The 57,671-nt window shown below is 71.0% G+C and carries 45 protein-coding genes and 1 pseudogene (1 of these 46 running past the window's edge); 28 read left to right on the top strand and 18 right to left on the bottom strand.

Features of this window, described 5'->3' with window-relative positions; genetic code table 11:
- Both HNV26_RS13135 and HNV26_RS13140 read right to left on the bottom strand, forming a co-directional pair.
- Window positions 1-300 (bottom strand): annotated as a pseudogene (locus HNV26_RS13135) (TonB family protein); the annotation flags it as partial.
- 131 nt (window positions 301-431) lie between these two features.
- Complete coding sequence (locus HNV26_RS13140) at window positions 432-1,046, bottom strand: DUF938 domain-containing protein (RefSeq protein WP_171444557.1); 615 nt, start codon at window positions 1,044-1,046, stop codon at window positions 432-434.
- Window positions 1,047-1,545: 499 nt separating this feature from the next.
- Here HNV26_RS13140 and infC point away from each other — a divergent pair, with 499 nt between their 5' ends.
- The 11 genes from infC to HNV26_RS13195 all read left to right on the top strand — a co-directional run bounded on the left by infC (window position 1,546) and on the right by HNV26_RS13195 (window position 21,107).
- A complete protein-coding gene (infC, locus tag HNV26_RS13145) occupies window positions 1,546-2,292 on the top strand; it encodes a translation initiation factor IF-3 (protein ID WP_171444568.1) in 747 nt (248 codons plus the stop codon).
- Between the two features lie 242 nt (window positions 2,293-2,534).
- Window positions 2,535-3,431 (top strand): DUF2135 domain-containing protein, encoded by an 897-nt coding sequence (locus tag HNV26_RS13150; protein WP_171444558.1) that lies wholly within the window; start codon window positions 2,535-2,537, stop codon window positions 3,429-3,431.
- Between the two features lie 29 nt (window positions 3,432-3,460).
- Window positions 3,461-4,129: a DUF1175 family protein gene (locus HNV26_RS13155; RefSeq protein ID WP_171444559.1), complete on the top strand. Its 669-nt coding sequence runs from the start codon at window positions 3,461-3,463 to the stop codon at window positions 4,127-4,129.
- Window positions 4,126-5,694 (top strand): hypothetical protein, encoded by a 1,569-nt coding sequence (locus HNV26_RS13160; protein ID WP_171444560.1) that lies wholly within the window; start codon window positions 4,126-4,128, stop codon window positions 5,692-5,694. Before HNV26_RS13155 ends, HNV26_RS13160 begins: the two co-directional genes overlap by 4 nt.
- Complete coding sequence (locus HNV26_RS13165; protein ID WP_171444561.1) at window positions 5,691-10,409, top strand: alpha-2-macroglobulin family protein; 4,719 nt, start codon at window positions 5,691-5,693, stop codon at window positions 10,407-10,409. Before HNV26_RS13160 ends, HNV26_RS13165 begins: the two co-directional genes overlap by 4 nt.
- 3 nt (window positions 10,410-10,412) lie before the next feature.
- A complete protein-coding gene (locus HNV26_RS13170) occupies window positions 10,413-12,623 on the top strand; it encodes a hypothetical protein (protein ID WP_171444562.1) in 2,211 nt (736 codons plus the stop codon).
- 138 nt (window positions 12,624-12,761) lie between these two features.
- Complete coding sequence (locus tag HNV26_RS13175; RefSeq protein WP_171444563.1) at window positions 12,762-14,081, top strand: trypsin-like serine protease; 1,320 nt, start codon at window positions 12,762-12,764, stop codon at window positions 14,079-14,081.
- 213 nt (window positions 14,082-14,294) lie between these two features.
- Window positions 14,295-16,475, top strand: a complete 2,181-nt coding sequence (locus HNV26_RS13180) for a hypothetical protein (RefSeq protein ID WP_253816528.1) — start codon at window positions 14,295-14,297, stop codon at window positions 16,473-16,475.
- A gap of 111 nt (window positions 16,476-16,586) precedes the next feature.
- Window positions 16,587-18,509 carry a HEAT repeat domain-containing protein gene (locus HNV26_RS13185; RefSeq protein ID WP_171444565.1) on the top strand — a complete coding sequence of 641 codons (1,923 nt, stop codon included), beginning with the start codon at window positions 16,587-16,589 and terminating at the stop codon, window positions 18,507-18,509.
- Between the two features lie 40 nt (window positions 18,510-18,549).
- Window positions 18,550-20,322 carry a hypothetical protein gene (locus HNV26_RS13190; protein WP_171444566.1) on the top strand — a complete coding sequence of 591 codons (1,773 nt, stop codon included), beginning with the start codon at window positions 18,550-18,552 and terminating at the stop codon, window positions 20,320-20,322.
- A 53-nt stretch (window positions 20,323-20,375) separates the two neighbouring features.
- Window positions 20,376-21,107, top strand: a complete 732-nt coding sequence (locus tag HNV26_RS13195) for a hypothetical protein (RefSeq protein ID WP_366816860.1) — start codon at window positions 20,376-20,378, stop codon at window positions 21,105-21,107.
- Window positions 21,108-21,163: 56 nt separating this feature from the next.
- On the opposite strand, the gene HNV26_RS13200 is transcribed toward HNV26_RS13195, so the two are convergent.
- Complete coding sequence (locus HNV26_RS13200; protein ID WP_253816529.1) at window positions 21,164-22,456, bottom strand: glycosyltransferase; 1,293 nt, start codon at window positions 22,454-22,456, stop codon at window positions 21,164-21,166.
- A gap of 144 nt (window positions 22,457-22,600) precedes the next feature.
- On the opposite strand from HNV26_RS13200, the gene HNV26_RS13205 reads away from it, so the two are divergent.
- The 5 genes from HNV26_RS13205 to HNV26_RS13225 all read left to right on the top strand — a co-directional run bounded on the left by HNV26_RS13205 (window position 22,601) and on the right by HNV26_RS13225 (window position 28,341).
- Window positions 22,601-24,250, top strand: a complete 1,650-nt coding sequence (locus HNV26_RS13205) for a mechanosensitive ion channel family protein (protein WP_171452802.1) — start codon at window positions 22,601-22,603, stop codon at window positions 24,248-24,250.
- 107 nt (window positions 24,251-24,357) lie between these two features.
- Window positions 24,358-25,029 carry a DUF4142 domain-containing protein gene (locus HNV26_RS13210; protein WP_253816530.1) on the top strand — a complete coding sequence of 224 codons (672 nt, stop codon included), beginning with the start codon at window positions 24,358-24,360 and terminating at the stop codon, window positions 25,027-25,029.
- 67 nt (window positions 25,030-25,096) lie between these two features.
- Window positions 25,097-26,050 carry a hypothetical protein gene (locus HNV26_RS13215; protein WP_171440423.1) on the top strand — a complete coding sequence of 318 codons (954 nt, stop codon included), beginning with the start codon at window positions 25,097-25,099 and terminating at the stop codon, window positions 26,048-26,050.
- 21 nt (window positions 26,051-26,071) lie between these two features.
- The gene (locus tag HNV26_RS13220; protein ID WP_171440422.1) at window positions 26,072-26,830 is read left to right on the top strand and encodes an ATP-binding cassette domain-containing protein; all 759 of its coding nucleotides are present in this window, start codon (window positions 26,072-26,074) and stop codon (window positions 26,828-26,830) included.
- A complete protein-coding gene (locus HNV26_RS13225) occupies window positions 26,827-28,341 on the top strand; it encodes an ABC transporter permease/substrate-binding protein (protein WP_171440421.1) in 1,515 nt (504 codons plus the stop codon). Before HNV26_RS13220 ends, HNV26_RS13225 begins: the two co-directional genes overlap by 4 nt.
- Here HNV26_RS13225 and HNV26_RS38960 read toward each other — a convergent pair.
- Window positions 28,338-28,460: a hypothetical protein gene (locus tag HNV26_RS38960; protein ID WP_301338441.1), complete on the bottom strand. Its 123-nt coding sequence runs from the start codon at window positions 28,458-28,460 to the stop codon at window positions 28,338-28,340. The genes HNV26_RS13225 and HNV26_RS38960 overlap by 4 nt on opposite strands.
- On the opposite strand from HNV26_RS38960, the gene HNV26_RS13235 reads away from it, so the two are divergent.
- Window positions 28,439-28,552, top strand: a complete 114-nt coding sequence (locus HNV26_RS13235; RefSeq protein WP_253816531.1) for a DUF2379 family protein — start codon at window positions 28,439-28,441, stop codon at window positions 28,550-28,552. The two genes, HNV26_RS38960 and HNV26_RS13235, sit on opposite strands and share 22 nt — an antisense overlap.
- 40 nt (window positions 28,553-28,592) lie before the next feature.
- Here the strand turns inward: HNV26_RS13235 and HNV26_RS13240 are convergent, their stop codons facing one another.
- From HNV26_RS13240 to HNV26_RS13255, 4 genes are all read right to left on the bottom strand, one after another.
- Window positions 28,593-28,970, bottom strand: a complete 378-nt coding sequence (locus HNV26_RS13240) for a DUSAM domain-containing protein (protein WP_171440420.1) — start codon at window positions 28,968-28,970, stop codon at window positions 28,593-28,595.
- On the bottom strand, window positions 28,960-29,307 hold the full coding sequence (locus tag HNV26_RS13245) for a hypothetical protein (protein WP_253816532.1): 348 nt from the start codon (window positions 29,305-29,307) through the stop codon (window positions 28,960-28,962). Before HNV26_RS13245 ends, HNV26_RS13240 begins: the two co-directional genes overlap by 11 nt.
- Before the next feature lie 202 nt (window positions 29,308-29,509).
- A complete protein-coding gene (locus HNV26_RS13250; RefSeq protein ID WP_171440418.1) occupies window positions 29,510-30,481 on the bottom strand; it encodes a COX15/CtaA family protein in 972 nt (323 codons plus the stop codon).
- A 463-nt stretch (window positions 30,482-30,944) separates the two neighbouring features.
- Window positions 30,945-33,878 carry a sigma 54-interacting transcriptional regulator gene (locus HNV26_RS13255; protein ID WP_171440417.1) on the bottom strand — a complete coding sequence of 978 codons (2,934 nt, stop codon included), beginning with the start codon at window positions 33,876-33,878 and terminating at the stop codon, window positions 30,945-30,947.
- 238 nt (window positions 33,879-34,116) lie between these two features.
- On the opposite strand from HNV26_RS13255, the gene HNV26_RS13260 reads away from it, so the two are divergent.
- A complete protein-coding gene (locus tag HNV26_RS13260; RefSeq protein ID WP_171440416.1) occupies window positions 34,117-35,055 on the top strand; it encodes a hypothetical protein in 939 nt (312 codons plus the stop codon).
- Window positions 35,056-35,262: 207 nt separating this feature from the next.
- Here the strand turns inward: HNV26_RS13260 and HNV26_RS13265 are convergent, their stop codons facing one another.
- The 3 genes from HNV26_RS13265 to HNV26_RS13275 all read right to left on the bottom strand — a co-directional run bounded on the left by HNV26_RS13265 (window position 35,263) and on the right by HNV26_RS13275 (window position 38,847).
- Window positions 35,263-35,553 (bottom strand): hypothetical protein, encoded by a 291-nt coding sequence (locus HNV26_RS13265; protein WP_253816533.1) that lies wholly within the window; start codon window positions 35,551-35,553, stop codon window positions 35,263-35,265.
- Window positions 35,554-35,629: 76 nt separating this feature from the next.
- Entirely contained in the window at window positions 35,630-37,312 is a 1,683-nt protein-coding gene (locus HNV26_RS13270) for a mechanosensitive ion channel family protein (protein WP_253816534.1), read from the bottom strand.
- A gap of 119 nt (window positions 37,313-37,431) precedes the next feature.
- Window positions 37,432-38,847, bottom strand: coding sequence for an NAD-dependent succinate-semialdehyde dehydrogenase (locus tag HNV26_RS13275; RefSeq protein WP_171440414.1), 1,416 nt, complete (start codon window positions 38,845-38,847; stop codon window positions 37,432-37,434).
- A 142-nt stretch (window positions 38,848-38,989) separates the two neighbouring features.
- Between HNV26_RS13275 and HNV26_RS13280 the strand changes: the two genes are divergently transcribed.
- The 6 genes from HNV26_RS13280 (at window position 38,990) to HNV26_RS13305 (ending at window position 47,115) form a co-directional block, all read left to right on the top strand.
- On the top strand, window positions 38,990-39,229 hold the full coding sequence (locus HNV26_RS13280) for a hypothetical protein (protein ID WP_020478281.1): 240 nt from the start codon (window positions 38,990-38,992) through the stop codon (window positions 39,227-39,229).
- Window positions 39,230-39,286: 57 nt separating this feature from the next.
- Window positions 39,287-40,015: a phosphatase PAP2 family protein gene (locus tag HNV26_RS13285; RefSeq protein ID WP_171440413.1), complete on the top strand. Its 729-nt coding sequence runs from the start codon at window positions 39,287-39,289 to the stop codon at window positions 40,013-40,015.
- A 129-nt stretch (window positions 40,016-40,144) separates the two neighbouring features.
- Window positions 40,145-41,905 (top strand): histone deacetylase family protein, encoded by a 1,761-nt coding sequence (locus HNV26_RS13290; protein ID WP_171440412.1) that lies wholly within the window; start codon window positions 40,145-40,147, stop codon window positions 41,903-41,905.
- Between the two features lie 12 nt (window positions 41,906-41,917).
- Window positions 41,918-42,577 (top strand): DapH/DapD/GlmU-related protein, encoded by a 660-nt coding sequence (locus HNV26_RS13295; RefSeq protein ID WP_171440411.1) that lies wholly within the window; start codon window positions 41,918-41,920, stop codon window positions 42,575-42,577.
- A gap of 161 nt (window positions 42,578-42,738) precedes the next feature.
- Window positions 42,739-44,910: a GAF domain-containing sensor histidine kinase gene (locus HNV26_RS13300; RefSeq protein ID WP_171440410.1), complete on the top strand. Its 2,172-nt coding sequence runs from the start codon at window positions 42,739-42,741 to the stop codon at window positions 44,908-44,910.
- A gap of 144 nt (window positions 44,911-45,054) precedes the next feature.
- Window positions 45,055-47,115 carry a neutral/alkaline ceramidase gene (locus tag HNV26_RS13305; protein WP_171440409.1) on the top strand — a complete coding sequence of 687 codons (2,061 nt, stop codon included), beginning with the start codon at window positions 45,055-45,057 and terminating at the stop codon, window positions 47,113-47,115.
- 13 nt (window positions 47,116-47,128) lie between these two features.
- Here the strand turns inward: HNV26_RS13305 and HNV26_RS13310 are convergent, their stop codons facing one another.
- Together HNV26_RS13310 and HNV26_RS13315 are read right to left on the bottom strand one after the other, a co-directional pair.
- Entirely contained in the window at window positions 47,129-48,538 is a 1,410-nt protein-coding gene (locus tag HNV26_RS13310) for a serine/threonine-protein kinase (protein WP_171440408.1), read from the bottom strand.
- A 132-nt stretch (window positions 48,539-48,670) separates the two neighbouring features.
- Window positions 48,671-49,723 (bottom strand): DNA ligase, encoded by a 1,053-nt coding sequence (locus HNV26_RS13315; protein ID WP_171440407.1) that lies wholly within the window; start codon window positions 49,721-49,723, stop codon window positions 48,671-48,673.
- A gap of 172 nt (window positions 49,724-49,895) precedes the next feature.
- Between HNV26_RS13315 and HNV26_RS13320 the strand changes: the two genes are divergently transcribed.
- The 3 genes from HNV26_RS13320 (at window position 49,896) to HNV26_RS13330 (ending at window position 52,858) form a co-directional block, all read left to right on the top strand.
- On the top strand, window positions 49,896-50,384 hold the full coding sequence (locus tag HNV26_RS13320) for a gluconokinase (RefSeq protein ID WP_171440406.1): 489 nt from the start codon (window positions 49,896-49,898) through the stop codon (window positions 50,382-50,384).
- 117 nt (window positions 50,385-50,501) lie between these two features.
- On the top strand, window positions 50,502-51,143 hold the full coding sequence (locus HNV26_RS13325) for a carbonic anhydrase (RefSeq protein ID WP_140860372.1): 642 nt from the start codon (window positions 50,502-50,504) through the stop codon (window positions 51,141-51,143).
- 14 nt (window positions 51,144-51,157) lie between these two features.
- Complete coding sequence (locus HNV26_RS13330; RefSeq protein WP_171440405.1) at window positions 51,158-52,858, top strand: dihydroxyacetone kinase family protein; 1,701 nt, start codon at window positions 51,158-51,160, stop codon at window positions 52,856-52,858.
- 27 nt (window positions 52,859-52,885) lie between these two features.
- Here the strand turns inward: HNV26_RS13330 and HNV26_RS13335 are convergent, their stop codons facing one another.
- From HNV26_RS13335 to HNV26_RS13345, 3 genes are all read right to left on the bottom strand, one after another.
- Window positions 52,886-53,224 (bottom strand): CBS domain-containing protein, encoded by a 339-nt coding sequence (locus tag HNV26_RS13335; RefSeq protein WP_171440404.1) that lies wholly within the window; start codon window positions 53,222-53,224, stop codon window positions 52,886-52,888.
- A gap of 146 nt (window positions 53,225-53,370) precedes the next feature.
- On the bottom strand, window positions 53,371-54,147 hold the full coding sequence (locus tag HNV26_RS13340) for a DUF481 domain-containing protein (RefSeq protein ID WP_171440403.1): 777 nt from the start codon (window positions 54,145-54,147) through the stop codon (window positions 53,371-53,373).
- A 50-nt stretch (window positions 54,148-54,197) separates the two neighbouring features.
- Complete coding sequence (locus tag HNV26_RS13345; RefSeq protein WP_171440402.1) at window positions 54,198-54,824, bottom strand: phenylalanine--tRNA ligase beta subunit-related protein; 627 nt, start codon at window positions 54,822-54,824, stop codon at window positions 54,198-54,200.
- Window positions 54,825-55,009: 185 nt separating this feature from the next.
- Here HNV26_RS13345 and HNV26_RS13350 point away from each other — a divergent pair, with 185 nt between their 5' ends.
- Complete coding sequence (locus HNV26_RS13350; RefSeq protein WP_171440401.1) at window positions 55,010-56,632, top strand: ABC-F family ATP-binding cassette domain-containing protein; 1,623 nt, start codon at window positions 55,010-55,012, stop codon at window positions 56,630-56,632.
- 51 nt (window positions 56,633-56,683) lie between these two features.
- On the opposite strand, the gene HNV26_RS13355 is transcribed toward HNV26_RS13350, so the two are convergent.
- Together HNV26_RS13355 and HNV26_RS13360 are read right to left on the bottom strand one after the other, a co-directional pair.
- Window positions 56,684-57,451 carry a PH domain-containing protein gene (locus HNV26_RS13355; protein ID WP_171440400.1) on the bottom strand — a complete coding sequence of 256 codons (768 nt, stop codon included), beginning with the start codon at window positions 57,449-57,451 and terminating at the stop codon, window positions 56,684-56,686.
- On the bottom strand, window positions 57,444-57,671 hold the end of the coding sequence (locus tag HNV26_RS13360; protein ID WP_171440399.1) for a PH domain-containing protein. It continues 363 nt past the right edge of the window; the window shows 228 of its 591 coding nt (coding positions 364-591); its start codon lies beyond the right edge, outside the window; the stop codon is at window positions 57,444-57,446. The genes HNV26_RS13355 and HNV26_RS13360 overlap by 8 nt, the downstream gene beginning before the upstream one ends.

The following is a 57,671-nucleotide window of genomic DNA, read 5'->3' on the forward strand; positions in this document are numbered from 1 at the left end:
GGTCCGGGGCCGAAGGGGCGCGGGGGCTGGCCCGGTGACGTCCCCCTCCGGTGCTGGAGGTGGCAGGGCGGTCAGGCGGAGCACCAGGACTTCTCCCTGGGTGGTTTCGCCTTCGAGCCGTCGCGGCGTGCCGTGCCAGAAAGAGGCCGCGCCGATGAGCGCCGCGGCGTGCAGACCGATGACGGCCAGGACCAGCATCAGCGTGCGTTGACGGCTCCGGGGCCCTGTCTCGTGGCCACGGAAGGCCGAGGCGAACAGAACGCCCTCTGGCGGGCGGGCCTTCGCTGGTGCGTCCGGCATGGTGTGCCCCCTCTCCCGCCCGCGTCTCGCCACGGGATGGGGGTAGTGGCGTGCATGTCGGGCGTGAAGGGTTCCTGGGCCGCGGGCGTGTGCGGCGGTCCGCACTCAGCCGGCGCGGTGTCGGGCGGCCTTCAGGGCGGAGACACCGGAGGGCGGGGTTTGCGGAAGACCACGGTGAGGTTGTTGCTAGGCATGTCCACCACGCGCTCGCGCTCCAGGCCATGCAGGGCGGCCTCGGCGGTGACGGCCTCCAGCGACCTCACGCCCCACGCCGGGTTCCTGGCGCGGAGGGAGGCGTCGAACTCCAGGTTGCTGGGGGCCGTCTCGCGGCCCTCGATGAAGTAGGGGCCATACAGGACGAGCAGCCCGCCGGGAGGCAGCACCCGGCCCGCGCCCCGCATCAAGCCCTGGCAGGCCGTCCAGGGGGCGATGTGAATCATGTTCACGTTGAGGATGACGTCCGCGGCCATCTCCGGCCAGGACTCCGCGCTCGCGTCGAGCCGGCGCGGAGGCAGCAGGTTGGGCGGGCCTTCCTCGGTGCGCCACGCTTCGATGCTCTCCAGCGACTCCGCGTCCACGTCGGTGGGCTGCCAGACGAGGTGGGGGAGGGCTCGGGCGAACCAGGCCGCGTGTTGGCCGGTGCCGCTGGCCACCTCCAGCACCCTGCCGGAGGCGGGGAGGACTTCGCGGAGGACAGCGAGCAGGGGCTCGCGATTGCGTTCCGTGGCCGGGGCATGACGCTTCATCCCCCGGGTTTCGCACATCCGCCGCGTTCCGGGCGAGCGCCGCCCCCCGCCAGTGGACGACCCGCGCGCCGCCCCGGGAGGTGAGTGGGCGGGGCGTGGGACGCCTGCCGTGACTCCGGGTCCGGGCTGGAAGAAACGTTCCGTCCACGCCCGTTTGTTTCCCACCCGGCAAATCCCAGCCCCCCGGGCCGAGCAGGGGGGGCACCCTCAGGTGGCCCCTGAGGGGTACATTGGGGGCATGGTTCCACGGCAGGTGGACGGGTCGGGCGTTATCTCTGGCGTTAGCGTCTCCCAAAGAGGAAAGTTCACCCAGGGCTCCCCTTCCTGCCGGGCGAGCGGGCACTGGGATGTACTCCTGCGCCCGCGGGTTACACTGCCAGGCGTGGGTCCCAAGCAGGGCGGGGCGCTTCACATGTGTGTACGGTCCCTTGTTGTCGCGGACCTGCCTGCCACACCTTTGGGTGGGCAGGCCTGAAACCCAATTCGGAGGAGAGTCACCATCATTCGCGAACAGAGAAGCAGCCGCGGCGGGAGCCGCGACCAGAGAACCAATCGTCGCATCCGTGCCCGTGAGGTCCGCGTCGTCGGGTCTGACGGTAGCCAGCTCGGGGTCATGCCTCTCGAGGCGGCCCTGGACCGCGCCCGGACCGAGGGGCTGGACCTCGTTGAAATCAGCCCCATGGCCAGTCCTCCGGTCTGCAAGATCATGGACTACGGCAAGTTCAAGTACGAGGAGAAGAAGAAGGCCTCGGAAGCGAAGCGTGCCCAGGTCACGGTCCTGCTCAAGGAAGTGAAGCTCCGTCCGAAGACGGAAGAGCACGACTACGACTTCAAGGTCCGCAATACCCGCCGGTTCATCGAGGACGGGAACAAGGCGAAGGTCGTCATCCAGTTCCGTGGGCGTGAAATCACGCACAAGGAGCAGGGCACGGCCATCCTCGACGACGTGGCCAAGGACCTGAAGGACGTGGCCGTCGTGGAGCAGATGCCCCGGATGGAAGGGCGTCTGATGTTCATGATCCTCGCGCCCACGCCGAAGGTGGCGCAGAAGGCCCGCGAGCTGGTTCGTCAGGCCGCCACCGCCGCCAAGCGGACGCCTCCTCCGGGAGCCCCGGGTGCGGGCAAGCCGGCCGGCGCCAGCAGTGGCGCTGGGGAGAAGGCTGAGGTTGAGGGAGCGGACGAGGAGAAGAAGGAAGCGCAGGCCGCGCCGGCAGCAGCCGAGGCGCAGAGCCCGACGGCGTCCTGAGGGATTGCCGCCACGCGGTGGGTCTGGGTTCCCACCGCGTGCGGCGCCTCTCGAAAGCGGGAAAGTGTGGCCGCCGCCACACGGGCAGGCAGCCAGGCGTGGCTCGCCGCCCACAGGTCCGGCGTGGCTTGCCAGGGAACGGCCGTCCGAGCGGCTGGCAGGCGACTTGAAAAGGAGGGTACTGCTGCCGCAGTCTGTCCGCCCGCGAACGCTCGCGGACCTCCTTTCATCAAGGACGCGTGATGCTGCCTGTCCTCCTCGCCGTGCTGCTGGCGCAGACGCCCGCATCCAATCCCCGTCAACAGGGCGTACCCATTGGCAAGGGCAAGACGCTCCCTGTCGTCACCCTGTCCGCGCCGTCGGGTGGATGGACGGTGGACCGGATGATGCTCATCGAGGGCACCGTCAGCGACACCACCATTGACCCGGTGGTGGTGTCCATCAACGGCGACCGCTACCTGATGCGCACGTACCGCGGGCGCTTCAGCCGCAAGTTCCCCGCCGCCAGCGGAAAGAATGTCGTCACGGTGATGGCCACCAACCAGGCCGGCACCGTGCGCGCGCAGGCCACCAGCTACGCGCAGATTCCGCCGGTGCCCTTCAAGGTGGTGCTCACCAGCGACACCGACGGCGTCTACACCGACCTGCACCTGTACGAGCCCACCGACGCCAGCGCCAAGGACGGCACGCTGGACGTGCGGAAGATGGCGCACGTGTACTGGGCCGACACCGCGAGCCCCTCCGGTGGCACCTTCTTCCTCAACTCGCAGGGCGGTGACTTCGACCAGCCCGCGTATGGCCCGTACCTCTACATCCACCGCGCGCCGCCCAAGGGCGTGTACCTGGTGGCCACCAACTACTGGCCCAGCGGTGACAAGGCCCACACCGTGGCCACGCTGAACCTGTCGCTCTTCGAAGGCACGCCGAACGAGATTCGCCGCATGGTGCGCATCCCCCTGGCCACGCCGGGCACCACCCGCGTGCTGGCCTGGGTGAACGTGCTCGGGGATGGGCAGGCCGAGGTGTTCGTGCCCTCGCAGGACCCGCGTCCGACGCACGCCGCGTGGCCGAAGAACCTGGATGAGGCCCTCAAGGCGCTCCAGTCCAATGGGGATGGCGGCGGCGAGGGTGAGTACTGACGCCTCTGTCGTCCGGGGTCTCCACGTCCATGCGCCGCGTCCTTCCCGTGCTCCTGCTGCTCCATGCGCCCGCGCTTCTGGCGAACGGGACGGTCGGGGTGCGGCCGCCCGTGCCGGCGCCGTCGGCACCGGACGCGAAGCCGCACGGTGCCGAGGACTCCACGGTGCCCGAGGCGCGCGACGTGCTGCTCCGCCGGTGGGTGGCGCGCGTGGCGCTGGCCCAGGTCCGCAAGCAGGACGTCGCGTGGCATCCGGACCAGCGTGACTGCGCGGGCCTCATCCGCTTCGCCTTCCGTTCCGCGTACAAGCAGATCGCCGCGGAGCGCCTGTCCACGCCGCTGTGGCGTGACGGCCGGGGCCGCCCGTCCGACTTCGCGGATGCGGAGGTGCTGCTCCAGCACAGCTTCCAGTTCCTGGGCCGTGACGACGCCACCCGCGAGTCGCTGCGCACCGGCGACCTGCTCGCCTTTCGCCAGGAGCAGGACGCGGGCCCCATCTTCCATCTGATGCTGGTGGTGCGCCCGGAGGACCGGGCCCATGCGCCCGCGCGCGTCGTCTACCACCCGGGGGAGAAGGGCGCCGCGGTGCGTACTGGCGTCCTCCACCACCTGGCCACCGAGGCGCCGCTGGAGTGGCGCCCGGTGCCGCAGAACGCTTCCTTCCTCGGCTTCTTCCGTTTCAAGGAGTGGATGTCATGACGTCTCCCAAGAGTGGCCCGCCCAAGGCGCTGCTCATCGGCGTGGTTACCGTCCTCGTGGGCGGCGCCGTGGCCGGAGCCTTCTTCCTGGGCCGGCGCAGCGGGCAGTCCGGCGACGGCGGTGGCACGGTCACGAACCTGCTCGGTGGCGAGCGCAAGGGCCCGCCGAGCGCGGGCGCCGGCGTGGAAGGCCTGCCCGAGCCCGCGATGACGGCGCTGGAGGTGCCCGGCACGGCCGCGCCTTCCGCCCTCTGGGTGGACGTGCACCACCCGGGCAAGGTGCGGGATGCGCTGGCGGCCAACGTGTGGCTGCGCGACCAGCTCCAGAAGCCGCTGGGCCAGGGCTTCATCGGTGCGTGGGCCGCCTTCTTCGGCTCCACCGGTGAGGACCTCCGGGCGGGCTTCAAGGGCGCGGTGCTGGACCTCTTCGCGGGGCAGTTGTTGGACGCGCCCTTCCGCGTGACGTGGTTCGCCGGTGACGCGCGCTCCAGCACGCCGGCCTTCATCCTCCCCAAGCCGGGCCGCGCCGCGACGTCCGCGTACGAGGCGCTGGACGGCGTGGCCAGCCGCGGCGGCATGACGGCGCCGCACTGCCCGGGCGGCGGCTCGGAAGGTACCTTCGAGATGAAGCGCTGGCTGGTGGCGGAGCAGACGCTGTGGGCGGGCCGGCTCAAGGACAGGCTGGTGCTCGCGCGCCACCCGGTGGCGGTGCTCCACGGCCTGTGCGCGGAGCTGCCGGAGTTGAAGGCGAAGGACGGCGTGGACGTGGAGCTGGGCTACGACGCGGAGGCCTACGGCCGCGAGGTGCAGCTCTTGTCGAGCGTGGTGGGGCTGGCCCCGGGCACGCGGCTCCAGTTCGGCGTGGAGGCGGGACGGCTGGTGGGCCGGGGCATCGCGGGCGAGCTGCTGGACGGCCCCGCGCGCCTGGACGCCGCGCCCCTGTCCGACGACCTGCTGAAGCTGGTGCCGGAGGACACGCCGGTGTTGCTGGCCTTCCAGCTCAAGCTGCCGGAGTCGTTGGACCCCGAGACGCTCAAGGCCTACTGGGCGAAGGGCGGCGGCAAGGGCCCCACGCGCACGCGTCAGGTGGCGCTGGTGTGGACGCCGCGCGGTGATGCGAGGCTGCCCGTGGAGTTGGCCGTGCTGTGGGGCCGCACCGACGACGCGGCCGCGCTGGAGGGCCTGTTCTCCGGTGGCTACAACCGGCTGGTGCGCGGCACCCACTGCAACCACGTGGTGCTGGCGTCCAACGACGCGGAGCTGGAGCGCCTGCGCAAGGCGTGCGCGGGTCAGCAGCCCAACATGCTCAACGCCGCGGGCCCGGTGGTGGCGGGGCTGCGCGCGCCCACCTCGGTGGCGTTCGGGGTGAACACGGGCCGGCTGCTCAGCGGGCTCACCATGGATGGTTACCTGTCCGAGTTCCGGGTCAGCCGCAACGCGCCCATGCCGAGCGCGACGCCCCCGGAAATCGAAGCGGCGCGGAGCGACCTGGAGTCGCTGCCGTACCTGGGCCTGCGCGGCACCGTGCAGGGCGATTCGCTGGTTCCTGGAGGTTTCGGGTCATGAAGTGCCTCATCCGACTGGCGGCCCTGTCCGCGCTCATGCTGTCCGGCGTGGCCCTGGCCAAGCCGCTCTACATCACCGTCCCGCGCTCCTATGGCACCCAGGAGCCGGTGGCGGTGGACGTCGCCTTCGAGGACAAGGGCCCCGTCGAGCTGCGCGTCCTCAAGCCGGAGAACCTGGACGCCTTCATCCGCGCCCAGGGAGATTTGCGTCGCGCGTACCAGACGCCGCCCACGCTGAAGAACCCGGGCCGCGCGCTCAGCCGTGGCTTCAACGCGGTGCGCACGCCGGGCATGTTCCTGCTCGACACGCTCAACCCCGCCTTCCGCGACGAGGTGGGAGAGGTGCTGCCCCGTGCGCCGCAAGCGTCGGGCTCCGGCGAGCCGCTGGCCAAGGTGGCCGAGGGACCGGAGCGCCTGGTGGGCGTGCCGCCCGGCTTCACGGTGACGCGCAGCCAGTGGCTGAACCTGGACCTGGGCGGCGCCGAGCGGGACTTCAACGTCCCCGGCTTCAACGCCAGTGGCCCCAGCGGCTTCCAGGAGCGCCGCGTCACGCTGGCGCCGCTGCCCGCGGGCACCTACGTGCTCCAGTTGGTGCAGGGCCGCGTGGAGGGACAGGTGGTGCTGGTCGTCAGTGACTTGACGGTGCAGCTTAAGCAGACGGATGGCCAGGTGCTGGTGCGCGTGGCGGGCCGGGACCAGAAGCCGCGCGAGGGCGCCGAGGTGCAGGTGTACCTGCCCAAGGGCAAGGGCCCCGTGGGGAAGACGAACGCGAAGGGCGAGGTGACGCTGGAGGTGTCGGAGCCGCGCGTCATCGCTACGGCGACGGCGGGCGGGGACACGGCCATTGTCGACACGGACTTCTACTCCGCGCTGGCGGTGGCGCCGGACGTGTTCATCTACAGCGACCGGCCCATCTACAAGCCGGGCCACGAGGTGAAGTTCCGCGGCGTGGTGCGCCAGCCGGACACCTTCCTGGCGCGCCTCTTCACGCCAAAGAAGCGCCAGGTGCAGGTGAAGCTCGTCTCGCAGGAGGGCCGCGCGCTCACCACGCGCGCCTCGGTGGACGAGTTCGGCGCCTTCCACGGCACGCTGAAGGTGCCGGACGACCTGGGCACCGGCGTGCTGCGCGTGGAGGCGGAGGTGGACGGGCACCCGCACCAGGGCGAGGCCCGCGTGCAGGACTACGTGAAGCCGACGTTCTACCTGGAGATGGAGCCCGCGTCGGAGACGGTGGTGCCCGGTCAGACGCTGCGCGCGAAGGTGCGCGCCCGCCGCTATGCCGGTGGCACGCCCGACGCCACGAAGTACGAGGTGTTCCTCTACCGCAGCCTGCTGGACGCGCCCGCCTGGGTGGATGACGCGGGCAAGGGCGGCCAGGGCAGCGACGTGACGTACGGCAGCGCCTCCAGCACGGAGGGCAAGCTGAGCGTGCCGGAGCGGCTGTACTCCTCCGTGGAGGCGCGCGGCGCGTATGAGGACCCGTGGTCCAGCGCCAGCGCCTTCGACGCCAACGGCGAGGCTGAAATCGAGGTGGCCGTGCCGGCGCTGGCCGCGGGCGAGGAGCGGCTGCCGTACCGGTACTCGCTCACCGTGCGCGCGCGCGATGACCAGGAGACCTTCGCCAACGCCACGTCCGCCTTCTTCCTGTCGAAGGTGGACGTGCTGGGCCTGGCGCGCTACTCCGACGCGGTGGTGGCCAAGAGCGGCGACGCGACGCTGGCGATTCGCGCCACCACGCTGTCGGGCAAGCCCTATGGCGTGACGCAGGGCGAGGTGGAGTTCGTGCTGCGCAAGGCGGATGGCTCGGAGAAGAGCCTGGGCAAGCGCTCCTTCTCCACGACGGCGGATGGCACGCACCGCGAGAAGGTCCCCACCTCGGACGTGGGCACCGTGCTGGCGCGCGTGGTGGTGAAGGACAAGAACGGGGAGGCGTGGCAGGGCGAGGAGTCGCTGCTCGTCATCGGCGGCGCGGACGAGCCGGTGGCGCGCGTGCCCAACCTGACGCTGGCCTCGCTGTCCGGGACGCTGGCGCCGGGCGACACCGCGAAGCTGGTGGCGCTGATGCCTGACAGTTGGGGTTCGGGTGGCCGTGACGCGGGCCCGGTGTGGGTGACGCTGTCGGGCGCCTCGCTCTACGACACGCAGGTGGTGGAGCTGACGGGCCGCACGCTGGTGCACAGCTTCAACGTGGAGAAGCGCTTCGGCAGCGCGGTGTACGCGTCCGTCGCGTACCCCACGGCCACCGGCCGCTGGGAGGAGCGCACGGTGGCCTTCCGGGTGATTCCGCGCGAGCGCACCCTCACGGTGGAGCTGCAGCCCCGCCGCGCGGAGGCCACGCCGCTCACCGAGCAGAGCATCGACGTGCGCGTGGTGGACCACGAGGGCCGCGGCGTGGTGGCGCAGCTGTCCGTGGGCGTGGTGGACAAGGCCGTCTACGCCATCCAGAGCGAGTTCCGGCCCAAGGTGCTGGACTTCTTCTACCCGCCGGCGCGCAACAACGTGTCCAACTTCTTCTCGTCGGAGTTCCAGGGCTACGGCTACGGCGAGGCGCTGGCGCGGAAGATGGCGGGGCTGCCGGACCACGCCTTCGCCTCCATCAAGCCGCCCAGCCGCCAGACGAAGGACCTGGAGCGCGACACCGCGCACTGGGACCCGGCGGTGGTGACGGACCGGGATGGCCGCGCCACGGTGCGCTTCACGCTGCCCTCCAACCAGACGCTGTGGGTGGTGACGGCGGTGGCGGCGGACACTTCCGGCCGCTTCGGCGAGGGCACCTCCGAGTTCGCCACGCGCGGCGGCCTCAACCTCTACGCCGCGCTGCCGCAGTTCCTCCGTGAAGGCGACGAGGCGGTCGCCTCGGTGCGCCTGTCGGCGGGGGAGAAGTCGCCGGCCAGCCAGCTGCTGGACGTGAGGCTGGCGTCGCTGGGCGCGCTGAAGGCGGACCAGTTCGAGTACAAGGTGGAGCTGGCGAAGGGCGGTGAGCAGGTGGTGCCGCTGACGCTGAAGGCCGCGTCCACGGGCGCCGCGCAGCTCACCGTGAATGTGGCGGGCGGCAAGGACTCGCTGAGGGACCTCAAGCGCTTCGACGTGGGCCCGGCGGCGGTGGAGGACGAGGTGAAGGTGAGCGCCTGGGGCGGCGGCGCGCTGGAGGTGCCCGCGCCGCAGGAGGCGACGCTGGCGCGCGTGGAGCTGGTGCTCCAGCCGTCCATCGTCGACGCGGCGCTGTCCAACGTGCGCGAGCTGCTCACGTACCCCTACGGCTGCCTGGAGCAGTTGGTGTCCACCACAGTGCCCAACGTGGCGGTGTACCAGGTGCTCCAGAAGGCGGGCGCGCTGGCGAAGCTGGACACGGACACGCAGGCGCTGCTGGCGGAGGCGCGCAGCCGCTCCGTGCAGGGCACCGCGCGCATCCTCGATATGTCGGTGAAGGGTGGCGGTTTCACCTGGTTCGGTGGCTATGAGACGCCGAGCCTGCCGCAGACGCTCATCGCGCTGGATGGTCTGGCCTACGCGGCCGAGGCGGGGCTGGTGGACCGCGCCGACCCGCGCCTGGTGGAGAGCGCCCGCTGGCTGGAGGCGCAGGAGGGCCTGCCGCCCGAGTACGACGCCACGCGCGCCTACGTGCTGGCGCGGCTGGAGGGCTCCAAGCAGGCCGCGCGCGTGCGGGCGCTGGTGCAGGGCGCGGAGGGCGGGGACTTGTACCCGCTGGCCCTGGCGGTGCTGGCCGCGGAGAAGGCTGGCATCATCAAGGAGCCCGCGCTCCAGACTCAAATCAACGCGCTGGTCGCGCGCAGCGCGCAGGGCTACGCCACGCTGGCCGCCCTGACGCCGGGCCAGTCGCTGGAGCAGTCGGAGGCCTTCTTCCGCTTCCCGCTGCGGCGCGTGGGCATGACGGCCATCGCCGCGCATGCGGCCTCGTTCGGCACGCTGGACATCACCCGCGCGCGCCGCCGCATCCTGGAGCTGCTGTCCGAGCCTGACCTGTCCACCTTCGACCGGAGCACCACGCTGCTGCACTCGCTGTGGCTGCTGGAGCGCGACGCGAAGGCGATGCAGGGCATGAAGGCGCCCGAGGTGAAGGGCGTGAAGACGCCGGTGAAGTTCGCCCCGCGCGGCCTGGGCCTGGTGGCGGTGCTGGCGCCGGGCACGCGCACCGTGGACGTGGGCGGCTTCGACGGCGTGGCCACGCTGCGCGCCACCACGCGCACGCCGCTGTCCGCCGTGCAGCCGAAGGCGGAGGGCATGTCCATCCAGCGCGCCTACTACGTGCTGCGCGAGGGCGGGAAGGTGCGGCTGGGCGCGGGTGACACCGTGTCCCAGGGTGAAGAGGTCTACGTGGAGCTGACGCTGGACGCGCGCGGCGACAACCGCGTGCGCTCGGCGTACTACGTGGTGGAGGACGCGGTGCCCGCGGGCTTCGTGCCGCTCCAGGAGGACAAGGCCTTCCGGGGGCCGCCGCACTCGCTGCCGCTGGTGCCCGAGGCGCTCAAGCGCCGCGTGCTCAACCCGGAGCGGGCGACGTTCTTCTTCGAGGAGCCGGCCTGGTGGAGCGACAGCCCACGCACCGTGGGTTACGTGCTGCGCGCGCAGTTCGCCGGCACCTTCTCCGCGCCGCCCGCGCACATCGAGGACATGTACGCCGCCAGCATCCACGGGCGGACGGCCGCGGACTCGCTGAAGGTGGTGCCCTCCAAGAAGCACCTGAGCGACCTGTAGTCCATGGGGTTGGCCGTCACGGTGGCCGTGCTGCTGGCGGCCACCCCCACCTTCATCACTCGCGGCGACGTGACGCCCGAGGCCGGGCTGCGCCGCGAGGCCGAGGCCGCCTGGACGGCGCTGGAGGCGCGTTACGTCCAGGAGGCCGGAGGCGCGCCGGCGAAGCCCCCGGCCTCCATCGTCCTCCAGAAGGGCGCGGCGCTGACGCCCCAGCGCAACGGCCAGGGGCGCCCGGGGCTGGTGGAGCTTCGGCAGAACACGCCGGGTGTGCTGGATGAGCGGCTACGGCTGGCGCTCCGGCACGAGCTGGCACACCAGCTCCTGTGGTGGGCGTGTCCCCAGTCCAGCGAGGACCGCCTCTTCCACGAAGCCTTCTCCGTGGCGGTGAGTGGCGAGCTGCCCTCGTGGAAGGAGGGGCCCTATCTGTCGTTGTCCCGCGCGGCGTCGGTGCTGGCCGGGGCGCCGGAGGTGGACACGCCCAGGGCCCGCCGCGCGCTGGCGCGGCTGCTGAACGAGTCCCCGGGCTTTCCGCCGGCGCTGTCGCGCAGGCTCCGGCAGTGCCAGGACGGCGCGCGGTGGGCGTCGCCGCTGTCCATCGACGAGCTGGCGGGCGTGGGCGTGCGCGAGGCCCGGCCCGCGACGGTGGTGGTGAGCCGCCATTCGGGAGAGGTGTTGCTGTCGGAGGGCGACGTGCGGCGCGCGCTGCCGTACGGCTCGGTGCTCAAGCCCTTCCTGTACGCGGCGGGCGCGGAGCACCCGACGCTGCCACCGCGCCCGGGCGTACCGGAGTGGGTCTGCGGCGCGGGGTTGCCGGCGAAGGTGGACGCGCGCACCGCGCTGCTGCGTTCGTGCAACGGCTACTTCCTGGACTGGGAGGCGCGGGGTTCGGCGCCCCGGGCCTTCGGCGCGTGGGGGCCGGTGCTGGCCTCGGTGGGACTGACGGGCCTGCCGGAGGACATGGCGGAGGCGACGGGGCTTCGCTCCACGTTGGCCGTGTCGCCCTGGGGCGTGGCGCAGGCGTACCGGCTGCTGGCGGAGGCCCGGCCGGAGGTGGTGGCGCTGCTGGCGGACAACGCCGCGCGCGGCACGCTGGCGGAGTTGCCCGCGTCGAAGTCACTGGTGGGCGTGGCGACCAAGACGGGCACCGTGCGAGACGCGGCGAGCCGTCCCCAGTTCGGTTGGATTGCCGCCGTGGACCCGGACCTGGTGGCGGTGGTGGTGCGGCCCGGCGCCATGCCCCGCCAGTTCGCGGACGAAGTGCCCAAGGCGCTGGCGCGCGCGCGCAAGCAGGCGGGCCTGGAGGCCGCGCGCGTGCAGGTGCTGGGGCTGCTTCCACCGGGGGACGTCGAGGCGCGGTGCTCCGGCGCGGGGTTCGCGCTGGTGGAGGGTGTGCCGCGCGCGGGCGCGGAGACCTGGGCACCCCTGGCCTCCCTCACCCAGCGTGGCGCGGCCGTGTGTCTGGGCGCGCCCTGGCGCGTGCGCTTTCCCGGTGGCCCCGGCGAGGGCCGCGACTATGCGGGGGTCTTCATCACCTCCGAGCCGCCGCCGTACCGGCCGCCGCCGGGCGTTCCCACCACCCCCAGCGCCATGAAGGCGCGACGCGGCTCCGACTTCGTCTTCCGCACCACGCGCCTGCAATACGCGGCGGGCGTGGTGTCCGCCGAGGACGTGACGCTGACGGGCGAGGCTCGCGTGGCGCTGGCGCGGGTGGTGGCCCACAACGAGCAACATGGCCACAGCCGTCACCCGGGGCGCCCCGTCTGTGACACCACGCACTGTCAGGCCTTCCGCGGCACCGTGCGCGTGCGGTCCGAGGACACGAAGGCCCTGGGACTGGCGCCGCTGAAGTGGCGCAAGTGGCTGACCTTCTCCCAGGGCGGGGAGGAGCCCTGGCGGCAGGCGCGGCCCCGCGCGGAGGTGGAGCGGCTGTTGGGGCGCGGGCTGGTGTCGCTGCACTTCAAGGCGGGGCGGGTGCACTACCTGCGCGCGGAGACAGATGGCGACGCGACGTTCGACACCGCGCGCTCGGTGCCGTGTGACGTGCTGCGCTCGGGTTTGAAGCTGCCGTCGTGCCCTCGCACCGCGTCATTCCATGGTGAATCACTGATGTTCGAGGGCCGCGGCCGAGGCCATGGCGAGGGCCTGGATGTCGAAGCCGCCAAGGTCGCGGGTTCGAGTAGCGACGTGATACTCCATGACGCATACGGACAGTGAAGATAGACAGGAAAATTTCGATACGTCTGCCTGATTAATCCGCTTAAAACTGAATTGCATGAAATTGTGTCAGGACCGGGCGTAGAGTGGCTTTGCCCGTCTTTCCCGGCGGGCACTCATCGTTAGGAGTGGTCGCCCATGCGCATCACCCGTACCGCCTCTCGCAGAAAGCTGTTCGGCGCGCTGTTGTGTACCCTCTCTGTCGCGGCCTGCGGCCCGGCGCCCGAAGGAGCGCCCTCCGGTGAGCAGTCCCCAGAGACGGGTTCGCAGGAGAACCCCGTTGTCTATGGCACGGACCACCGCACGGACGTCTATGCCTATCCGGCGTCCGTGCTGCGGACCCGGGCGGAGAAGTCCACCGTGGCGTTGATGAGCCCGTCGGACTTCAATGCCTCCAATCCCAACAACGTCACCTTCAACGCCAGCACGCTGCAGAGCGCCTACAACCTCTGCTCCACGCAGCGCTTCCTGAATGACCCGACGCCGGCCTTCTGCTCGGGGACGCTCATCGATGATGACCTGGTGCTCACCGCGGGGCACTGCATCACCAGCGCGTCCGCCTGCACCAACACGCGCTTCGTCTTCAACTTCTACCGCACGTCGGCGACGACGCTGCAGACGGTGACCACGGCTGACATCTTCTCCTGCCAGTCCATCGTCGCGCGTCAGCAGGGTACGGTGAACGGCCGCAACCTGGACTTCGCCGTCGTCCGGCTGGACCGCCCCGCCACGCCGCGCTTCGAGCCGGCGCCCATCCGCCCGGGCAACACCGCCCTGCCGCTGAACACGGGCGTGTCCGTGATTGGTTCCGGCAGCGGCATCCCGTTCAAGATTGACGACGGCGGCTGGGTGCGAGACGCCCGCGCCGGCACGCTGGACTACTTCGTCGCCAACACCGACACCTTCGGTGGCAACTCGGGCTCGGGCGTGTACGAGAACAACAACGTCACCGTGGCCGGCATCCTGGTCCGGGGCGTGACGGACTACGTCAGCCAGGGCAGCTGCAACGTCGTGAACCAGTGCACCGACACGGGCTGCGGTGGCGAGTCCATCACCTACGTGCGTCCCGCCATCGACGCGTACTGCGCCGTCGCGGGCAGCATGCGCCTGTGCGGCACCACCGAGCCGCCTCCTCCGCCGCCGGTCAAGACGTTCACCTTCTCCGCGACCAACACCAACAGCGCGCAGCAGAACACCACCAACGTCAGCGTGACGCTGGCGGCTGGCCAGACGCTGTCCTTCGGCACCTGCACGCTGCCGCAGGCCACGGGCACGGGCGACACCTACCTGCGCCTGTACAACACGGCGACGAACACCCAGGTGGCGGCCAACGACGACGCCTGCAGCCGGCTGTCCTACGTGTCCTTCACCGCGCCCGCGGCGGGCACGTACCAGATGCGCGCCGGCTGCTACTCCAGCGGCAGCTGCAGCGGCACGGTGGCCTACTCCATCCAGTAGCACTGCTTTGATGTGAGGGCGCGGGTGGCCCTGCCGCCACCCGCGCTCGTAGCTTCGCAGACAACACCTCGCCTCACCTTGTTGCCCGCGTGTCCTCGCGTTCCCCGTGGCCTCCCTCTGGAGCGCGGGTGGAGCGCCTCCGGCACGTGCCGTGCTCTGGGCCTCCGCCGGGCCGAGCCCGGAGCCGGTCCCTCAACAAGGACGACGCGTTACATGAATCAGCGGAAACACACGAAACAGCTACGCCGCCAGCTGCGTTGGGCGGGCTTGTCCGCGACGGTGCTGGCCGCGCCCGCGAGCTTCGCGCAGGACTGTCCCAAACCCACGTTGCAGCAGTGCGTGGATGTCGACTACCGCGCCAGCAGCTGCGGCAGCGTCCACGACGCGTACTGCCAGGGGGTCGTGGAGTCGGAGTGGAAGGCCGGTTGGGAGGCTGCTCCCAAGCGCGTGGCGCTGCTGCCCGAGGAGTTGGGGGGCGGGGTGGACACGGTGGCCTACGCGCCCCACGTCCCGAAGCACACGCGCTTCCAGGGCATGGACCAGAGCATCATGGGGCAGGTGCTCAAGGGGCAGATTCTCTACCGCAAGGGCCTGGAGAACCTGACGAAGGAGGAGCAGGCCTACCTGTCTCGGATTCGGAGCTGGGAGAAGGACGGCGCCCAGGTGACGTCCTGCCAGGAGTTCGTTGACGAGAAGTACCTCGACTTCAGCCGCTTCGAGCGGCAGGCGGGCCGGTACGGCGACGACTCCCGCGCCTTCTTCAACGGCGCCTTCGGCAAGGAGGGCATCGCGCACCGCGTGCTCTACAGCCGGGACCAGGAGAAGCTGGCGCCCATCTGGGACGAGCAGCGCACGGCGAAGAACGCGTACTTCCGCTTCACGCCCGGCCGTTACCCGAAGGGCACCGACGGCTATGTCTTCAAGTCCGAGGCGGCGCAGCTGGCCAACAACCTGGAGGCGCGCAACTGGGTCGCTCCGTCGGACGATTGGCACCAGAAGCAGGCCGAGCAGTTCAGCCACATCGCGGATGACGTGCTCAACCACTACCAGGTGGAGCAGGAGTCCTTCACCGCGCTGCTGCGTCAGCGCGACGCCGTCTACGCGGAGTGGGCGCAGGCCTCGAAGGTCCTCCGCTCGCGAGACCACCAGACGGTGGAGCTGGACAAGCTGACCGCGGAGCGGCTGTACGGGTTGGACCAGGCCATCGAGGAGTCGCTGATCAAGGCGCAGAAGGATGGCTGCCTCGACACCCAGGGCCCCACGGTGTGTGACTGGAGCCCCCGCCGGTACAAGACGATGCTGGAGGCCGCCATGGCCCCGCGCCGCGAGGCCGACCTGCAGGCGTGCCTCTTCCTGACGGGCAACGACTTCGGTCCGGAGAGCTTCGTGCGCAACGCGGACAAGCTCAAGGTGAAGGGCCTGGACCTGAAGGACTACACGCTCTCCTCGTCGTTGCTGGCGCAGTACCTCGCCATCTACGGCGCCCACATCCACGCGCTGAACGAGCCGACGAACCCCTCCACGGGCGCGGTGCGGCACGGGGGAGAGGCCAGCGACAGCGGCTACGCGGGCGGCGACACCTTCGGTGGTGGCTACGACTACGTGGCCGGCTGGGAGTACGTCCAGCCGGGCTCGGGCCTGCACAACAAGTCCCTGGGCGCATGGTGTGACAGCGACGTGCGGCTCTACGGCGAGTTCAACGCCTATGCGAACGTGTTCGGTCCCACCCGGCATGAGGTGGCGCACGTGAGCGGCGAGGCAGGCACGGAAGGCAATGGCGTCCGCCTCAAGCTGGATGCGCGCGTGCTGGGCACCTCCCTCTACAGCCACGACAAGCACTACCCGCTGCGCTTCACCTTCTATGAGGGCAAGCCCGTCTTCGACAGTGACGCCGCGAAGGCCTCCACGACCTTCGTCGTCGTGTTCGTCCCCGTCACCGTGCAGGGCGGCCTGTCCGCGGAGGCGGGCGTGAAGATGAACATTGGCGGCGCCGTCACCCGCAACTGCGCCGAAGACCTGCTGGGCGTGGACCTGTACGGGACCATCACCCCGTTCGCCTCGGTCAAGGGCTTCGCGTCCGTGGGCATCGGGGTTCCGGGCCTCCAGGTGGGCGTGAGGGGCGAGCTGGTCATCGCCCGCGTCAACGTGCCGCTCTACGGCGACATCGGCCTCTACCTGAGCTCGCCCTCGCACCCGACGAACCCGAACACGCTGTTCCTGCGGGCGTCGTCGAAGCTCGACATCGAGCTGCGCTTCCTGGACGGCAGCATCAAGCTCTTCGGTGAGCTGCTCTTCCTGAAGGGAGAGACGACCATCGCGAGCTGGAGCGGCTTCGGCAACACCTGGAACGTCTACAACGAGACCAGGTCGCTGCCGCTGGTCCGCGTCTACTAGTCCGCCGCACCCCCTGGCCCGTGCCTGACGCGAGCCGGGGGCTCCTCGCCGCCGCGGTGTGCCCATCCGCCGCCGCGGCGGCGCTTCTCCCTCATCTGTCTGGAGTCCTTCATGCGTCGATCGAGGCTCGCCGTCCGCACGGCCGCGCTGACCACCACCCTGCTGTTCGTGGGCGCGGTGCCCGTCTGGTCCTACTTCCACCCCGCCGCGCCGGAAGCCGTTGCGGCCGCCGCGCCCGTGAGCGCCTCCCGGCTGCCGCTCTACCGGTGGACCGTGGGGGAGGAGCGCACGTACCACTTCGTCTGGAACGACCTGCAGCGCGTGGCGCTCCCCGTTCCGCAGCAGGGGGAGGCGCCCCAGACGATGGATGGCACGCTGAGCCTGGAGGGTGAGCTGACGCTCCAGGCCCTGGAGGTCCGCGCGAAGGGGGCGCGCGTGCGGCTGGCGGTGAAGCGGCTGGACCGGCACGACGCGACGCTCTCCGGCCAGGCGCTCTTCCCCGACGCCGCGGCCGTGCAGGCGCACCTGCCCCAGACGGCTTCGGCGTGGCTGGAGCTGGACGCCCGGGGCGCGCTCGTGGCCGTCCGCTTCTCCGACGCGGAGCCGCCCCTGTTCCGCCAGGTCGCGCAGACGCTGGCGGCGGAGTTGTTCCCCACGGAGCTGCGCGACGCCGCCGAGTGGAGCGCCGTCGAGTCCACGCAGACGGGCGAGGTGGAGGCGCGCTTCCAGTTCGACGGCGAGGCCGCGCGCCTGACGCGCCGCCGCGCGCGCTACCAATCCCTGCGGGCCGCCGCCACGGCGCCATCCTTCCGGCAGTCGCTGAGCTCCCTCACGCACTTCGACCGGGACCCGGAGGGCTTCCTGGCCGGGGTGTCCCACGACGAAATCCTGGATGCCACGCACACCGATGGCCGCTCGCTGATGTCGCGGCGCGTCCGCCTGCGCCTCGCGTTCTCCACGCGTCAGCAGAAGCCGCTGCCGCCGGCCACGGAGGACAAGCCCATTGTCCGCGCGCCGTCGCAGGTGGCTTTCGAGGGCGACGAGGCGCTGGCGCTGAAGACCAGCCAGGCCGACGGCATGACGGTGGACGCGGCGCTCCAGGTGCTGGCGTCCGCCACCGACCCCGGCGCCATCCCCGAGCTGGGCACCTTCGCGCGGCGGGCCATCGCCGCGCTCGAGCTGGAGCCCCACCGGGCCGGTGAGCTGGGGCAGCTGTTCCTCCAGAAGGGCAGGTCTCCCGCGATGCGCGAGCTGATGCTCGACCTGCTGGCCGGCGCGGGTCACGCCGAGGCCCAGGCCACGCTGCGCGAGCTGATGGTCTCCCCGGAGGCCCGCGAGCATGCCGGCGCGCATGGGCTGATGGTGCAGCGCGCGGGCCTCCTCCGCGAGCCGGAGCCCGAGACGGGCCGGCTGCTGGCGCGGATGAACACGGAGGCCCGGACCGCCGGTGACGTCGGCGCCGAGCGCGCGTCCGCCTACGCCCTGGGCGCCGTCGTCTCCCGCCTGCCCGCGGGCAGCCCGGAGGTGGCCGAGTTCCTGCGCCCGCTGGAGGACGCCTTGGCGCGCGCGGACAACGCCGAGTCGCTGGAGCACTCCCTGCGCGCGCTGGGCAACAGCGGCACGGCGCGCGTCATGGACCTGGCGTCGCCCCACTTGCGTGACGAGGCGCCCGAGGTGCGCTCCGCCGCCGCGGGGGCCTTGCGCACCGCGCCCCAGGAGGCCGCCACGCGCATGTTGCTGGACGCGCTGATGTCCGAGCCAGCGCGTGCCGTGCAAGGCGCGCTGCTGGACGCGCTGAATGCGCGCACCCTGGGCGCACCCGAGCTGGAGCGCCTGAGCGGCTGGGTCGTGGCGGGGCATCTGGCGCCGGGGGCCGAGGCCGCGCTGCTCAACGTCCTCACCCCCCGCATGGACGACAGCGCCGCCGTCCTCCGGATGCTCCAGGCCCTCTCGGTCCGTCCCGGCCAGCAGCCCGCCACCCGGGCCCGCGTCATGGCGCTGATGGCCCAGGCCTCGGCCAGCCGCGGCGGCTGAGCCCCTTCGCTTCAACCCACCCACCGCAGTCGAGGTCCTCATGAAACGCAGTCTCAACGGGCTGTTGCCCCTGGCCCTGCTTGGCTTCTTCCTGGCGCAGGCCGCCCACGCGGACGTCGTGGACGACGTGTGGCGCGGCACGAACATCCGGCTCAACGCCGCGCGCATCCGCGTGAAAGGCAATGACTACGCCACCGGCTACTGGCTGCTGCCGAAGGCGGCGAACACGCTGAACCTCAACGTGCCGGCGCGGCAGTTCGGTCTCAACTCGGACCTGGTGCTGCACATGTATGGTTCGCGCTCCGGCAACGTCATCACCTGGACCTTCGATGACACCTTGCCCAGCCGCTACAACCTGGGGGACTCCACCTACGTGACGCGTGTGCGGGGGACGCTCAAGGCCTACGCCCGGCAGGTGCGTGGCGCGGATGACCCCTTCTGTGACAGCGCCGCCTGCCCCCACAACGTGGAGCTGACCCTCGCTCCTGGCTCCAGCGCGAAGGTGAGCGGCTACAAGACCTTCATCTTCGACATCGACTTCACGGAGGACGTCCAGGTGAAGCAGTTCGTCGCGTATGGCGGCGTCCCGCGTCCCCGGCTGTCGTCGATGGCGGTCGTCACCCCCAGCAGCCGTTGCCCGTCCTCGGGGCCCAGCGAGTTGTCCGGCGACGTGGTGCTCAGCAGCCCCGCGCCCACTGGGGGCATCCTGGTGGACCTGATGAGCGTGGATGCGAGCGTGGGCGTGCTGCCCGTGCGCGTCCCCGAGGGCCATCGCTCCGCGCGCTTCACGCTGCGCCTGCCGCCCTACTGGACGGGCCCCACCGTCGTCTACGGCGCGTCGGGCGGCGTCCGGAAGAGCGTGAAGGTGGGCGTGCGCCCGTGCCTGGTGCATGTCTTCCCCTTCGTGCGCTGGTACTTCATCGATTCGCTCTACGCCCCCGCGCACCTGCTCAACGGTGGGGCGGTGATTGCCCGGCACAAGGAGGCGGAGTCGGACGTCCTGCTGACGGGAAAGGGCGAGACGTACTGGCTGAACGAGGTGCTCGGCGTGAAGCAGGCGCGCGTGGCGGGCGTCAACTCGACGGGAGACATCTTCGGCACGGCATACACCTCCAAGGGCCCCAACGCGTTCCTGCTCCGTTCGGAGGACGTGAAGGCGGGCGCGGAGCAGTGGCTGGAAGGCTGGGAGGCCGTGACGGCCAACGCACACGGCACGCTGCTGGTGCGTGACCCGAACGACGGCAAGAGCATCTACCGCGTGGACGAGGTGGGGCCCGCGAAGCACCCCGGCCTGTCCGAGCTGCTCCCGAGCCGTGTCCTCTTCAACGCGCTGGGGGAGGTGGCGGTGACGCTGGAGACGGAGAAGGGGCTCCGCGCCGCGCGCGTCTACGGCAAGGACGTGCAGGTGTTGCTGGACAATGAATCCGAGGTCACCGCGCTGAACGACGTGGGGGTGTTCGTGGGCACCGCGCTCGATTCGGACAAGCGCCCCCGTCCTTTCATCTGGTCGCGGCAGGAGGAGGCCCGGTGGCTGCCGATGCCCAAGGGCGCCGTGTCCGCGAAGGCCGTGGCCATCAACGACGGAGGCTGGGTGCTGGGGACCGCCACCGCCGAGGACGGCAAGACGCAGGTGCCCTTCCTCGCCTCGCCCGATGGGAAGACGGCCACGCTGTTGGATGAGGTGCTGCCGGAGGAGCTGAAGAAGGCCGGCTACCGCGTCCTGAGGGCGCTCGCGCTCGCCGACGACTTCAGCGTGCTGGTGCAGGCCCTGGATGGACAGGGCCAGCGCGTCCACCTGGTGCTGAGCCCGTGAGCCGCATTCCGGTCAGCGCGACTTCCACTCATCCACAAACAAGGACCTTCCTCGTGAAATCGAACCTTCCCCTTCTTCGGGGGCTGATGATGGTGTTCATGGCCCTCCTGGCGGGCTGCGGTGGTTGCCAGAGCAGCTCATCGTCGTGTTCCCCCAGCCAGTATGGAACCAACGGCTGTGCCTGCAGGACGGACTCCGCCAGCTGCAACGCGGGGCTCGTCTGCCGCAGCGGCACGTGTGAGCCGTGTGGCAACGAAGGCGGCGCTTGCTGCGTCAACGCGGGCACCACGTCCTGCAGTGGCACGTTGACGTGTGTCATGGAGGCCGCGGGCGAGCGCTGCCGCAACTGCGGCGAAGTGGGCGAGGCGTGCTGTGTTTCGTCGGGGAACAGCCAGTTCTGCCGCGCGAACGCCGTGTGTGTCAGCGGGAGTTGCCAGTCCGTGGCGGCGCACACCTGCGACCCGAATGGCTCGGTGTACACGGTGGGTATCCAGGACATGAACCTGTGCGCCCGGCGCGTGGTGGAGGTCCGCGCGAGCTCGCCAGCGAACGCGCTCCAGTGCGCCGGTGCCAGCGGGATGTTGGCCGCGGATGAGAGCGTCTATGAAATCCCCGACACGCCCATCACCGACTACGAGCTGTGCCTGGAGTCGCAGAGCCAGGGCCGGCGCACCACGAGCGTGCAGGCATTCGAGGACTACAACGCGCTTCGCTGCGCGCGCTGGACGCGGTGTGGCGCCAGCGACCCGTGCACCAGCGTGACGCACGGCGCCTGCACGCCCTGAGGCGAGCGGGGACGGATGCGGGGCGGAGCGCGCGGAGGGGGACGCTCCGCCCCGTGTCATGTCGGGAGGAGCCGCAGCACGGCCTGGGCCGCGCGCTCGGTGCCGTCCACGCCCTCCAGCGTCGCGGCGAGGGCGCGGGCCTTGGTGGCCATTTCTGGCTGGGACACCTGGGTGAACGCGCGGGCGATGGCGTCGGCGCTCAGCGCGGAGGGCGGCACGGCGCGGCCCACGCCCAGCCGCTCCACGCGCCGCGCGTTCGCGAGCTGGTCGCCGCCGAAGGGAACGACGACCATGGGCCGCCCGGCCGCGAGCGATTCCTGCACGGTGTTGTTCCCTCCGTGCGTCACCACCAGGTCCACCTTCTGGAGCAGGGGCACCTGGGGAACGCGGTGGAACACCCGCGTGCGTGGGCCCGCGCGGGCCTGGAGCCGCTCGAAGCTGGCGCCCGCGCTGACCACCACGTCCACGTCGTGCCGCGCCAGCCCGTCCAGGATGGCGTGGAAGACATGCGGCTGGCCGTTGAACACCGTGCCCAGTGACACGTAGACGTGCGTGCGGCCGGGCCGGATGGCGGCGAGCGCGGGGTCGTCCAGGTTCGCGGGCGCGGGCCGGGGCAGGCACGGGCCGGTCATCTCCACCGGGCCGGGCAGCGGCTCGAGGCCGGGCTCCAGCGCTGGGGTCGTCGCCATCAGGTTGAGGTCGTCGGAGATGGGCGCCGCGAGCAGCCCGTTCGTCTTCAAGGGGACGCGCAGGCGCTTCGCGGCACGGGCGACACGCGCATCGAACCCGCGCAGCAGCGCGAGCCCCCGCTGCTCGGCCTGGGCCCATGCGGCATCGCGGGGGGCGTCGTCCTCGAGCCCACTCCCGAAGGGCGCCGCGCCTTTCACGGGGAAGGGAAGGGCGGAGTGATACAGCGCCACATAGGGGCGCCGGGTCCTCCGGGCCGCGAGCAGGGCCGCGGGCATGAGGTAGTCCGCCAGCACGACGTCCGCCCCAGAGGCTTCGATTTCCTCGGCGATGCGCCGTGCATGCCCCTCCATGCCGGTGGTGAACAGCCGGAGCGCCCACCCCAGCTCGTCGAGTCCCCGGGCCCGGGTGATGCGTGCGCCGTACCAGAGCGCGGCCGGAGAGGGGCGCAGGGGCACCAGCCTGAGTCCGTCCTGGCGCAGGGCTTCCGGAAGCTGGGCGGCGAAGCGCAGCGGCTCTGGCATCAGGCCGGGAAGGCGCGCCGGCGCCACGACTGTTGCGATGGCCAGGTCGTGGCCGAGCTCACGCAGGCGCCCGCCAATGGCGCGCAGCGCGTTGGTGTGACCCGCCGTGGGGTGGGCCGCCATGAGAATCCTCGCCATGGCGCCCAGCGTAGCAGTGCGTGTCCGCCCGCCTGTCCGGCAGGCACTCCGGCGTGACGCGCCGTGACATGGGGCCTGGACAGGCCGTGTCGTTCGTGATTGTTGGTGTTCAAACCATTCCCTCCAGTCTTCGAAGGAAACGACATGCGCCGTAGCCTCGCCCTGCTCCTGATGTTGCTGCTGCCCCTGCCAGGGTTCGCGCTGAATGGAGGGCTGGGCGAGCCTCCAGTGGATGTGGACCGCCGCACGCCCATGGCGACAGCGGCGGGCTTCCTGGACGCGGCCCATGCGCGGGACGCGGCGCGCGCGCCCCACTACCTGTCACTGTCCCACCTGCCTCCGGAGCAGCAGGCGGAAGAGGGGCTGCGGCTGGCGCGGCGGCTGGTGTTCGTGATGGACCGGATGCTGTGGCTGGACTACTCGAACATCAGCCAGAAGCCGGAAGGTGACCCGGCCGACCCCGTCTACGACTCGCTGGGGCAGATTCCGCTGCCGCGCGGCGCGGTGGACATCCGCCTGCAGCGTATGGCGCGCCCGGAGGGGGCCGTCTGGGTCTTCAGCGAGGACACGGTGCGCGCCATCGACACGCTCTTCGCCGTGTACGGCTCGCCCGTGCTGGAGAAGCTGCCGCCGCTGCTCTTCGTGCGGCCGGTGTGGGTGCTGGAGCTGTGGCAGTGGCTGGGCCTGGGTGTGCTGCTGGTGGCGGCGTGGCTGGCGGGCCGGTTGGTCGAGGCGGTGGCGCTGCGGGTGGGCTCGCGGGCGACGGGCATCACGCAGTCGGGGTGGGATGACCAGCTGGTGGCGGCGGGGAAGGGGCCCTTGCGGCACCCGGTGGCGGCGCTGGTGGTGGCCTCCGGCACGCGGATGCTGCTGTTGCCTCCACCCGCGCAACACCTGGTGGACCTGGTGGCGCGCTCGCTCGTCATCGCGTCGCTGGCGTGGTTCCTCATGCGCTTCGTGAAGCTGGCGGCGGGCTTCCTGGAGCACCGCGTGGGCACGGAGAGCCAGGACGTGGCGCGCGTGCGCGGGCTGCGCACGCAGTTGGCCGTCATGCGCCGGGTCATTGAGTTCACCGTGGTGCTGGTGGCGGGCTCGCTGCTGCTGCTCCAGTTCGAGGCGGTGCGCAACGTGGGTGTGTCGCTGCTGGCCTCGGCGGGCATCGCCGGCCTGGTGCTGGGCCTCGCCGCGCAGAAGTCCATCTCCACCCTGCTGGCGGGCATCCAGCTCTCCATCACCCAGCCGGTGCGCATTGGCGACACCGTCATCGTGGAGGGCGAGTGGGGCTGGGTGGAGGAAATCACCCTCACGTACATCGTCGTGAAGGTGTGGGACTTGCGCCGGCTGGTGGTGCCGATGAGCCACTTCCTCGACAAGCCCTTCCAGAACTGGAGCAAGGTGTCGCCGGACATCATGGGCACCGCGGAGGTGTTCGTGGACTTCCGCACGGACGTGCCCGCGGTCCGCGCCGAGCTGCGGCGCATCTGCGAGACGGACGGCGTGGGCCTGTGGGACGGCAAGGTGGCTGGCCTTCAGGTGACGGAGTGCACCGAGCGCACCATCAAGCTGCGCGCGCTGGTGAGCGCGCCGGATTCGGGCAAGGCGTGGGACTTGCGCTGCATGGTTCGTGAGAAGCTCATCGCGTTCCTCCAGAAGCAGCCGCATGGCCTGCCGGTGCTGCGCGCCGAGGCGACCCACGCGAACGTCCAGGACGGCGCCGCCGTCACGCTCGGCGTGGTGCCGCTGTCCGGGCCCGCTGGCGCCAACGTCGTGGTAGCGGCCAAGCGCCAGGACTGAGTCTCGTGTTCACGGGGCCCCATGGGGAGGCCCCGCCGGGCAGGCCGTGTTTGCCGTGGGCGCCACGCGGCCCCCACCTTCGGACATCGCTTCGTCGGGAGGTGGACATGACTGGAAGGCTTGGCAGAGCAGGCGGCGTGGCGGTCCTCGCGGCCCTGTGGGGCATGGGCCCCCTGGTGGGGCTCACCGCCCGGGCGGAGGCGCCCCAGGCGGGGCAGACGCGGGAAGTCTTGTCCGCGCGGGACCTGCTCCTGGGACAGCTCGCCCTCTTCGACGCGAAGACCATCGCGGCGGGCAACCTGGCGTTGGAGAAGTCGGCCAACCCGCAGGTGCGGCAGTTCGCGTTGCGGCTGGTGGAGGAGCACCGCCGGCACCTGCAGGACTTGAAGGCGTGGGGCGGCTCGCCGTCCATGGACAGGGTGGTGGCGGACCTCACGCAGCCCCGGACCACGGCGGGGATTGGCGGCTCGGGGAGCAAGGACGGCGGCCTCATTCCGGGGCCGAGTCTGTCCATGCAGCGCGCGGACGCCCGCCTGGAGCAGGCCGTGGCGTATGCCCAGCAGCACCTGGACGTGCTCAGCAAGGCGCAGGGCCGCGACTTCGATGAGGCCTTCCTGAAGCGCGTCATCGAGGACCAGGAGGACGGCCTGCGGCTCGTGGAGCAGGCGCATCCGACGTACAAGAACGATGGGGCCTTCACCCTCATGCTCGACAGGACGGGCAACCTCGCGGACCGTCAACTGCAGCGGGCTCAAGGGCTGAAAGAGTCATTCGAGTGAACGCGCCATCCATTCGCCCGGCCTGCCGGGTTGACGTGACGAAGAGGGGGCGCCTAACTCCGGCGGCATGAGGACCGCCGCGAGGCTGCTGTGGGTGTACCTGGCCGGGGCCCTGTGCTCGTGCGCCGCGCCCGCGCCTCGTGTGTCGCCCGTTGCCCCCGAGGGCGCCACGCCCGTGGGGCCCTTCCTTCCCGAAGCCCGCGCCTTGTTCGAGGGGTGCACGCCGGTGCCGGACCGGGCCGACTCGCGGCTGTACCGCTGCGATGGCGTGACGGTGTGGCTGACCGAGCGGGAGGGCCTGACGCCCGAGCAGGCACTGACGGAGGCCCAGGCGCGAATCACCGAACGGTTGGGGCCCGGTGCCACGGTGGTGGAGGAGGCGCTGCCGCTGGCGGGAAGTCCGTGGCCCGCGGTCCGTGTCGAAGCGTGCGAGCCGGAGGACTGTCGCGCCGCCGGGTATGCATCCGCCGTCACCGGGACGCTGGGGCGGGTGCGGCAGGTCGGGTGCGTGGTCCAGGCTCCAGTGCGGCCCCTGCTGGCGCGCTGCCTGGAGTTGATGGAGTCCCTCGCTTCGAATGGCAGCCCCGAGGGCGAGACGCTGGGACGCGAGGCGCTGCTCGTTCCGCCGCGCCTGCCATGGCGGGCCCTGGCAGTGCCGGATGGATGTCTGCTCGCCGCGTCCACGGCGCGCGCGGGACGCATTCGCTGCGAGGGGGCATCGCTGTCGTGGAGCCTCTACGAACCGGCCCAATCCCAGGTGACGGAGCGCTGGCGCTCGCAGAGCGTGGCGGAGTTGGTGGACGCGCTGCCGGGAGCGGGGCCCGTCGAGGAGGTGCCCTGCCGGCTGGAGAACCTGGACACGCGATGCGCGCGCTTCACGGTGCCTTCATCCGAGGGGCCGCTGCTCGTGTGGGCCGCGGCCGTGACGTGGGAGGACCGGGCGCTCTTCGCCGCGTGCAGCCACCGGGCCTCCGAGCCGCCGTATCCCGCCGTCTGCAACGGCGCGTTCACCCTGCCTTGATGCCGCGAAGGACGACATCTCGTGTACGAGCTCCAGGACGTCTCCAAATGCTACGGGGCCAAGCAGGCCTTGCATCCGCTCAGCTTGAGCCTGCCGACAGGGCGCACCACGGTGCTGCTAGGGCCGAGCGGCTGTGGCAAGTCCACGCTGCTGCGCCTGCTCAACGGGTTGCTGCCGTGTGATACCGGGCGCGTCCTCTTCGATGGCAAGCCGCTGCCCACGGGAGGTGATGCGCTGCTCGCGGTGCGCCATCGCGTGGGGTACGCGCTCCAGGGGGGCGGCCTCTTTCCGCATCTCACGGGCGAGGAGAACGTCACCCTCATGGCGAGCCACCTGCGCTGGTCCACGGCGAAGACGCGCGAGCGGCTGGAGGCCTTGGTGGAGTTGACGCGCTTTCCCACGGACGCGCTGGCGCGCTATCCCTCGCAGCTCTCCGGTGGCCAGCGCCAGCGGGTGGCGCTGATGCGCGCGTTGATGTTGGACCCGGACGTGTTGCTGCTGGACGAGCCCCTGGGCGCGTTGGATCCGTTGGTCCGTCACGAGCTGCAAGGTGACCTGCGCGCCATCTTCGCCCGGCTGCGCAAGACGGTGGTGCTGGTGACGCATGACCTGGCGGAGGCGGGCTTCCTGGGAGACCGCATCCTGCTCATGCGAGAGGGCCGCGTGGTGCAGCAGGGGCGGCTCGCGGATTTGGAGGCGCGGCCGGCGGATGACTTCGTCACCCGGTTCATCCAGGCGCAGCGGCCTCTGCCTGGCGGTGGGCTGGGAGGCGCGGCGTGAGGGTGGGGCTCCTGGTGTTGTTGCTCGTGGGGGCGTGTGGCGGGGCGTCCTCGGCTGGGGACGGCGTGCCCCAGGTGCGCGTGGGCTCCAAGAAGTTCACCGAGTCCGTCATCTTGGGTGAAGCGGCGGCGCAGCTCGCGCGGAGCACCGGTGCGCGGGTCACGCACCGGCGGGAGCTGGGCGGTACCGCCGTGCTCTGGGAGGCGCTGCGCCGGGGCGAGCTCGACGTGTACCCCGAGTACACGGGCACGTTGCGACAGGAGTTGCTGTCCGGGCGCCACCTGCCAGATGACGCGGCGCTGCGTGCGGCCCTGGCTGAGTCTGGGCTTCGGATGAGCGAGCCGCTGGGCTTCAACAACACGTATGCGCTGGGCATGAAGGAAGCGGAGGCCGAGCGGCTGGGCATTCGCCGCATCTCTGATTTGCGTGCCCATCCTTCGCTGCGCCTCGGCTTCAGCAACGAGTTCATGGACCGCGCGGATGGCTGGCCCGCCTTGCGAGACAGCTACCGGTTGCCGCAGCGGGACGTACGCGGGCTGGACCATGATTTGGCGTACCGGGGCATGGAGAGCGGGTCGCTCCAACTCACGGACCTGTACTCCACGGATGCGGAGATTGAGGCCTATGGGTTGCGTGTGCTGGAGGACGACCTGCGCCACTTCCCCGCGTATGACGCGGTGCTGCTGTATCGCGACGACCTGGAGGCGCGGGCGCCCGAGGCCCTGGCCGCGATGCTGCGTCTGGAGGGCCGCGTGTCCGAGGAGGACATGGTGAAGCTCAACGCGCGGGCCCGGCTGGAGCGCGTGTCGGAGGGCCGCGTGGCGTCGGGTTTCCTCGCCACGGCGCTGGGGGTTGCTTCGGAGGTGCGCGGGGACGGATTGGCCGCGCGCGTGTGGAAGCGGACGCGTGAGCACCTGTTCCTGGTGGGGGTGTCTTTGCTGGCGGCGATGGCGCTCGCGGTGCCCTTGGGCGTGCTGGCCGCGCGGCGGCCTCGGCTGGGGCGCGGGGTGCTGGGGCTGACGGGGGTCATCCAGACGGTGCCGTCGCTGGCGCTGCTGGTGGTGATGATTCCGCTGCTGGGGATCGGCTCACGTCCGGCGATTGCCGCGTTGTTCCTCTACAGCCTGCTGCCCATTGTCCGGAACACGGCGGCGGGGCTGGCCGGAATCCCACCCGAGGTTCGCGAGTCCGCGGAGGCGCTGGGCCTGCCCGCGTTGGCGCGGCTGTGGCGCATCGAATTGCCCATGGCTGCGCCGTCCATCCTCGCGGGCATCCAGACGGCCGCGGTCATCAACGTGGGCACTGCCACGCTGGGCGCGCTGGTGGGGGCAGGGGGCTACGGCCAGCCGATTCTCACGGGCATCCGGTTGGATGATGTGCGGCTCATCCTGGAGGGCGCGGTCCCCGCGGCCGCGCTGGCACTGCTCGCCAGTGGCCTGTTCGACGCCGTGGAGCGTGTGGTGGTGCCTCGGGGGCTTCGGCTGGGCACTGTGGCGCGTTCGACGCGTTAGTCCTGCTCGTCGAGCCAGATGAATCGGTTGCCGCTCGCGAGGGCACGCTCGAGAAAGTCGCTGAACGCGTCAGCAATCTTCCGAACCTCATTGGGACATGCCTTGGCTTGATGGGGCACGCGAGCCTCTCCTGGACCTCCTTGATGTTGAGGTCGGTCCGTTCTACCGCGAGCGTGCCCAGGTCCAGTTGGACGCTCTCGATGAACCGTAACGAGACCTGCCGCACGGCAGCCGTCGTGCTCCTGTCGTTGTCACGGCTCGTCTGCTATGTCTTCGAGTTGGCCTTCCGCTATCTCGCGATAGAGCGGCACCACTTCAACGGCGAGCACCTCCCGCATTTCCTGGCGGGCGCTGTCGAAGTCCCCGGCCTTCCGGTGGCGCTTGGCACGGTAAAGCGCGTCGACAATGCGGTCGGAGCCTTCCTTGATGCGGCGCGCGCATTCCAGCAGAAGGGTCTCGGCCTTTTCGGCCGTGGCAAGGGCTGCTGCCGCGTCGGCTTGGCCGATGCCTACCTCCGGCGCGGTGCGTTCCAGCATTTCCCTCACCTCCGCCGTGAGCGTCAGTCGTTCACCGTCCCGCACGCGCCGCGCGAGGGCTCGTACAGGCTCCCACTCAAGTTCATCCGCCATGCCCTGTTACCTCTTGCCCCCGGCGGGGGCGGCACTTGTTGATGGGCCATTCCTGCTGGCCCTCGCAGTAGCGGAAGCAGGCGTAGCAGGAGCCCTGCCAGTCGTCGTCCTTGCACTCGGCGTAGGTCGCGATGCAGCGGCGCTTCCACTCGGGCAGGTTGGTGTTGTGGGCGTCATCGACGTCCGGCGCGTCGGCCTCCGCCGCGACCTGCGAGCCCGCCATGAGCACAGCCGCCTCGGTGGCGGAGAGGCCACACGCATCCGGGCCGAATCGCTGAATGCAACATGTCGCGCTGTCCAGACAGGCGGCTTGAGCGTACGCGTCTTGAGGGGCCATGTCGCGACGGCTGGAAATGCCAGTGGCGCTACTGGAGCATCCCAGTGCAAGTGCCGCGAGCGCGTACGCAAGGGAACGACGGGTGTTCCGACTGGACATGACGGCCACATGTATCGGGTTCGTCACCCTGCGCGTATCACCCTGGATGAGTACTTCGAGGCGGGGCGCCCTCCGCCCTTGCGTCCGATGACGGCGAACGCCGTCAGACGGGCTCGGCGCTCGAAGCAGGCGAGGCTTCCGCCACCACCCGGGGCGCATCCGCCGCCAGGCCCGCCGCGCACAGCACCACCACCGCCATCCACACGAAGTCCGCCAGCAGCAGGTGCACCAGTTGCATCCACACCGGCGCCAGCAGCAGCAGGTTGGTGACGCCCGCGCCCAACTGCACCGCGTAGAGCACGGTGATGGCGGACGCCGCGCGTTGTACGTCCTCTGATGGCCGCACCCGCGCCACCCACCGCGACGCCAGCACCAGGAACGCACCCACGCTCACCGCCAGCAGCGGGTGCAGCACCCGCAGCTTGATGAGGATGTGCGCCGTCTCCGACAGGTCCTGGCGGAAGCCCTCCGCCAGCGTGGTGGACGGGAACAAGGTGTCCCCCAGCGCCGCGATGGCGCCACTCACGCCCAGCACCAGCAGCCCCAGGGCGCTCAGGCCCATCAGCGCGCCCGGCAGCCCCTGGCCCCGCAGGCTCAGGGGGGCGCGTCCCCGGGAGAACCAGATGACCAGCGTCTGCGCACCCACCAGCAGGAAGGTGTTCACCAGGTGCACGCCCATCCACAGGGCCCGGCCCACGGAGGCGTTGTCCGCCACGTACTTCAGCAGCACGATGCCCGCGCCGACGAGCGCCTCCGTCATCATGAAGAACAGGGCCCAGGCCGCCGCGCTCCGCACCGGGTGGCCCTTGGCGTGCCCCTTCCGGGCCCAGACGTAGAGCGCCACCGCCAGAATCATCGCCAGGCCGCTCGTCAGCCGGTGCGTGTATTCGATGAGCGTCTGGACGCTGGGGGCCCGGGGGATGACCTCGCCGTTGCACACCGGCCAGTGGTCTCCACAGCCGGCACCCGAGCCCGTGGCGCGCACGAAGGCGCCCCACAGAATCACGACCAGCGTGAAGGCAAGCACCCCCAGGCTGAAGGCCTGGAACCGGCGGGACGAGGCAGCGTGGGTCATCACGCTCCCCTTAACCCACTTCCACCCCTCGCCGCTGTCCCACACGGCTCTTGGGCGCTCACCCCGGCCATCAGCGCGGCTGCTCGGCTGTCGGGCTGGCTGGGCATCCAGTGTATCCGGAATGATTCAGATGGATGCTGCCCTGCATCCATTGGATATGTCCGCCCCCTGTCCGGGCGCGCGGATGATTTCCGTTTGGGTCAATCACCCTCCCGGGCGCTGGCACGCCGGGTGCTTAACACCCCCACAGTGCATCCGGTGCCGCGGTGGGCGCTGGAGGCACACCTCTTTCGCATGAGGCCGCTTCGGTGGTCTCGGCACCCCGGGTTGGAGTTTCCCCCCTCTCCGACCCGTGGGTGTGTTCTTCCGGAGACGTGGACGCACGCATCTCTGGAGCCGCTTCCCACAGGGGTGTGGGGAAACAGGGTGGAGCGCATCGCGGGCTGAGGCCGCTCCTCTGGCTTCAGCCTGCGATGCGCATCTGCTCCGCGCCCAGCACCGCGGGGAACGGCCCGTAGGCCATGGACCGCTCAATCACGTTGCGCAGCTCGCGCACGTTGCCGGGCCACGGGTGTGACATCAGCGCGGCGATGGCATCCGGCCCCAGCTGCGGCGGCTCCATGCCCTCGGGCGTGAGCTGCCGGACGAAGTGCCGGGCCAGCGCCACCACGTCCTCGCGCCGCTCTCGCAGCGGGGGCACGCGCACCGGCACCACCTGGAGGCGGTAGTAGAGGTCCTCGCGGAAGCGGCCCTCCCGCACCAACTGGCCCAAATCCCGGTGCGTGGCCGCCACCACCCGGACGTCCACCTCCACCGGCCGCATCTCTCCCAGCGGGAAGACTTCGCCGTTCTCCAGGAAGCGCAGCAGCTTGGGCTGCACCTCCAGGGGGAGCTCGCCAATCTCGTCCAGGAAGAGGGTGCCGCCGTGCGCGGCGCGGATGACGCCGGGGTGGTCCGTGGCCGCGCCGGTGTACGCGCCGCGCCGGTAGCCGAAGAGCTGCCCTTCGAAGAGGTCCCGGGGCACCGCGGCGCAGTTGAAGGCCACGTAGGGCCGCTGCGAGCGCGTGGACAAGGCGTGCAGCGCCCGCGCCACCACCTCCTTGCCGGAGCCGGACTCGCCGGTGACGATGACGGTGGCGCGGCTGGAGGACAGGCTCGCCAGCTCCGAGCGCAGCCGCCGCATGGCGGACGAGGCGGCGATGAAGCCCGGCACGTCCGCGTCTCGCACGTCCGTGTCCTCACTGGCGAGCGCGGGCACGTCCACCTGGGCGAAGCCTCGCAGGGTGGCGACCTCCAGCGCGAAGCCGCCCAGCCGGGACAGCGCCGTCAGCAGCGCGCGGCCGTCCGGAGGCAGGTGACCCGCGACGCCCAGGCGGAGCCGCCGGCCACAGCCGTCCCCGAACTCCACGGCCTCGGTGGCGGGCACGGAGGTGTCGCCGCCCAGCGGCGTGGCCCGGCCCTGCGAGTCCAGCTCCTCCAGCCGGGGCGCGCCGTGGGGGAAGAGCCCCTCCACCACGGCCAGCAGCTCGCGCTGGATGAGGGGCGCGCCCATGCCGCGCACCGACAGCCGCTCGAAGGGCACCACCAGGGCCTCCGCGCCCAGGCGGGGCGCGCCCTCGGCTTCGCGGGCGGTGGCGTGGGGCTCGCGGGCGACGTGGTGCACGAAGTGCTGCGGGTGCACCACCATGCCCACGCGGCGCAGCTCCGCCTCGCTGGCGGCCAGCAGCTCACCGGCGGCGGGGTCGCCCTCCATCCGCGCCAGCAGCGCCAGCAGGTGGCGCGTGTAGACGGCCATGCACAGGTCGCCGGTGAGGCTGAAGGTGCCCAGCGCGGCCTCCAGCAGCGACCGGGCCTCGGCGGTGCGCCCGTCCAGGACGTGCAGCAAGGCCTCGAAGCGGTGGAGCAGGGCGGAGTGCCACGCGGACGGCATGCGCTCCAGGAAGGCGCGCGCCCGCCGCAGCAGCACCAGGCCCTCGCTTCGCTGGCATGCGTAGACGCGCGCATACGTCTCGTACAGCAGGCATTCGCGGCGCAGGTAGGGCCAGCCGCCCAGCTCCATGGTGCGCTGTCCGGCCGCGGCGAAGCCCTCCGCCGCGCGATGCGCGTTGCCCTCGGAGAGGTCGCCCAGCGACTCCGCGAACTGGGCATAGGCTCCGGTGAGGGCCCGCTGGATGGTGCCGTCGTAGGCCGTCAGGTGCCGCGCCAGCTTGCGCAGGCCCGGGGACCGGCCACTGAGCAGATACAGCCGCGCGCGCGTCACCGTCAGGTACAGCGGCGTCCAGCGCAGCTCCTCCACCACCGCGTCCGCTTCATCCAGCACGGCCTCGGCTTCCTCGAAGCGAGCCAGCCGCAAAAGGGCCTCGGCCTCCGCGCGCGCGGCGAAGATGAAGGAGAAGCCGCGGACCATGCGCCCGCCATACGCGGCCTCCCGCGCGCGGCGCACCAGTTGGAGCGCCTCGGAGGGCTCGCAGGCCTCGTCCAGCCGGCGCTGGGCCAGGAAGGCCAGGTTGCGCGCCTCCAGGAAGGCGTAGCCCATCCGCGCCGCGCCCTGCGCCACTTCGCGGAAGCGGCGCGTGGCCAGGGTGGTCTCGCCGCGCAGGGCCGCCTCGTGGGCGCAGGCGTCCTCGGCGAGCAGCCGCAGGGCCGGGTCCTTCACCCTCGCGAGCGCATCCTCCAGCCGGCCGGACCCGTGGGTGATGCGCTCCGCCTCGCCCAGGTAGAAGCCGCAGGCGACCTCGGCCATGCGCAGCTGGCAGCGCACCTCCGGGTCGTCGTGGTTGGCCAGCAGCGCCTCCGCGCGCGCCACGTACGCGGCGGACTTGTTCGCGTCGAACAGCTTCCCGTCCGGTGACGCGTAGAGGTTGGCCGCCATGGCGAGCACGCGCAGCTCCACCTCTTCGGGGAAGATGCCGGCGTCCGCGAACGCCAGGTGGGGCAGCAGCGTGGTGAAGGCGCCCCGGCTGTCCTCGCGGCCCCAGCGCTGGAGATAGGCCAGTCCCACCGCGGCCATGGCCCGCGCGCCCGGGGTGCGCAGCAGGCCCGAGGCCAGCAGCGACAGCAGCTCCTCTTCGGCGGCTCGCCACTCGGCCCGCGTCAGGTGGGTGACGCTGGGGAGGATGCGCGCCATCTCCTCGGGATGCAGCTCTTGCCGCCGGGACGCGGAGACGACGGGTGTGGGGGCCCCGCCTCGCGCGGCGAGCTGGCGGAGCGCCAAGGCCACACGGCCACGCGGACGGCGGGCCTGGGGGGCTTCGCTCGGCAGCTCCCAGCGGTAGACGGTGAGAGGGGTGACGCCCAGCAGGCGAGCAAACGCCGCGCGGCTCTGCTCGCCTCGCAGGGCGCGGATGGTCTCGGGTTCCCACCCGGCGCTCTCCCCCTTCGCCTCCGGTAACTCCACGGCACCTGCCCCCTTTTTCGCCCCCCGCCAGCGCACATTCTCTACGGAGTTTCCCAGGGCGAATGCAAACGGTTGAGCATTTCCGTTTGTTGCACCGTGCATATGCAGCAGGCGACGAATGGCGCGCATCTCGCTCCCAGCGGGGACGTGTCGTCGTTATCGTCACCCCGTGCCTCGCGGACGTCCCCAAGCTCCGGTTTCCCCACCTTCCCGCCTCCAACATGAACGCCTGCTCAGGTTGGAAGACGCGCTTTCGGAGGGCCGTGCGCGTGAGGACGGGGCGGTGGAGGCCTGGGTGCGCCGCACCGGGCAGATGCCGCCCCGGAAGATTCGCAGGAAGTGGGCGAAGCAGTGGCGGCGGGAGGCGAAGCGCGCCGCCCGCCGCGCCGAACGGGAGGTGCTGTCCAACCGCTCTCGCAACCCCGCGCGGGGCGCCGCCTACGTCACCGCGTCGATAACGTGCGTGTTGATGGCCCTGGCGCAGCCCCGCCGGCTGTGGTGGCTGGTCTTCGTGGCCCTGGGCTTCTTCCTGGCTTCGTTGAAGCACCTGGAGCGTCCCCGGCGTGACGAGGGCCGCGCGCGCGACGTGCGAACGCCAACGCCCGTGGGTGCCTCAGAGGTGGAGGCGGACGCCCGGGTGGCGAAGGTGGACGCCCTCTGCGCCCGGCTGATGGAGGCCCTGCGCGAGGGGCCCGCGGTGCTGCGTGAGCTGGTGCATGCGCCGGAGCGCACGGTGGAGGCCCTGCGGCAGGGCTGTCATGCACTGGTGCGCCGTGAGCGGGAGCTGCGAGCGCTGGCGCCACCGGATGAGGCCCAGCGACTGGACGCCGAGCGGGACGCACTGGCCGCGCGGGTGGCTTCGGAAGAGGACTCGGTGGTGCGGGAGCGGCTGGCCGGAGCGCTGGCCGCGCTGGAGTCGCAGCGGCGTCAGCGCGCGGAGCTGGCCACCGCGGCGGCGCGGCTCGAGGCGGAGCACATGCGCCTCTACTACACCCTGGAGAGCCTCTACGCGCAGGTGCTGCGGGTGCGCTCGGCGGACACCGCGGGAGAGGACATCGCCGGGCTGGGGCTGCGGCAGAGCGTGGAGCAGCTCGGCGCGGAAGTGGAAGCGGTGACGCAGGCGCTGGAGGAGGTCCACGCCGCGCCCGGCGGTGATGGCCGGACGCGGACGCGGTAGACGCCTGGCGCTGGGGCGTGGGCCACGCCGGTCCCTTCAATCTGGCAGCAACCGGTGAACGGTTGCTTGTCTTCAGAGGTCGCCACGGTGGCGACGCAGGCCATGCGCATTGCCGCGCGGATGGACCCGTGCCGGATGCGAGAGTCAGGTGTGAGGATGGACTGCGAGAGGGGCGAGAATATCAGGCCCAGTCCTCGCCCCTGGCACTCAGCGGACCTCGGGGCAGACCCAGACGTTGCGCGTGCCCAGGGTGCGGCAAGTGCAGACGTAGTCGGACCAGATGCCATCCGTACACTGCTGCGTCGTACCCGGGCCGGAGCACGACGTGTAGTGGAGGTTCCAGCAGAACTGGATCAGCGGCGGCCGGCTGGCGTCGGCGGCCTCCTGGCTCACGAGCTCCTCCGGGTCCACGTCCACCGACAGGTCCTCCGAATCGAAGTCGGACGAGGCGAACGCGGGCAGGGACAGGGACAGGGCGATGAGGAGAGCCTTCTTCATGGGACGGACTCCAAGGGGTGAGAGGGATTGCAGCTGAAGACGAAGCAACTCGAATCCTGGGGAGGCACCGCTATCGCTACCGGTTTGAGGCGGCGAGCGCCTGGGGCTCCTCCTGCGGCGGCGCCGCGGAGGGGGCGGGAAGCAACGGGCCCCCCTCGTATTCCACCCCCTTGGGGTAGGGGATTTCCAGGCCATTGGCGTTGAAGGCCTCGATCAGCAGCCGGTTGAGGAGCCGCTTCACGTCGAAGTGTGTCCCTGGCTGCACCTTGGCTTCGATGCGCATGGTCATCCAGCTCTCGTCCATGCTCTCGATACCCAGAAGCTTGGGGATTTCGGACACCTTCCCCTGCGACAGCATGGGCACCTGCTCGCACACCTGGCGAATCACATCCATCACCTTCTTCAGGTCGCTTTCATAGGCCACGGCCATGTCCACGATGGCCAGCGTCCAGCCGCGGCTGTAGTTGATGACATTCTTGACTTCGCCATTGCGGAGGATGTGAAGGCGCCCGAAGCGGTCGCGAATGCGGGTGATGCGAGGCGTTATCTCCTCCACCACGCCCTCTGTATCGTTGATGCGGATGTAGTCGCCGTTCAATATCTGGTCTTCGAAGAGCAGGAAGACGCCGTTGACCATGTCCGTGACGATGGCCTGCGAGCCCAGGCCCACGGTGAGGCCGACGATGCCGGCGCCAGCGAGGATGGGAGTGGGGTCCACGCCAATGTCGCTGAGCGCCATCATCCCCACCAGGAAGTAGACCAGGTATTTGGAGGCGCTCTGGATGAGGGCGACGAAGGTGTTGCGCCGCCGGGTCGCGTCATCCGGGTTGGGGCCGTCCACCTTGAAGGCCCGCGCGATGAGCAGCCGGACGAACTCCACGACGACGCTGGCGGCGAAGAACAGGGCGATGACGCGGATGAGCACCGGCCCGTATGGCGCAAAGAACTCCAGGCCCTGGAACCGGCGGATGACGAGCGTCGCCACCGAGATGTAGACGATGGCCTCCAGGCTCTTCTGTCCCACCGGGAGCAGCCGGCCGAGGGCCAGGAAGTACTCCTCGTACTTCGTGGCCGTGCTCTTCGCCGCCCAGGTCCCGACCAGCCGCTCTGAGGCCAGGTGCAGCAGGGACACCGCCAGCCGCCCGCCGCTGATGGCCAGCAGCACGAAGAGGGTGGTGCCAATGAGCCAGTCGAGCACGGCCGGGAGTTGCAGCGAGGCGAGCGCCAGGCCCACCGCGAAGTAGGCCAGCAGCAGCTTGATGAAGCCGGGCCCCTGCTCCATCGCCTTCTGGGCATGGGCCCTTTGCTTCGGGGGCAACTCCCATTCGTTCAACCTGCGTTCGATCCGCACCAGGAGCTGGCTCGCCGCGCGTTCCAGCACCAGGAAGGCCGCCATCAACAGCACCAGCAGCCCCGCTCCGCGCCCCACGTTCGCCAGCCCTTCCGCCGTCACCCCCCCAAGCAAGGAATTGAAGTGGGGGGCCAGGTCTTTCTTCGCCCACAGGGAAAAGCCCAGCACCGCGATGCCGGCGACCACCACCACGAAGGACAGGAGGGCGGCGCTCAGCCGGGCGCGCTTGCGAAGGGCGTCTGCCGCCTGCTCCAGCACCTTCAGGCCCACCAGCCGGATGCCCTGGTACAGCAGCGCACTGGAGGCCACCAGAAGGGCCCAGAGCGCGAGCAGCATCAGGGTCACGCTCAGGCCGACAAGCCATGCGTTATTCAACTCAACCGTATCCGCGAGACGGAAGATCTCCATGCAACTGTTGCATATCATGCAAAACGGTTCGTTCGCGCGGAGCTGCGCTTCCGTCAGGGGCGGCTCATGCGAGTGGGGCGCGGTGAGGCCACGCCCCGGCCGTTCCGCTGAAGGGCCGTCTACTCGCTGATGGCGCCGCGGGGCGGAGGCTGCTGCTTCGTGTCCTCCGCCGCGGCGATGCGGACGGACTTGATGTTGATGAACTCGTGGATGCCCACGTCCGCCAGCTCGCGCCCGTGGCCGGAGTGCTTCACGCCGCCAAACGGGAGCCTGGCGTCTGACGCCACCAGCGCGTTGACGAACACCATGCCCGCTTCGATGCCGTCGACGAAGCGACGCTGCTCGGCTTCGTCTTGCGTCCACACGCTGGCGCCCAGGCCGAACGGCGTCGCGTTGGCCAGCTCCACGGCGTGGTCCACGTCACGCGCGCGCAGCAGCGTGGCCACGGGGCCGAAGAGCTCGTCGTGGAAGGCGGGGGCCTGGGGCGGGGGCTCGGCCAGGACGGTGGCCGGGTAGAAGTTCCCCGGACCCTCCAGGGGCTTGCCGCCCAGGAGCAGCCTCGCGCCGGCCTTCACGCTCGCCTCCACCTGGGCATGGAGCCCGTCGAGGATGCCGCGCGTCGCCAGGGGGCCCAGGTCCGTCTTCGCATCCATGGGGTCGCCCACCGTGACGCGCTTCATCCGCTCCACGAAGCGACGCTCGAACTCGGGGTAGATGGCGTCGGCGATGATGAAGCGCTTGGCGGCGATGCAGGACTGGCCGTTGTTGATGAGGCGCGCGGACACCGCCGTCTCCACCGCCTTCTCCAGGTCCGCGCTGGGCATGACGATGAACGGGTCACTGCCGCCCAACTCCAACACCACCTTCTTGATGGCCTTGCCCGCGGCGGCGCCCACCGCCCGGCCCGCGCCCTCGCTGCCGGTGAGCGTCACCGCGCGCACGCGGCGGTCCTCGATGACGCGATGGACGTCGGCTGTCTCGATGAGCAGCGTCTGGAAGGCGCCGCGTGGGAAGCCCGCTTGAAGGAAGAGCTCCTCCAGGGCCAGTGCGCACTGGGGCACGTTGTGGGCGTGCTTGAGCAGGCCCACGTTCCCCGCCATCAGCGCGGGCGCGGCGAAGCGGACCACCTGCCAGAAGGGGAAGTTCCACGGCATGATGGCCAGCACGGGCCCCAGGGGCTGGTAGCGCACGAAGGCGCGGCCGCTGCCCATGTCGACGAGCCTGTCGCGCAGGAGGGATTCGCCCTTGTCCACGTAGTAGCGGCAGGCCGTGGCGCACTTCTTCGCCTCGGCCTTGGCGGCGTCGAAGGGCTTGCCCATCTCCTGCGTCATGATGCGGCCGTAGCGGTCGGCCTCGGCCTCCAGCAGGTCGGCCGCGCGCCGCAGCCAGGTGGCGCGGTCGGCGAAGGTCGTCTCGCGGTAGGCGCGGAACGTGTCGGCGGCGGTCTGGAGCTTCGCCTCCAGTTCCTCGGTGGAGAGGGGCGTGAAGGTGCGCAGCGTCTTGCCGGTCGCCGGGTCGATGGTGGAAATGGCCATGGAAGTGCCTCCTTGGGGCCCTGTGATAGCAGCCAGGCGCGGGGAGGCCGTGCCGCTCGTGGCCCGAGCGTCCGGCCGTTCACTCCAGGGCTTTCGTGGCCCCGGCCCCTCCTTTATATGGGGGGCAGGACTGGAGACCGCCATGGCCGACATCATCCGCGAGCGCCGCTTCAACTTCCTCATCGCCGGGGTGCTGTCCTTGGTCATTCCCGGCCTGGGACAGCTCTACAAGGGCCAGTTCCTGCGCGCCGTCCTGTGGTTCCTGATGGTGGGGGCCGGCTACTGGTTCTTCTTCATCCCAGGCTTCGTTCTGCACTTCTTCTGCGTCCTCGGCGCGGCCTTCGGCAGCGCGGGCAGCGACCGCATCCGCCTTCCCGGGTAGCCAACGTTCCGCGCGGGAGACGCCCTGCCAGACGCTGGAGTGCATACAGTCACCGCCATGTGGCGGAGGCTCTGGCAGTGGATGTCGGGATGGGACGTGGCGGTGACGCGGCCACTGGGGCTGCTGTTGCTGGTGCTGGTCTGCTGTCTGGGCTTCATCGCCCTGTCGGACGAGGTGGCCGAGGGCGAGACGCAGCAGTTCGATGAACGCATGCTGTTGGCGCTGCGCAACCCCGAGGACCCGGCGCGGCCTCGCGGGCCCTGGTGGCTGCGGCGCGCGGCGGAGGACGTGACGGCGCTGGGCGGCGTTCCCGTGCTGACGCTCACCACCCTGGCGGTGTGTGGCTTCCTCCTGCTGGTGAGGCGCTACCGGACGCTGCTGCTCGTGCTCGGCGCGACGCTGGGGGGCGCGGGCCTCAATGTCTTGCTGAAGCAGCTCTTCGCCCGGCCTCGGCCGTCCGTGGTGCCGCACCTCACCGAGGTGGTCAGCCAGAGCTTCCCCAGTGGGCACGCCATGCTGTCGGCCACCGTGTACCTCACGCTGGGCGCACTGCTGGCGCAGCTCGCCGAGCGCAAGCGACTCAAGCTCTACGTCCTCACCGTGGCGCTGCTGTTGTCGTTCCTCGTGGGGTTGACGCGCGTCTACCTGGGCGTGCACTACCCCACGGACGTGCTGGGCGGCTGGGTGGCCGGATTGGCGTGGGCGCTGCTCATGGCGTTCTGCGCGCGGACGCTCCGCCGGCGGAGTCCCGCGCTGCGCGCGGAGGCCCGGCGCCCGGTGGCGTGAAGCGCGGCGGGCCGCGTCAGGCCGTCCACCCCTGGCGCCGTTCACTGCGCGAAGCTCCATGGGGCCGTGGTGCCTGGGCGTCCCGTGGGACCCTGGTCCCAGACCTGACGCCGTGAGAGATAGGGGCCCATGAGCCTGCGGGACTGGCTGTCGCGATGGAGCTGGGGCGGCGCGCCGGTGCCCGCCTTCTACGACGAGTCCTACCGGCTGCCCCTCACCGGCATCGAGTCCTCCGCGGGCATCGAGCCGCGCGGGGTGGACTTCACCACCTGGTATCTCCTGGAGGCCCGCGCGCTGCGCACCCAGGACGTGCACCATCCGCAGCCGGTGAGCCTCGCCGAGCTGTCGCGCGTGCATGACGCCGCCTATCTGGAGTCGCTCGGCCAGCCGGAGACGCTGGCGCGCATCTTCGCCACCGACCCCGCCGACGTGCCGGTGGACGCGCTGCTGTCCAACCTGCGGCGGGTGTGTGGCGGCACGCTGGGCGCGGCGCGGCTCGCGGTGGCGCGCAAGGGCCCGGTGGTGAACATGGCGGGCGGCTTCCACCACGCCGGTCCGGCGCGCGGCGGCGGTTTCTGCGCGGTGAATGACATCGCGGTAGCGCTCGCCGCCCTCCACGCGGATGGCTTCGACGGACAGGCCGTGGTGCTCGACCTGGATGCCCACCCGCCGGATGGCACGGCGGAGTGTCTGGCGGGACAGAAGCGGGCCTGGATGGGCTCGCTGTCCGGCAGCGACTGGGGCGCGCTGTCGCCCGAAGTGGATGAGACGCGCGTCCCCGAGGACACGGACGACAGGACGTACCTGGCCCTGCTCGACGGACTCCTGGAGCGCATGCCCCGGCCGGACGTGGCCTTCGTCATCGCGGGCAGCGACGTGCTCGCGGGAGACCGCTTCGGCCGCGTGGGCCTGTCCCTGGACGGCGCCCGTCGTAGGGACCGGGCCCTGGCGCGCGCCCTGCGTGGCATCCCCAGCGTCTGGCTTCCAGGCGGGGGCTATCACCGCGACGCGTGGAAGGTGTTCGCGGGCACCGTGCTCGTCCTCGCGGGGCAGGGCCGTCGCCGCATCAGGGCGCGCTACGACCCGCTGAGCGCGCGGTATCGGCGCATCGCCCGCTCACTGACGCGCGAGGGCGCGACGCCGCTGGACGAGCCCATCACCCAGGAGGACCTGGAGGGCGCCCTGGGCCTGAGCGGCGGCCAGCGCCAGCCGCGCATCCTCGGCTACTACACGGCGCAGGCGCTCGAGTACGCCTTCTTCCGCTACGGAATCCTCTCCTACGTGGAGCGGCTCGGCTACAGCCGGCTGCGCGTGGAGGTGGGCTCCGTGGGAGAGGGGGACCGGATGGAGGTGCACGGCTGGGTCGCGGGCCAGGAGCACCAGCTGGTGGACTGCGTCGTGGAGCGCCGCGTGCTGGCGGGGGAGCCCTTCCTCTTCGTCAACTGGCTCAGCCTGCGCCACCCGCGCGCCCGCTTCAGAGAGGGGCGCTCGCGGCTCCCCGGCCAGGACGTGCCGGGCCTGGGCCTGGCGCGCGAGGCCACGGAGATGCTGCTCGTGATGGCCCGGCGTCTCACCCTGGCGGGCGTGGCCTTCCGTCCCATGTGGTTCCACCTGGCGGCGCTGGCGCGCTCGCGCTTTCGTTTCCTCGACCCGGCGCGGCAGGGGCGCTTCGAGGCGCTGCTGCGCGACCTGAGGCAGTTGCCCCTCCTGGAGGTCTCCCAGTCGGTGGTGGACGGCCACGTCCTGCTCAACGGTCAGCCCTATGCATGGGAGGCGAGCGACATGGTGTCGCGCCTGGAGCCCGAGGCCGGAGACGTGGAGGCCATTGCCCGGGAGCGCGAGCGCTGCCGCTTCACCTGGGAACCCACCCGGCTGGCGACCGGAGCATGATAGGGAAGGGGCGTGGACCTGGACGCGCTTCGCCGTGAGCAGCACAAGCGCCGGCTCTCCTGGATGCCGTGGCTCTACTTCGTCCTCAAGCCCCGCCACCGCGAATGGGCGGATGCCTGGCAGCGCGAGGTGCAGGCGCTGCTGCGCGAACTGGAGACGGTGGAAATCGCGGAGGGGTGCTTCATCGCCCCGGAGGCGCGCATCTTCGCCGAGCCCGGACGCACCGTCTCCATCGGCCCCGGGTGCAGCATCGCCGCGGATGTCTTCCTCCACGGCCCCGTGACGCTCGGGCCCCGGGTGAGCATCAACGCCCGGGCGAGCCTGGACGGCGGCGCCGCGGGCATCCGCATCGGCGAGGGCACCCGCATCGCCACCGGAGCCACCCTCTACGCCTTCGACCACGGCATGGCCCCGGACCGGCCCGTGCGCGAGCAACCCGTCACCTCGCGGGGGCTCGTCATCGGCGCGGACGTGTGGGTGGGGGCCAATGCCGGCATCACGGACGGCGTCACCGTGGGGGACCACGCCGTGGTGGCCATGGGGGCCGTCGTCACCCGGGATGTGCCGGCGTGGGCCGTTGTCGCGGGCGTGCCGGCCCGCGTCGTAGGGGACCGGCGGCAGCGGCCCCGCTCAGGTGCTCCGGGTGGATGGGAGCCCGAAGACGGAGCGTGAACTTCTCCCGCATTCATTGACTTCCAGTTATTGAGACCCAATATGCTTCGGGTCGACGTCGCTCCGGGAGGGGAACCGCAGGGTCTGGATTCGCTCCCGGCAGCCGTAGGTGCTGTCAGGGCTCCGGCCCCTCTCCGATGAGGCGCGAGGGAGGCCAGCACGTGGCAGACGAGCAACGGGACGCGGCGGTCATGGACGCTCCCGGGAAGGCTTCAGGGACGGCTCCCGCCGACATGGCGTGCGAGCTGCTCCCTCCCATGAAGTCGCAGGCGTCACACGCCGGGAGCCAGGTGGAGTCCGAGCGCTTCCGGCACCTGTCCGAGCTGCTGCACGAGGTGGTGTTCCAGCTCGACGCGCAGGGGCGGCTCACGGTGCTGGGTGGTGCCTGGGAGCGGCTCACCGGGACGCCCGTGTCCGCGTGGCGGGGCCGCGCGCTCCTGGAGGCCATCCACCCGGAGGACCGCGCGCGCGCCCAAGCGTTGCTGGCGTACACCCCAGGCACCCCCGTTTCGCGCCAGGAAGTCCGCGTGGACACGGGCGGCGGCCATGGCGTCCGCTGGGTGGAGCTGTCCGCCCGGGCCCTGGCCACCGTGCCAGGAGAGGTGCTGGGGACGCTCCTGGATGTGACGCCGCGGCGCGCCGCGGAGGATGCCGTCACCACCCGCGAGCGCTACCTGGACGCCATGGTGCAGGTGCAGCGGCGGATGATGGGGCACGACCTGCCGGACGACCTGTACGGCGCAGTGGTCGAGCCGCTGGGCCATGTGTCCGCCGCCAGCCGCGTCTACGTCTTCGAGATGCACTTCGCCGAGAACGGCGCGCTGCTGGCGTCGCAGCGCGCGGAGTGGTGCGCGCCAGGGGTTCCTCCCAACCTGGAGGACCCCAACATGCACGGCCTGCCCTTCGACGTGGCCCTGCGGCCCCACCAGTCCGAACAGCTGCAGCGCGGCGAGCCGGTGCAGGGGCAGCCCCGCGACTTCTCGGAGTTGCTGGCGCCCATGCTGGAGGCGCAGGGCGTCCGCTCCGTGCTGCTGCTGCCCATGCACGTCCACGGGCAGCTCTTCGGCGTCATCGGCTTCGACAACTGCCGTGCACCCGAGTCCTGGGGCCCCATCGAGGTGAACCTGCTGTCGGGCGCGGCGGGCGCGCTGTCCCTGGCGCTGGAGCAGCGCACGGCCAACGCGCTGCGCATGCGCACGGAGACGACGCTGCGGCGCACGGAGGCCGGCGTCCACCTGCTCATCGAGGCCTTCCCGGACCCGGTGCTGGTGCACGTGGGCGACGGCGTGCTGCTCTCCGTCAACCCGGCGTTGGTGCAGTACCTGGGCTTCCGCGACGCCTCGGAGTTGGTGGGCCGCCACATGCTGGACCTGGTCCGCCCCGAGGACCGGGGGGCCGCGCAGCTCCACCTGAGCCAGGCGCTGGAGGGCAAGAGCGCGGCGCGCGTGGTGGAGATGCCGCTGGTGCGCAGCGACGGTGAGGTGGTGGTGGCGGACCTGGTGACGCTGGCCGTGGTGCTGGACGGCTCGCCCGCGCGCATCACCGTGGCGCGCGACTTCACCGAGCGCAAGCGCACCCAGGCGCAGCTCATGCTGACCGACCGCATGGCCTCCATGGGCCTCCTGGCCGCGGGCATCGCCCACGAGCTGAACAACCCCCTGGCGTACGTGCTGTCCAACCTGGACTTCCTCCACAGCGCCGTGGGCGGCGTGCGCCCACGGATGCTCTCCCCGGAGGACATGGTGGAGCTGCGGCAGGTGCTCGACGACGCCCGCGAGGGCGCCGAGCGCATGCGCCAGATTGTCCGCCAGCTGCGCGTCTTCTCCCGCGTGGAGGACGGCAAGGAAGAGTCGGTGGACGTCCACGCGGTGCTCGAATCCGTGACGCAGATGGCCGCCAGCGTGGTGCGCGCCCGCGCCCGGCTGGTGAAGGACTACGGAGAGGTGCCGCTCGTCCGTGGCAACGAGGGCAAGCTGTTCCAGGTGTTCCTCAACCTCCTCATCAACGCCGCGCACGCCATCGAAGAGGGCGATTCGGAGGCGAACGAAATCCGCCTCACCACCCGCGCGGAGGTGGGCGGCCGGGTGATGGTGGTGGTGAGCGACTCGGGCCAGGGCATCCCCCCGGAGCACCTGCGCCGCATCTTCGACCCCTTCTTCACCACCAAGTCCTCTGGCCTGGGCACCGGCCTGGGGCTGTCCATCTGTGACACGATTGTGACGGCGCTGGGCGGCCACATCTCCGTGGAGTCGTCGGTGGGCGCCGGCACCACCTTCCGCGTGGCGCTCAACGCCGCGCCGCCCAAGGCCCCGGCGAACCAGCCGGGCGCGTGAGCGCTGAGACGGCCGGTGTCACCGCCGGCTCTCGCGCGGACTGTAGCCCTCTCGACGGCTCATTCTTCCGGTACTGCGCGCCCGCCCTGAAGCGTTATGCACTTCCACCCCAGGGGATGTCCCCTGGCGCCTTGGAGGCAGGCCATGCGCACCCACTTCGTCCGGCACCTGCTGGCACTCTCGCTCGTGCTCGCCACGGGCGCCCAGGCGGCCAGCCAGCCCTGGCGGAGCTCCCCTCATCCCGAGTCCGCCGCGTCCGGCCTGACGGGAGCGTGCGAGGACGCGCGGGACTTCCTGCTGGGCGCGGGCAGCGCCGACATCACCGGCCCCGCCGCCGAGGTGGGGATGATGGGCTACGGCATGCTGGAGCAGCAGACCACCGGCATCCACCAGCGGCTGCGCTCGCGCGCGTTCGTCATCGCCTCGCCCTGCAACGGCAAGCGGGTGGCCTTCGTCAGCGCGGACCTGGGCATGGTGTTCCAGGCGGTGAAGCAGCAGGTCGTGGAGCGGCTGCGCGCGCGTTATGGCGACCTGTACACCGACGACAACGTGCTGCTGAGCGCCACCCACACCCACTCCGGGCCCGGGGGCTATTCGCACTACACCTTCTACAACCTCACCACGCTGGGCTTCTCGCCGCAGAACTTCGAGGCCATCGTCTCCGGCATCGTCGCCTCCATCGTCCAGGCGCACGAGCGGCTCGCCGAGGGCACGCTGCGCCTGTCGTCAGGGGAGTTGTTCGGCGCCAGCCGCAACCGCTCCCCCGACGCCTACCTGCTCAACCCGGCCGAGGAGCGCGCCCGCTACGCGCACGACGTGGACACGCGGATGACGCTGCTGCGTCTCACCCGCGCGGATGGCACCGACATGGGGCTCATCAACTGGTTCGCGGTGCACGCCACGTCCATGGGCAACGGCAACACGCTCATCAGCGGCGACAACAAGGGCCTGGCCTCGTACCTCGCCGAGCAGGCGCAGGGGGCGGGGGACACGTTCGTCGCCGCCTTCGCCAACGCGAACGAGGGCGACGTGACGCCCAACATCCTGGGAGGCACGAACGGCGGCGGTGCCAATGACTTCGAGGACACGGACCTCTCCGGCCGCAAGCAGTACGACTTCGCCGCGAAGCTGTGGGCGGAGGCGAAGACGCCGCTCACGGGCGGCGTGGACTACCGGCACGTCTACGTGAAGATGGACGCGGTGGACGTGGCGCCCGCCTTCGCGGACGGCGCGCCGCGAGCCACCTGCCCGGCGGCCATCGGCGTGTCCATGCTGGCGGGGGCGGAGGATGGGCCGGGCGTCGGCGTGGAGGGCGTCACCTGCGCCGCCGGCCAGAATGCCTGGGGGCAGTTCAGTTGCTCGCTCGCCACCACGCCGTGTCAGGCGGAGAAGCCCATCGTCCTGGAGATGGGCAGCATGCGGCCCTTCCCGTGGACGCCGGAGGTGCTGCCCCTGCAACTGGTCACCATTGGCAACCTGGCGCTGGTGGCGGTGCCCTTCGAGCTGACGACCATGGCCGGACGCCGCCTGCGCGACACCGTGGAGACGGCGCTGGCGCCCGCGGGCGTGACGGACGTCGTCATCGCGGGCCTGTCCAATGCCTATTCGGGCTACGTGACCACCCGCGAGGAGTACGCGCGCCAGGACTACGAAGGGGCCTCCACGCACTTCGGCCCGTGGACGCTCGCGGCCCTCCAGCAGAACTTCCACCTGCTGGCCACGTCGCTGCGGGATGGCGCCGGTGTGCTTCCCGGGCCCACGCCCAGGGACCTGCGCAAGGAGCAGCTCAGCCTGCAACCCGGCGTGGTGTTCGACGACAAGCTCTTGTGGGTGGACTTCGGCGAGGTCGTCACCGACGCGCGGCCCACGTACTCGCGCGGTGACACGGCGAGCGCCACCTTCTGGGGCGGGCATCCCAAGAATGACTTGCGCCAGGAGGGCACCTTCCTGCGCGTGCAGCGGCGCGAGCCGGACGGCTCCTGGACGGACGTGGCCACCGACGCGGACCCGGCCACGCGCTACCAGTGGCGGCGCGAGAACTGCGTGCCCACGTTGGCGTGCTCCCACGTCACCGTGACGTGGGGCATCCCCGACGACACGGCGCCGGGCACGTACCGGCTCGTCCACGAGGGCAACTGGAAGTCGGGCTGGGACGGCAACGTGCGGCCCTACTCCGGTGCCTCACGGACCTTCACGGTGAAGTGACGCGCGGCCCGCGTCACAGCACCACCTCCGCGCGCATCAACGTGGACGCGGGCGTGGTCAGCCGGTGGGGCTGCACGCGGCGGATGAGCTCGCACAGCCGGGCGGATGGGTTGATGAACTGCACGCCCACGCCCGTGGACAACATGCCCCACGTTTGCGCCTGGGCGGCGTCCACGTGGCGCACCACCTCGCCCGCGCACTCCACCAGCTCGCCGGCCAGCAGCAGGGTGAACTCCAGCCGGTTGAACAGGCGCGGGAAGGGGTCCGCGCAGCACATGAAGAGCCCGCCCCGGCTCAGCTCCGTGCACAGCACCTCCACGTCGCCCTCGCCGGAGCGGCGCCGCACCCGCGCCACCCACGTCAGGGGTGGGGTGAGCGCGTTGGGCTCCGTCGCCGGGTCCTCCATGTCCAGCCACGCCAGGGACGGCACCGGCGTGTGGCTGCGCGGCGGCGGCGTCTGGGGGGATAGGGCGTCCGCCAGCGGCTGGGCGGCGGCCAGCAGCAGGGCCTCCTTGAACTCCAGCGCGGTGGCGTAGCGGTCCTCGCAGCGGCGCGACAGCGCGCGCAGCAGCACCTCCGACAAGGCGGGCGGCACCCCGGGCACCAGCAGGTGCGGCGGCGGCGCGCCCACCGGGCCCGTGCCCAGCGCCAGCTCCACCATCTGTCCCCGCTCGAAGGGGAGCTGCCCCGTGGACAGGTAATAGGCCGTCACCGCCAGCGCGTAGATGTCCGCGCGTCCGTCCACCGGCTGCCCCGCGGACTGCTCGGGCGCCATGTACGCCGGCGTGCCCAGGACGATGCCCGCCGCCGTCTCATCCTCCCCCGGGTGGGGGCGGCGCGCCTTGGCCACGCCGAAGTCCAGCACGCGCAGCGACGGCGGCTCGCCCGCGTGCCGCACCACGAAGAGGTTGTCCGGCTTCAAGTCCCGGTGCACCACGCCGCACCGGTGCGCCGCGTCCAGCGCGTCACACGCCTGCGCCAGCAGCGACACCAACGCCGCGGGCACCATGGGCCGGGGCAGGTGCGACATGGGCACGCCTTCCAGGTACTCCATGACGAAGTAGTGGATGCCGCCGGGCGCCTCGTTGATGTCGAAGATGTGGACGATGTTCGGATGGCCCACCATGTTGACCGTGCGTGCCTCCGCGTAGAAGCGCGCGCGCAGGCTTTCGTCCCGGCCCAGGTGGGGGTGCAGCACCTTCACCGCCACCCGTGCGCCAATGCGCGTCTGCTCGCCCAGGTAGACGGTGCCCATCCCTCCAGCGCCCAGCCGGCGGACCAGCCGGTAACTTCCCAACGTCTGGCCCGTGAGGTCCACGGGAGGTGCCTCCGCGTCGCCCGTGGACAGGTACACCTGCGTCCAGGGCTCGCCGCCACACGCCACATCGTGGGGATGCTCGGTCAGACAGAGCTCGCAGTGCATGGTTCCCTGAAGCAGACACCAGGGTGGCGCCCGGGCGCGCATCACCCCGGGCACGCACCGTCTGTCAGGTGGCAATGCGGCGCCGCTCCGTCGACCAGCGGACCGGTGACTCCTGCCGCGGGACGGCTGGCCTCAGCTCGCGGCGAAGGGGGCGGCGTCGACGCGCACACCCACGTACGACGGGAAGCGTGGCACGCCGTCGTTGGACAGCTCCTGGTAGCGGAAGGTGATGATGGCACCCACGGGGGGCGGCGCTGCGCGCTCCGCGTCCGACAGGCCCGTGCCCACGCTGAAGCGCGTGCCGTTGCGCAGCTCCACCTCCAGCGCGCCCAGGCGGCCCTTGTGGCGGCCCGCGCCCGCCACGTGTCCCACCACGCGCGCTTCGTCGTCCTTGAAGCTCTTCACCTTGAGCAGCGTATGGGAGCGGCCCGCCTCGTAGCGCGACCCGGGCTGACGCAGCATGAGGCCCTCTCCACCCAGCGCCTCCACGCGCGCCAGCTCCGCGCGCAGGTGCGGCGTGCCGTCACAGCGCGCGTGGGCATGCCACTGCGCATACCCGGGCTTCGTCTCCTCCATCCACTGCCGGCAGCGCTCCAGCCGCGCCTCGAAGGTGCCTTCCACGCCGGGCGCGTCGAAGGCGACGAAGGCCAGCTCCTTCCAATCGTCGCTGCGGTCCTGCCGGCGGACGATGCTCACCGTGCGCTGGAAGCGCTTGCGCCCGCCGAACAGCTCTCCGTCGAGCGGGAAGTCCGGCAGCCCCGCCGTGAACCACTCCGGCGCGAGGAACGCGTTGCCCAGCCGCGACCAGAACTGCTTCCCGTCCCAGTACGCGCGCACGCCGTCCAGCTTCTCGCTCATCCACCAGCCGGTGAGGTCCACGTCGTTCTCCCACGACTGGGCCAGCAGCAGGGGCGGGGCCTTGGTGTCGTCGCTGGCGGACGTGCTCCTCGTCGGACGCGCGGGGACCGCGGGCGCGCCGGACGCGTCTCCGCCGATGCGCGCGTCCTCCGCGGCGTCTCCGCGCACGCGGCGCAGGTGCTTGCAGGTGCGCCGCTCGATGGCCACCGATTGGTTGCGCCAGGCGGGGCATGAACACGAATACACACCGCCGGTGTTCTTGAGGATGTAGGGCTTGGAACCCGAGCCCTGAACCGAGACCTGCTCCCCGTCCGCGATGTCCGCCATGACCGACCCTCCGTGCCGCATCCGGAGCGGCGATGGGATGAAGCATACCCCCTGGGGCTGACGTCTCAGGACGTGATGCGGTGGGCATTCCGCCTCGGATGGGGTGGCGCCAGGCCGTTGGGCACCTCACGATGATGTGGAGTGCGCCCCGGAACCAGGAGGAGTCGCGTCAATGGTCGTCATCATCATGGGGGTGTCCGGAGCGGGGAAGACGACGGTGGGCCGCACCCTGGCGGCCGAGCTGGGCTGGCGCTTCATCGACGCGGATGACCTGCACCCGCGCTCCAACGTGATGAAGATGGCCGCGGGCACGCCGCTGACGGACGAGGACCGCGCCCCCTGGCTGCGCAAGCTGCGCGATGAAGTGGCGCGGGCGCTGGCGCAGGGCGAGGACGTGGTGATGGCGTTCTCCGGCCTCAAGCAGGCCTACCGCACGCTGCTGGAGGAGCTGGACCCCGCACACGTGAGGTGGGTGTTCCTGCACGCGCCGCATGAGGTGCTCGCCCGCCGGATGTCGCAGCGCCAGGGCCACTTCATGCCCGCGTCCCTGCTGGAGAGTCAGCTGGCGACCATGGAACTGCCCTCGCGCGCGCTCAGCGTGGACGTGACGCCGCCGCCAGCGGACATCGTGAAGCGCATCCGTGCGGAGCTGGGTGTCTGACGGCTGAACTCCCGCGTTGACGCAGGAGGACGGCCCGTCCCTTGGTGGCCCGGCTGGTGTATAGCGCTCCGCTGGGTTGCCACCTTTCCGCTTCATCCACCCTCAAGGACCCACGCAATGCCCACCGCTTCGACGCCGCCCATCTCCGCCCAGGATGCTCTTGCGCGCCTTCGGGAGGGCAATCAGCGGTTCGTCCTGAACGCGCGCAACATGGAGAACCCGCTCGGCCGCTCCGCCCGGCAGGCGCTGGTGGCGGGGCAGAGTCCCTTCGCCATCATCCTCTCGTGTTCGGACTCGCGCGCGCCGTCGGAGTACATCTTCGACCAGGGGTTGGGGGACCTGTTCGTCATCCGCGTGGCGGGCAACGTCGTCGCGCCGTCGCTGGTAGGCAGCGTGGAGTTCGCGGCGGCGAAGTTCGGCACGCGCCTGGCGGTGGTGATGGGGCATTCGCACTGCGGCGCCATCCAGGCCACGCTGGACTACGTGCGTGAAGGCAAGAGCGAGGCGTCCGAGAACATCCGCGACATCGTGGAGCGCTGCCTCGAGCCGGTGACGACGGTGGTGAGCGCCGCCGGGCCGAAGGCGGATCCGGAGTTCCTGATGAAGGAAGCCGTCCGCGCCAACATCCGCAACTCCTGCGACACTCTCCGCCATGGCAGCCGCCTGCTGGAGCGTCTGTGCCGCGAGGAAGGCATGCGCATCGTCGGCGCCGAGTACTCGCTGGAGACGGGCGCGGTCGACTTCTTCAACGGCGTCTGAGAGAGGACACTTTCATGAAGAAGCTGGTCAACGCCCCTCGCGCGGTGGTGCGGGAGATGCTGGAGGGGTTGGTCTCGCTCGCCCCCGGGCAGGCGCTGCTGGAGGGGGAGTCGGTGGTGCTCCGCGCCGACACGCCTTCCGACGTCCGCGCGCGCAAGGTGGCTGTCATCTCCGGTGGCGGCAGCGGCCATGAACCCGCGCACGCGGGCTACGTGGGCGCGGGCATGCTGGACGCGGCGGTGGCAGGTGACGTCTTCACCTCGCCCAGCACCGATGCCGTGCTGGCCGCCATCCGCGCCGTCGCGGGGCCCGCGGGCGCGCTGCTCGTCGTGAAGAACTACACCGGGGACCGGCTCAACTTCGGGCTCGCCGCCGAGCTGGCGCGCGCCGAGGGCATCCCCGTGGAGACGGTGGTGGTTGCGGACGACGTGTCCCTGCACGACACGGTGGAGCCCGCGCGGCGCCGGGGCATCGCGGGCACGGTGCTGGTCCACAAGGTCGCGGGCGCGGCGGCCGCGGCGGGCGCGGCGCTCCAGGACGTCCTCCGCGAGGCCACCGAGGCGGCGGAGGCGCTGGGCACCATGGGCGTGGCCCTGGGGCCCTGCACCGTGCCCGCGGCGGGCAAGCCGGGCTTCACGCTGGAGGAGGACGAAATCGAGCTGGGCCTGGGCATCCACGGCGAGCAGGGCGTGCGGCGCGTGCCGATGCAGACGGCGGACAGCCTGGTGGACACGCTGCTCACCACCATCGTCGAGGACCGGCGCATCAGCTCGGGAGACAGGGTGGTGCTGCTCGTCAACGGGCTGGGGGGCACGCCGCCCATGGAGCTGGCCATCGTCGCCCGGCGCGCGCTGGCCGCTCTGCGTCAGGGCGGCATCCGCGTGGAGCGCGCGTGGAGCGGGACGTTCCTCTCCGCGCTGGAGATGCCCGGCTGCTCGTTGACGCTGCTGAAGGTGGACGACGCGCGGCTGGCCCGCCTGGATGCGGCGGCGGATGCGCCCGCGTGGCCCGGCGCGGGACGGCTGCCGAAGGAGCCGGGGGTGTACCGGCCTTCGTCCGCGGCGTCTTCGGCATCGCTTCCGGCGGAGGCGCCGCGACCGGGGATGGACCGCTTCCGGAAGGCCGCCTTGTGGGTGGCGGACGCGTTCGAGCAGTCGGAGTCCCGGCTGACCGCGCTCGACAGCGCCGCGGGCGACGGTGACCTGGGCCTCAGTCTGGTGCGTGGCGCCGAGGCGATTCGCGCCCTCCCGGAGGACGCGTGGACGAGCCCCGCGCGCGCGCTGACGGCCATGGGCAATGCCCTGCGGCGCAGCATTGGCGGCAGCTCGGGGCCCTTCTACGCGACGGCGCTGCTGCGCGCCGCGCGCAGGCTGGCGGAAGGGCCCGTGGATGCCGCCGCTTGGGCCGAGGCCTTCGACCTGGCTGTCAGCGCCGTGTCGGAGCTGGGCGGCGCGCGGCCTGGGGACCGCACCATGCTCGATGCGCTCCGGCCCGCCGCGGACGCGTTCGCGAAGGGAGTGCGCGGCGGACAGGGGGCTCGTGAGGCCTGGGCCTCGGCGGTGCAAGCGGCCGAGGCGGGAGAGGCGGCGACGTCCCGGATGCAGCCGCGCCTGGGACGTGCCAGCTACCTGGGGGCGCGCGCCGTCGGTGTGCCGGACGCGGGCGCCGCCGCCGTGGTGGTGTGGATGAAGGCGCTCACGCCTGGCATTGGCTGAGCGCCGTCGGGATTCGGACCTTCCGGCCTATTGCACCCAGCGTTTGCTGGTCTGGTACACGTCCACCAGGGGGGAGACCAGGGTGAGGCGCGGCCCCCAACGGGTGGTGTCCTCCAGGTCTTCAACCCGCAGGGATTTCAGTGAAAGAATTTCCGACATACAGGCCAGCGGCGCGTGCTGCCAGACCCGGGTGAGGTCGTCGGCCGTCACGTCGCCGATGAGCTCGCCGTGCACGTCGTCCACCACCGGCAGCCTGCTCAGGCCATACCGCTGCATCAGTGACAGTGCCCTCACCACCGTGTCCCTGGGGAAGAGCGTCACTGCCTTCGCCACCGTGTCCTCGCGCTCCACGTACAGTTCCGTCATCACCGGCCTCGCCACCCTGTTGTTGCCCTGCGAGGCACCGTAGCAAGACAGTTGCCAACAACCGGGACGTTGCCCGGCATGGGCGGGGAGGCAGGCGAGGGCTGGCTGCTGTCTCCCGGGTGACACACTTCGTGAGACGAAGGCGGCTACAGCCGGATGCCCACCGAGGTTCGCAGCTGGGTGTCGAGCTTGGGGACGCCCAGGGGCGGAGAGTTGTCGAAGGTGAGGTTGAAGCCGATGCCCACCGAGAGGCGTTCGTTGGGCTTCACCTCGAAGATGGTGTCGTTGAGCAGGCGGATGTCGGCGGGGTTCGTCACGCGGGGTTGGGCGTAGAGCGTCTGCACCAGGAAGACGTTCTCCATGAACTCCAGCCGCCCCAGCACGTAGCTGGACAGGCGCGGGTCGGTGCGGAGCTCCCCGGCATCCGGTTCGGAATCCCGGCGGATGCGCTCGTGCTCCAGCATCAGCGCGAGCCCCACCACCAGCGTGGCCTTCTCGTCGGTCAACACCCTCACCCGGGGCCCCGCGCCCAGCAGGGCCCGGAACTGGATGCGGCGGAACTTGTCGAACTCGTGCTGGAGGAACACCTCGCCGGAGAGCCGCTTCGTGAATCCGTAGCGGTAGCGGACGTGCTCCATCACCTTGCTGACGATGACCTCATCGGCGGCGAAGGCGTACTCCCCCCGGATGACGGCCAGCCAGGTGTGCGTCTCGCTGCGCCACTGGCCCAGCAGGGCGCCGCGCACGCTGAAGAGGTGGGTGCTGCCCGTGCGCCAGTCCGCGCCCAGGTCCACGGCCGCCGAACGCCCCGGGCCCGTGTTCTCGTCGAACAGCGCTTGAACGTTGACGATCTGCGCCGCCGCGCTCGCCGCATGAAGCCACACGAGCAGCAGCACCCACCTGCTGGATTTCCGTCCCGCCATGGCCTGGGTCTGCCCCGTCGGCCGGCGTGTTTCAAGGGCGCCCGTGCAGCTCAGGGGAGGCGCTCCACCGTGGCCCCCGCGCGCTCCAGCAGCTCCCGGTACCAGTCGAAGGCGCGCGCGGTCCGCTCGCCCAGGGCCTTGGCGCCCCAGAGCACGGTGAGGGTGCGGTGGGTGTCCGCGTTCGTCTTGGTGCGCTGCGCGTCCTTGACGGCGTTGGCGCACGGGCCCTCCGCGTCGAAGAGGCACAGCAGGCCCGCCAGGTCGATGCTCTGCCCGGACGCGTTGAAGACGTACTGCGCGCCCTCCGGGGCCACGCCCACGCGGAAGGGGGCGGTGGCCCGGTCCAGGTCCACCACGCTGATGGGCAGGCCGCTGTGCAGGGACACCGCGTTGCAGGCATCCACGGCCAGGTTGATGGCGCCCAGCGAGCCGTCACCCGAGGCGCGCACCAGGTACTCCGACGCGGGCTTGCCACGCCCGGTGGGCTTGTAGCCGCCGTGGCGGAGCATGTCGCGGATGGCGCCGCGCACGGTGTCGTCGCTGGACAGGGGGGCGGTGGCGCCGGGCTTCAGCAGGGCCACCAGCCACTCCGGGGAGGGCAGTCCGCCCAGCGGCCCGGGGAAGGTGGTGGTGAAGGCCAGGGTGTCCAGGGAGGGGTGGGCGTCGACGGTCAGCACGGCGCGGCAGTCTATGCCATGGCGCGAGTGGGGGCAGGTCCCACTTCAAGCCTGGGACCGGGGGCTCCCCCGCCTGTCCGCTCCCATGCAAGAGAAGTCGCTTCCCAGGGGTTCGGAACATTCTTTCCGGGGCGGGCTACGTGGCATAAGGGCGCCGCACCCGCTTCCGGGCCCCCCGCACGCACATGATTCGTCTCGACAACATCAGCAAGCAGAACGGCCAGCAGATTCTCTTCATCGAGGCCTCCGCGGCGCTCCACAAGGGGGAGAAGGTGGGCCTCGTCGGACCCAACGGGGCCGGCAAGACGACGCTGTTCCGGATGATTACCAGCCAGGAGCACCCCGACGAGGGCCAGGTCGCGGTCGACCGGGGCGTCACCATTGGCTACTTCAGCCAGGACGTGGGTGAAATGGAGGGCCGCAGCGCCGCCGCCGAGGTGATGGACGGCGCGGGCCCGGTGAGCACCGTGGCCGCCGAGCTGAAGGAGCTGGAGGCCGCCATGGCCGACCCGGACCAGGCGGACAACATGGACAAGCTCGTGGAGCGCTACGGCCTGGTCCAGGGGCGCTTCGAGGAGCTGGGCGGCTACGCGCTGGAAGGCCGCGCGCGGGAGATTCTCGCGGGCCTGGGCTTCACCCAGGAGATGATGGACGGCGACGTGGGCGCGCTGTCGGGTGGTTGGAAGATGCGCGTGGCGCTGGCCCGCATCCTCCTGATGCGTCCGGACGCGATGCTGCTCGACGAGCCGAGCAACCACCTCGACATCGAGAGCCTCATCTGGCTGGAGGAGTTCCTCAAGAACTACGACGGCGCGCTGCTGATGACGTCACACGACCGCGAGTTCATGAACCGCATCGTGAACAAGGTGGTGGAGATCGACGGCGGCTCGCTGTCGACCTACACCGGCAACTACGAGTTCTACGAGCAGCAGCGGGCGATGAACGAGAAGCAGCAGCAGGCGCAGTTCGAGCGCCAGCAGGCCATGCTCGCCAAGGAGCTGAAGTTCATCGAGCGCTTCAAGGCGCGCGCCTCGCACGCCGCGCAGGTGCAGAGCCGGGTGAAGAAGCTGGAGAAGATTGAGCGCGTGGAGCCGCCCAAGCGGCGCCAGACGGTGCTCTTCGAGTTCCAGCCGGCGCCGCGTTCGGGCGACGACGTGGTGAGCCTGAAGGGCGTTCACAAGGCCTACGGCAGCCGCATCATCTACGAGGGGCTGGACTTCCTGGTGCGCCGCACGGAGCGCTGGGCCGTCATGGGCGTCAACGGCGCGGGCAAGTCCACGCTGCTGAAGCTGGTGACGGGCTCCACGCAGCCGGACACGGGCAACGTGGCGCTGGGTGGCAGCGTGAAGATGGGTTACTTCGCGCAGCACGCCATGGACCTGCTGGACGGCGAGCGGACGGTGTTCCAGGCGCTGGAGGACGCCTTCCCCCGCGCGGGTCAGGGCTCGCTGCGGGCGCTGGCCGGCTGCTTCGGCTTCTCCGGCGACGAGGTGGAGAAGAAGTGCCGCGTGCTGTCCGGTGGTGAGAAGGCCCGGCTCGTCATGGCGAAGATGCTCTTCGACCCGCCGAACTTCCTGGTGCTGGACGAGCCCACCAACCACCTGGACATGGCCACGAAGGAGATGCTGATTACGGCGCTCTCCCGCTATGAGGGGACGATGCTGTTCGTCTCCCACGACCGTCACTTCCTGGCCGCGCTGTCCAACCGCGTGCTGGAGCTGACGCCCGAGGGCATCCACCAGTACGGCGGCGGCTACACCGAGTACGTGGCCCGCACCGGTCAGGAAGCGCCCGGTCTGCGGAGCTGAAGCACCGCGAGGGGCCCGGCGTCCACCGGGCACATCGCGCTTCACGGCGGCTCAGGGCTCCACGCGGCCCTGGGCCGTCAGGGCGCTTCGCAGCGCCCGCATCTCACCCAGCAGCTCCTTCGCCGCGCCCAGCGTCGCGGCCGAGGAGGCTACGGGCTCGGGCCGCGCCGGCTCGGGAGGCTGCGGCTCGCCCAGTCCGGCGTCCCGGTGCATGCGCACCCGCGCCATGATGACGTCGCGAATCTCCTCCGGATTGTCCACGCCCCGGAAGTGGGCCTCGTGCAGCCCTTCCGTGTGTGAGGCGTCCGCGTCCTGCGAGCCGCGCTTGCTGCCTCCGCCCGCCGTCTCCACCTTCACGTCGGCGATGCCGAACAGCCGCTGGAGCGGGTTCTGCCGGATGGAGACCTGTTGGATGTTGGCGAAGGTCATCGTCTTCTCCTGGATGGCGACGAGCCCTTCCCGGATGCGCAGGCTGCGGCCGGAGAGGATGTACCAGCGGTACTCGTAGTCGAGCCACGCCACCAGGAAGGTGATGGGGGCCTGCACGGCGAACGCGAGCCAGGCGAACATCTCGAAGGCGAAGAAGACCGAGTCCGCATGCGCGTAGGGCAGGTGCGGGACGAACCGGTTCTTCACCGCCACCCAGGTGAAAATCAGGCCCACTACGACGCCGGCCTGCCGCAGGCCCCAACGGAGCAACTGGAGCTGGCGATGGGCCAGGGCGGCGCGGAACACGCGAACCGCCGCACCTTCGGGGATGTGCGGCGCGGGGGGCACCTTCAGCAGGCGCAGGAGCCAGGCGGGCGCGGCGTCAGACATCCTGCTTCTCCCGCGTGGCGCCGCTGTCCAGGCTGAGCCGCAGGGCGCGCACCTCCTCGGCAATCTCGCGGAGCGTGGCCGCCAGCGCGTCATGGTCGCCGGCGGGCATGGCGCGTGCGCTCTCCTGCGTAGGCGTGGGCCGTTCGCGGCTTCCGCGCATCCTCGAATAGAGGAAGTCCCGCATCGCCTCGTACGCGGGAACGCCCTCGATGGTGATTTC

Source organism: Myxococcus xanthus, from assembly GCF_013116825.1.
Classification (GTDB): domain Bacteria; phylum Myxococcota; class Myxococcia; order Myxococcales; family Myxococcaceae; genus Myxococcus; species Myxococcus xanthus_B.

Coding starts and splice junctions, on each gene's coding strand:
- HNV26_RS13275 (WP_171440414.1), bottom strand. CDS start 38,847: ATGGCCATTTCCACCATCGACCCGGCGACCGGCAAGACGCTGCGCACC.
- HNV26_RS13185 (WP_171444565.1), top strand. CDS start 16,587: ATGCGTCGATCGAGGCTCGCCGTCCGCACGGCCGCGCTGACCACCACC.
- HNV26_RS13250 (WP_171440418.1), bottom strand. CDS start 30,481: ATGACCCACGCTGCCTCGTCCCGCCGGTTCCAGGCCTTCAGCCTGGGG.
- HNV26_RS13190 (WP_171444566.1), top strand. CDS start 18,550: ATGAAACGCAGTCTCAACGGGCTGTTGCCCCTGGCCCTGCTTGGCTTC.
- HNV26_RS13340 (WP_171440403.1), bottom strand. CDS start 54,147: ATGGCGGGACGGAAATCCAGCAGGTGGGTGCTGCTGCTCGTGTGGCTT.
- HNV26_RS13155 (WP_171444559.1), top strand. CDS start 3,461: ATGCGCCGCGTCCTTCCCGTGCTCCTGCTGCTCCATGCGCCCGCGCTT.
- HNV26_RS13140 (WP_171444557.1), bottom strand. CDS start 1,046: ATGAAGCGTCATGCCCCGGCCACGGAACGCAATCGCGAGCCCCTGCTC.
- HNV26_RS13180 (WP_253816528.1), top strand. CDS start 14,295: ATGAATCAGCGGAAACACACGAAACAGCTACGCCGCCAGCTGCGTTGG.
- HNV26_RS13285 (WP_171440413.1), top strand. CDS start 39,287: ATGTGGCGGAGGCTCTGGCAGTGGATGTCGGGATGGGACGTGGCGGTG.
- HNV26_RS13215 (WP_171440423.1), top strand. CDS start 25,097: ATGAGGACCGCCGCGAGGCTGCTGTGGGTGTACCTGGCCGGGGCCCTG.
- HNV26_RS13305 (WP_171440409.1), top strand. CDS start 45,055: ATGCGCACCCACTTCGTCCGGCACCTGCTGGCACTCTCGCTCGTGCTC.
- HNV26_RS13205 (WP_171452802.1), top strand. CDS start 22,601: ATGCGCCGTAGCCTCGCCCTGCTCCTGATGTTGCTGCTGCCCCTGCCA.
- HNV26_RS13280 (WP_020478281.1), top strand. CDS start 38,990: ATGGCCGACATCATCCGCGAGCGCCGCTTCAACTTCCTCATCGCCGGG.
- HNV26_RS13265 (WP_253816533.1), bottom strand. CDS start 35,553: ATGAAGAAGGCTCTCCTCATCGCCCTGTCCCTGTCCCTGCCCGCGTTC.
- HNV26_RS13245 (WP_253816532.1), bottom strand. CDS start 29,307: ATGGCCCCTCAAGACGCGTACGCTCAAGCCGCCTGTCTGGACAGCGCG.
- HNV26_RS13150 (WP_171444558.1), top strand. CDS start 2,535: ATGCTGCCTGTCCTCCTCGCCGTGCTGCTGGCGCAGACGCCCGCATCC.
- HNV26_RS13235 (WP_253816531.1), top strand. CDS start 28,439: ATGCCTTGGCTTGATGGGGCACGCGAGCCTCTCCTGGACCTCCTTGAT.
- HNV26_RS13210 (WP_253816530.1), top strand. CDS start 24,358: ATGACTGGAAGGCTTGGCAGAGCAGGCGGCGTGGCGGTCCTCGCGGCC.
- HNV26_RS13310 (WP_171440408.1), bottom strand. CDS start 48,538: ATGCACTGCGAGCTCTGTCTGACCGAGCATCCCCACGATGTGGCGTGT.
- HNV26_RS13325 (WP_140860372.1), top strand. CDS start 50,502: ATGCCCACCGCTTCGACGCCGCCCATCTCCGCCCAGGATGCTCTTGCG.
- HNV26_RS13175 (WP_171444563.1), top strand. CDS start 12,762: ATGCGCATCACCCGTACCGCCTCTCGCAGAAAGCTGTTCGGCGCGCTG.
- HNV26_RS13270 (WP_253816534.1), bottom strand. CDS start 37,312: ATGGAGATCTTCCGTCTCGCGGATACGGTTGAGTTGAATAACGCATGG.
- HNV26_RS13350 (WP_171440401.1), top strand. CDS start 55,010: ATGATTCGTCTCGACAACATCAGCAAGCAGAACGGCCAGCAGATTCTC.
- HNV26_RS13240 (WP_171440420.1), bottom strand. CDS start 28,970: ATGGCGGATGAACTTGAGTGGGAGCCTGTACGAGCCCTCGCGCGGCGC.
- HNV26_RS13330 (WP_171440405.1), top strand. CDS start 51,158: ATGAAGAAGCTGGTCAACGCCCCTCGCGCGGTGGTGCGGGAGATGCTG.
- HNV26_RS13170 (WP_171444562.1), top strand. CDS start 10,413: ATGGGGTTGGCCGTCACGGTGGCCGTGCTGCTGGCGGCCACCCCCACC.
- HNV26_RS13320 (WP_171440406.1), top strand. CDS start 49,896: ATGGTCGTCATCATCATGGGGGTGTCCGGAGCGGGGAAGACGACGGTG.
- HNV26_RS13200 (WP_253816529.1), bottom strand. CDS start 22,456: ATGGCGAGGATTCTCATGGCGGCCCACCCCACGGCGGGTCACACCAAC.
- HNV26_RS13315 (WP_171440407.1), bottom strand. CDS start 49,723: ATGGCGGACATCGCGGACGGGGAGCAGGTCTCGGTTCAGGGCTCGGGT.
- HNV26_RS13290 (WP_171440412.1), top strand. CDS start 40,145: ATGAGCCTGCGGGACTGGCTGTCGCGATGGAGCTGGGGCGGCGCGCCG.
- HNV26_RS13165 (WP_171444561.1), top strand. CDS start 5,691: ATGAAGTGCCTCATCCGACTGGCGGCCCTGTCCGCGCTCATGCTGTCC.
- HNV26_RS13160 (WP_171444560.1), top strand. CDS start 4,126: ATGACGTCTCCCAAGAGTGGCCCGCCCAAGGCGCTGCTCATCGGCGTG.
- HNV26_RS13335 (WP_171440404.1), bottom strand. CDS start 53,224: ATGACGGAACTGTACGTGGAGCGCGAGGACACGGTGGCGAAGGCAGTG.
- HNV26_RS13355 (WP_171440400.1), bottom strand. CDS start 57,451: ATGTCTGACGCCGCGCCCGCCTGGCTCCTGCGCCTGCTGAAGGTGCCC.